The following is a 57671-nucleotide window of genomic DNA, read 5'->3' as shown; positions in this document are numbered from 1 at the left end:
CGCCATGCAGATCCAGTTCGTCCTGGATCGAAAACTGACCGCGCTTGAGTCGTTGAAACAATCGGGCAGGAAGATTCTCGCGTCGGTAACTGGCGGTATCGCCCGCCTCCAACGGTGCACTGTCGCGCAGCAGGCGTGCGAATTCGGTGTGTGCTTCGGCATCGTCGCGCTCTGCCATGCGCGCGCGCGGCTTGGGGCGCGGTTTGGCATTGGCCGGTGGTGCGACCTCACGAATCGGCTTGACCGCGCCGATCGCTGCGCGGAACAGCGCGCCGTCGTCTTCGTCTTCAGGATGCGACATGCTCACAGCGTAACGTGCCCAACCTCAGGTGCAAGCGAAGATCAAGCGCGAAGGGCGCGGACGCATCCGGTATCATGGCCCGGTTTTCCGAGGAGTCCCATGCGCGTACTGGTTAGCAACGACGACGGTGTCGACGCCCCCGGCATCCAGATTTTGGCCGAGGCGCTGCGCCATGCCGGTCATGAAGTGATGGTGGTCGCGCCCGACCGCGACCGCTCCGGCGCCAGCAATTCGCTGACGCTGGATGTGCCGATCCGTACCCGCCGCATCGACGCGCAGACCTGCGCAGTGGCCGGCACGCCGACCGACTGCGTGCATCTGGCGCTGACCGGCATGCTCGATTACGACCCGGACATCGTGGTCTCCGGCATCAACAACTCGGCCAATCTCGGCGACGACGTGATCTATTCGGGCACCGTGTCCGCCGCGATGGAGGGCCGCTTCCTCGGCCTGCCCGCGGTGGCGGTCTCGCTGGTGACGCACAACCACGAAGCGCATCACTACGACACCGCCGCGCGCGCCGCGGTGGAGATCGTGGCGCGGCTGAAGGCCGACCCGTTGCCAGCCGACACCATCCTCAACGTCAACGTGCCGGATCTGGCCTGGTCGGATGTGCTCGGTTTCGAGGTCAGCCGGCTCGGCAACCGCCATCGGTCCGAGCCCTGCGTGCCGCAGCGCGATCCGCGCGGCCGCACCGTGTACTGGATCGGCCCGGCCGGGCCGGAGCAGGACGCCGGCGCCGGCACCGACTTTCATGCCGTGCGCACCGGGCATATCTCGATCACCCCGATCCATGTCGATCTGACCCGCTATCAGGCGTTGGAGACGGTGGCCGGCTGGGTGGGCGGCTTGACCGCCGCGCTGGATACGCCGGCATGACGCCGAGGCTGCGTCTGCAACCGGAATCGGTCGGGATCGGCATGACCTCGCAACGCGTGCGCGACCGGCTGGTCGAGCGCCTGCGCGAGGCTGGCATCCAGGACGAGGCCACGCTCAACGCGGTGCGCACGGTGCCGCGCCATCTGTTCATCGACGAAGCGCTGGCCTCGCGCGCCTACGAAGACACCGCCTTGCCGATCGGCCACGGTCAGACCATCTCGCAGCCCTGGGTGGTCGCGCGCATGACCGAGGCGGTGCTGCAGGTCGGCCCGGCCAGGGTGCTCGAAGTGGGCACCGGCTCCGGCTACCAGGGCGCGATCCTGGCCGCGCTGGGGCTGGAGGTGTACACGGTCGAGCGCATCGGCGACCTGCTGCGGCAGGCGCGCAAGCGCTTCCGGCATCTGGGCATGAATGTGCGCAGCAAGCACGACGACGGCCGCATCGGTTGGCCCGAACACGGCCCCTACGACGCCATCGTGGTCACCGCCGCCGCCCCGGCGCTGGTCGATGCCCTGGTCGATCAACTGGCGGTCGGCGGGCGGCTGGTCGCCCCGGTCGGTGGCGCCTCGTCGCAATCGCTGGTGCAACTCACGCGCGGTGCCGACGGTGCGATCGAACAGCAGGTTCTGGCGCCGGTCACGTTCGTCCCGCTGTTGTCGGGCATGCTGGATTGAATCCATGAGAGTTCCTCGATGAAGATCTTCGGGCCGTTGTACGACGTGGCCATTCGTTGGTCGCGCAATCGCCGCGCTCCGGCGCTGCTGACCGGCCTCAGTTTCGTGGAGGGTTTCATCTTCCCGGTGCCCCCGGAGGTGATGCTGGCGCCGATGTCGCTGGCCGAACCCCGGCGCGCCTTGTGGTTCGCCACCTTGAGCCTGATCGGCTCGGTCTGCGGTGCGCTGGTTGGGTATCTGCTGGGCCATTTCGCCTTCGCCGCATTGCAGCCGCTGATCGAATGGCTGGGCTGGAGCGCGAAGATCCAGGCGCAGATCGAAACCCTGCGCACGCTGGTCGCCGATTCGCCGTGGAAAGCCTTCTGGGCGCTGGTGCTGGTGGGCTTCACGCCGATTCCGTTGAAGATCTTTACCTGGGCGTCGGGCGTGGTCGGCGTGCCGATCCTGCCCTTCATCGCCAGCATGCTGGTGGGGCGCGGCAAGCGCGTATATCTGGTGGCCGGCGCGATCCGCCTGGGCGGGGCGCGTGCCGAAGCCGCGTTGCATCGCTGGATCGAGCCGCTGGGCTGGGTGGCCATGGCGGTGCTGGCGGTGGGAGCAGGGTGGCTGGTGTGGAAGACAACCAACGGATGAGCAAGTTGCAGATGAATTCGGTACGTAAGACAGCGGTCCTGCTCGCAATCGCCGTCGGGCTGGGCGCCTGCAGCAGCGCCACGGTGGTGCGTTCGCCCGGAGCAGGCGGTGGTTCGTCGTCCGCGCGCCCCTCCGCGGCCCCGCGTCCGTCGGTGCCGCGCCCGGGTGCGACCGTCACCGTCCAGCGCGGCGACACGCTGTACGCCATCTCGCGCCGCACCAACATCACCGCGCCGGATCTGGCGGCCTGGAATGGCCTGTCTTCGCCGAACACCATCTATCCCGGCCAGACCCTCAAGCTCTATCCGCCCGGCGCCAGCAGGCCGGGCGGCGGCACTTCCACCGCCGGCACGGTGGTTCCGCCGCGCCCGAGCGCCCCGATCGCAGCGCCGGTCAGCAGCGGATTTCCGTGGCGCTGGCCGGCCGATGGCGTGGTGGTCGGCACCTTCGTCAGCGGTGAGACCACCAAGCAGGGCGTGGACATCGCCGGTGCCAGCGGGCAGGCGGTACGTGCCGCGGCCGATGGCGTGGTGGTGTACTCCGGCGCCGGCCTGGTCGGCTACGGCGAGCTGATCATCATCAAGCACAACGACCAATGGCTGTCGGCCTATGGGCACAACCGCAAGCGCCTGCTCAACGAAGGCCAGAGCGTCAAGGCCGGCCAGCAGATCGCCGAGATGGGCCGCAGCGGCGCCGCCCGCGACATGCTGCACTTCGAGATCCGCTACAACGGCAAGCCGGTGGATCCGCTGTTGTATCTGCCGAAGAAGTGAATCGGGAGTAGGGAATAGGGAATCGCAACAGCCTTGGGCCGGGACTTTATCGATGGGTGGCGAATGACGCCTGGCATGAACAGGGCATCTAAGGCTTGGTCAAATTTCGCTTGACAGCGAAATTTCAGTCCAGCCTGCTTTCCCGATTCCCGATTCCCGATTCCCGATTCCCGATTCCCGATTCCCGATTCAGCCTTCCAGAATCATTGCCAGCGCCACCCGGCGGCCTTCGCTGGCCAGCACGTTGTAGGTGCGCGCCGCGGCCGCATTGGTCATCGCTTCCAGGCCGATGCCGCGGGTCAGGCAGGCTGCCAGTACGTCCGTTTTCGGGAACTGCTGCCGCTCGCCGGTGCCAAGCAGGATCACCGCCGGGGCAAGCGCCAGCACCGCGTCCATATGCGCGACCTGGAGCTGTTCCAGGCCGGACACCGGCCAGCCTTCCACCAGCTCGTCGGGCATCAGGATGAAGCTGCGCTGCAGAATCCGGTCGTTCACCTTGGCATGCCGGCCATCGGCCGCGCGCAGCGCATAGGTGTAGTCGGGGTGTTCCTGGCTTAAAGGCATGGCGAACTCGTCGGGTCAGCCGCGCGGCAGCACGATCTGACGCTTTTCCTTGCTGGGGCGGTACAAGATGGCGACATGCCCGATCCGCTGCACCAGCGCGCTACCGGTCTGCCGGGTCAGTTCGGCGATCATGGCGTCACGGGCCTCGCGATCCTCCGATGTCACCTTCACCTTGATCAATTCGTGGCGCTCGAGCACTTCCTCAAGTTCGGCCAGAAATGCCGGCGTGACCCCTTTGCCGCCGGTTTGCAGCAGTGCCTTGAGATCGTGGGCCTGGCCGCGCAGGAAACGGTTCTGGGCGGAGGTGAGAACAATGGACATGCAGGATCAAAGGGAAGCAAAGGGTGTTCAGGGTATCATGGCGACCCGTTCAGACCCCTTTGCCGATGCCTTCCCGTAGTAAAAGCAGCCAGCGCTGGCTCAAGGAACACTTCGCCGATCCGTTCGTCAAGAAGGCGCAGGCCGAAGGCATGCGCTCGCGCGCGGCCTACAAGCTGGAAGAACTGCTCCAGCGCGACCGTCTGCTCAAGCCGGGCATGGTGGTGGTCGACCTGGGCGCCGCGCCGGGCGGCTGGTCGCAGCAGGTACGCAAGTCCATGGGCGACAACGGCCGGGTGGTGGCGCTGGATATCCTGGAGATGCCGCCGCTGGCCGGCGTGGAGTTCCTTCACGGCGACTTCAGGGAGCAAACCGTCCTATCGGAATTCGAGGCGATGCTGGGCGATGTGCCGGTGGACCTTGTGCTGTCGGATATGGCCCCCAATAAGAGTGGCATGGATGCGGTCGACCAGCCGCGGATGATGCACCTGGCGGAACTGGCGATGGAATTTGCCGACACCCACCTCAAACCGGGCGGGGCGTTCCTGATCAAGCTGTTTCAGGGTGTCGGGTCCGACGACTACATTCGTGAGCTTCGCCGCCGCTATGACAAGGTGACGATTCGCAAACCGGCGGCCTCGCGCAAGCGCTCCCCGGAAGTTTATGCGCTCGGTCAGGGCAAGCGTGTCCAGATCAAGTAAGCTGCCAATGACCACCGTGTTTCAAGAATTGAAGAGTAGAGGGCACCGGAGCCAATGAGGATGAACGACTTGACCAAGAATCTGCTGCTGTGGGTGGTCGTCGCGGTTGTGCTGATGGTCGTCTTCCAGAGCTTCTCGCCGCGGATGGCGGGCGGTGTCGGCCCCGACTCGATCACCTACACCCAGTTCCTGAAGGAAGTGGACTCCGGCCGCGTCAAATCGGTGGACTACACCGACGAGACCAATCTGGCGGTCAACGCGATCCGCTTCAAGCGCACCGACGGCAGCGAAGCCACCGTCTATGGGCCGCGCGACGACAAGCTGGTCGACGTGCTGTATAGCAAGAACATCGAAATGACCCGCCAGAAGCCCTCCACCGGGCCCGGTTTCTGGTCGTTGGTGCTCAATTTCCTGCCGGTCATCCTGATCATCGGCTTCTGGCTGTTCATCATGCGCCAGATGCAGGGCGGTGGCGGTGGTGCCAAGGGTGCGATGAGTTTCGGCAAGTCGCGCGCCAAGCTGCAGGGCGAGGATCAGGTCAAGATCACCTTTGCCGACGTTGCCGGTTGCGACGAGGCCAAGGAAGAAGTCGGCGAGCTGGTCGACTTCCTGCGCGACCCGACCAAGTTCACCAAGCTGGGCGGCAAGATTCCGCGCGGCGTGTTGATGGTCGGCCCGCCGGGTACCGGCAAGACGCTGCTCGCCAAGGCGATTGCCGGCGAGGCCAAGGTGCCGTTCTTCAGCATCTCCGGTTCCGACTTCGTCGAGATGTTCGTGGGCGTTGGCGCCAGCCGTGTGCGCGACATGTTCGAGCAGGCCAAGAAGCATGCGCCATGCATCATCTTCATCGACGAAATCGATGCCGTGGGCCGTCATCGCGGCGCCGGTCTGGGCGGTGGACATGACGAGCGCGAGCAGACCCTGAACCAGTTGCTGGTCGAGATGGACGGTTTCGAAGGTGGCGAAGGCGTGATCGTGATCGCCGCAACCAACCGTCCCGATGTGCTGGATCCGGCGCTGCTGCGTCCGGGCCGTTTCGATCGCCAGGTCGTGGTCGGCCTGCCGGACGTCAAGGGGCGCGAGCAGATCCTGCGTGTGCACATGCGCAAGCTGCCGTTGGCCGACGACGTGGTGCCGATGGTCATCGCACGCGGTACGCCGGGGTTCTCCGGTGCCGACCTGGCCAACCTGTGTAACGAGGCGGCGTTGTTTGCCGCACGTGGCAGCGAGAAGGAAGTCCGCATGGACCACTTCGACCGTGCCCGCGACAAGATCCTGATGGGTGCCGAGCGCCGCTCGATGGCCATGAGCGAGGACGAGAAGACGCTGACCGCTTACCACGAGGCAGGTCACGCCATCGTCGGCCGTCTGGTGCCCGAGCACGACCCGGTCTACAAGGTCACGATCATTCCGCGCGGTCGCGCCCTCGGCGTGACGATGTATCTGCCGGAAGGCGACCGTTATTCGATGAACCGCGTGGCGATCGAGTCGCAGCTGTGCTCGCTGTATGGCGGCCGGGTGGCGGAAGAACTGATCTTCGGCGGCGACAAGGTCACCACCGGTGCGTCCAACGACATCGAGCGTGCGACCAAGATGGCGCGCAACATGGTCACCAAGTGGGGCCTGTCAGACGAGCTTGGCCCGGTGGCCTACGGCGAGGAGGAAGACGAAGTGTTCCTGGGTCGTTCGGTGACCCAGCACAAGAACGTCTCCGACGAGACCGCGCGCATGATCGACGAAGTGGTGCGTTCGATCCTGGACAAGGCCTACAGCAAGACCAAGGCCATCCTCACCGAGAACCTGGACAAGCTACATGCGATGTCGCAGCTGCTGCTGCAGTACGAGACCATCGACGTGCCGCAGATCGACGCCATCATGGAAGGCCGCGAGCCGCCGCCGCCGGCGGGCTGGGGCAAGTCCGACAAGGACGGTGGCAATAGCAACGACAAGGGCAGCCCGCGTCCGTTGCCCCCGATCGCCGGGCCGGCCGAGCAGCTGTAACGCCAGTCATCGGTTAGCTGTAGACGCATTCATCAAGGCCGGGAAGCGATTCCCGGCCTTGATGCGTTGTAGGGCCGCATCGCCCGATCAGGTCCTACCGCAATCATTCAAGGAGACACCATCGATGTTCGACACCGCCCTCAAACTGGATTGCGCCGGTCGCGAGCTGCGACTGGATGCGCCGCAGGTGATGGGGATCGTCAATGTCACGCCGGATTCGTTTTCCGACGGAGGCCAATACGCCAGCTGCGAGGCCGCCATCGCGCATGGCCTGGGTCTGGTCGAGCAGGGCGCTGCGGTGCTGGATGTCGGCGGTGAATCCACCCGTCCCGGCGCCACACCGGTGTCGCTGGAGGAAGAACTGCAGCGCGTGATCCCGGTGATCCAGGCGTTGGCGCAGCAGACCGACGTGCCGATCAGTGTGGATACCTTCAAGCCGGAGGTGATGCGCGCGGCGGTGGCGGCCGGCGCCGGCATGCTCAACGACGTGCACGCGTTGCGCTCGCCAGGTGCGCTGGATGCCGCGGCCGAATTGCGGGTGCCGGTGGTGTTGATGCATGCACGCAGCGCGCCACATGCGATGCAGGATGCGCCGCACTACGACGACGTGGTGGCCGAAGTGCATCGCTTCCTTGCCGAACGCATCTTCGCGGCCGAAATGGCCGGGATCGACAAGCGCCGGTTGATCCTCGACCCGGGCTTCGGCTTCGACAAGACCACCACGCACAATCTGACCGTGCTGGCGCAGTTGCAGCGCCTGCAGGAGTTCGGCCTGCCGGTGCTGGCGGGGCTGTCGCGCAAGCGCAGCATCGGTGAGCTGACCGGGCGCAAGCGCGCAGCCGAGCGTGTGCATGGCTCGGTCGCCGCGCATCTGATCGCCGCCCAGCACGGCGCGATGTTGTTGCGCGTGCACGATGTGGCCGCCACCGTGGATGCCTTGAAGGTGTGGAACGCAATGGCGGCCATTCCGTTGCCGCGCGTGAGCGCGCCTGCGGCACCGGGCATGCGCTGGCCGGACGAGGACTGATGCCCGCCGACCGACGCCCGCTGGTGATTGCGCTGATGGGTCCGACCGCCAGCGGCAAGACTGCGCTGGCACTGGACGCCGCGGCGCGCTGGAACGGCGAGATCGTCAGCGTCGACTCGGCGCTGGTGTACCGCGGCCTGGACATCGGTGCGGCCAAGCCGGATGCCGCGATGCGCGCGGCGGTGCCGCATCACCTCATCGATCTGCGCGACCCCTGGCAGATTTACTCGGCGGCGGAATTCGCCAGCGATGCGCGGCAGGCGATCGAGCAGATCGTGGCGCGCGGCAAGCTGCCGATTCTGGCCGGCGGCACCGGGCTCTACTTCCGCGCCTTGCTGGAAGGCCTGTCGCAGTTGCCCGAGGCCGATCCGGCGGTGCGCTCGGCAATCGCGTCCGAGGCCGCGCAGCTTGGTTGGGCCCAGATGCACGCGCGACTGGCGGACGTGGACCCGGTCGCGGCGGCGCGGATCCATATCACCGATCCGCAACGGATCCAGCGCGCCCTGGAGGTCTACCGTATCAGCGGCAGGCCGATCAGCTACTGGCAGGCGCTACCGCCTGGCCCGCGCTTGCCGGTGCGGGTGCTGAAGATGGTGCTGGCACCGCGCGAGCGCGCAGTGCTGCACGCGCGCATCGAACAACGCCTGGATACGATGCTGGCACAGGACTTTCTGGGCGAAGTGGAACGTCTGCGGGCACTGCCGCAACTGCGTGCGGTCGCTGCGCCGCTGGATCTGCCCGCGGTGCGCGCGGTGGGGTATCGCCAGGCCTGGGAGTATCTGGATGGGGCCGGTCGCCTGGCCGACTTCCGCGCCAAGGCGGTGCAGGCCACCCGTCAACTGGCCAAGCGCCAACTCACCTGGCTGCGTGGCGAGCTCGATGCGCGCTGGTTCGACCCGGAGCGTGACCGGCACCGATTGGAAAGCGCACTTGTCGGCTTCCTCGGTCAACGTTCCGCTGTACGGCAGGCTTCAGGCGTGTAACATCCTGTTTCCGGGGCCGGCTGGGGATGGCAGGTGTCGACCGGGACTATAAGAACAATAATGAAGAGGAGTTTTTTCGATGGCTAAGGGGCAATCTTTACAGGATCCATTCCTCAACGCGCTGCGGCGCGAGCGGGTGCCGGTCTCTGTGTATCTTGTCAACGGCATCAAGCTGCAGGGCACGATCGAGTCGTTCGACCAGTTCGTGGTCCTGCTGCGCAATACCGTGAGTCAGATGGTCTACAAGCACGCCATCTCCACGGTCGTGCCGGCGCGCAATGTGCGCGTGGGACCGGGTGGTGGGTATGTGCAATCCAATGAAGGCAACCAGGCGGAAGATGACGACGTCGAGCAGTGATGGAGTAGTGCGTGTTTGATCGCTCACGCAAGGGTGAACACGCGTTATTGATTCAGACCCACTCCGGTGGGCCTGCCGAAGAGGATGTGCTGGAGGAGTTCGCCGACCTTGCCAAGTCGGCGGGCGCCACGGTGGCGGCCACGCTTACCGCACGCATCGACAAACCGAACCCGTCCACCTTGATCGGCAGCGGCAAGCTGGAAGAGATCAAGGCCGCAGCCGAGGCCACCGGCGCGGATCTGGTATTGGTCAACCACACCTTGTCGCCCGGCCAGGAGCGCAATCTGGAGCGCTATCTGGAGCGGCGCGTGATCGACCGTACCGGCTTGATCCTGGACATCTTCGCGCAACGGGCACGCAGCCACGAAGGCAAGCTGCAGGTCGAGCTGGCGCAGTTGCGGCACATGGCCACCCGGCTGGTGCGCGGCTGGACCCACCTGGAGCGTCAGCGCGGTGGTTCGATCGGCCTGCGCGGACCTGGCGAAACCCAGCTGGAAACCGACCGCCGCCTGCTGCAGAAGCGGGTGGAGCAGTTGCAGCAGCGGCTGGAAAAGGTCGAGGTGCAGCGCACCCAGATGCGGCGTGCGCGCATGCGCAGCGAACTGCCGCGGATTGCGTTGGTCGGTTACACCAATGCCGGCAAATCCACGCTGTTCAACGCCTTGACCGGTGCGGGGGCCTACGTGGCCGACCAACTGTTTGCCACGCTCGATCCCACCGTGCGCCGCATCGCGCTGCCGGGTGGCAGCGCGATCCTGGCCGATACGGTCGGCTTCGTGCGCGATCTGCCGCATCAACTGGTCGCCGCGTTCCGTTCGACCTTGTCCGAAGCGCGCGACGCGGATCTGTTGTTGCATATCGTCGATGCGGCCGACCCGCTGCGCGAAGAACGCATCCAGCAGGTCGATGAGGTGTTGCATGCGGTGGGCGCGGGCGATTTGCCGCAGCTGCTGGTGTTCAACAAGATCGACAAGATCGAAGGCGCGCAGGTGCGTCACGATGCCCAGGACGGCATTCCCGACCAGGCGCGTCGCGAACGCGTGTGGGTCTCCGCGCGCGATGGGCGCGGGCTGCCGGAACTGCAGCACGCCCTGGGGCAGCGACTGGACCTGCGGCATGTGACCGGGCAACTGCGGTTGCCGCCGTCGGCCGGCCGTCTGCGCTCCAAGTTGCATCAACTGGAAGTCGTGCGCGGCGAGCAGTCCGACGAGGACGGCTGGTTGCTGGACGTCGATCTGCCGATGGTCGAGGCCGAGCGTCTGGCTGCCGGCGACGACGGTGCGCCACTGCGCGCGATGCTGCCCGATCGTCGCGAAGACTGGGAGTCGTGATCGGTGCTGCACGGTCGGGTCGGCCCGGCCGTGCGGATCGCCGTTGTCAGGGCAAGCCGGTGGGTGCAGGCGGTGTGGCGATCGTGCTGCTTCGGTCCTGGCGCCCTGTTTGCTAGCGCGACCGAATGCGTGTCTGCAGCAGTCGCCCAGGCAGGACAACGTCTGCTTCGCAGCCGACACCTTGGCGATCCTGTCGCCAGCGCAGCCGATGCCCGCTGCCATTGGCTGCACACCGCCACTGAACCCTGGCCACGTCGTCAGTGGCGCGGATTGGGTGCCAGCGCAGACAGACGCGGCAAATTCGGCTAAAACGTCGGTTGCTTCTTCATTCGCCGTGCCCATGTCCATGTCCGCCGATTCCGAACTGCAGCAGCTGGCCGAACACCTCGGTCAACAGCTGCTCGCCGCGCGCGAGCGCCTGGTCACTGCCGAGAGCTGTACCGGTGGCTGGATCGCCAAGGCGGTCACCGATGTGGCGGGGTCCTCGCACTGGTTCGATTGCGGCATGGCCGCTTACAGCTACGAGGCCAAGCAGGCCTTGCTGGGCGTGCGGCCGCATACCCTGGAAGTGCATGGTGCGGTCAGTCGCGAAACGGTGATCGAAATGGTGTCGGGCGCGCTGGTCAATTCCGGGGCGAGCATCGCCGTGGCGGTGACCGGCATTGCCGGGCCGGGTGGCGGCAGTGAGGACAAACCGGTCGGCACGGTATGGATCGGCTGGAAGCGGCGCGGTGGCTATGCCACTGCGCAGTTGTTCCAGTTCGCTGGCGATCGCGATGCAGTGCGTCGTCAGACCGTGGTTGCCGCGTTGCAGGGCCTGAGCGCACTGCTCTAGTCCCCGGGCGGAAGAGGGCGCGCGCGGCTATGCTGCGCAGAATGTGGCTCTGGCCGCGTCGATTCTCTTGGGCATTGAGCGATTGCGCAGCGGATGCATGGCTGCAATGCCGCTTTGACCGCAGTGCGTTCGTTGTACGCTCCGCAGGTTATGCCAGCGGTGTTTTCCAGCCTCGATCATCGGCACCAGGATGCATGCGTAAGCGCAACCTCGGCTAAGCCCGTAGGTGTTCATGACGCGACAGGCACGTGCAGATCGGCTACAAACAAGGTCTCGTTTTCAACCTGCATGCCGATGCTTCCGCTTTTTGCTCATGCGTTGTTTTTGTTTGCACCGCGCCGATCCGCTGGCGGTGTCCTGGCGTTGCTGGATGATCGGCGAGCATCCGTCCGGCAGCCGATGCTGGAGGCGGCCGGTCATTGCGCCGTCTTGTGCGTGAGCGATCATGCAGCCATGGGCATTGCGCGTGGTCGTGCATGGTCAACGCGCGCTTCCAACGACGATACGCGGCCGGCGATGCACCTTAGTGCGACGCGACCTGTTGCCGCGGCGCACTCGCAGGCGGTGCGCTGATGTGGGAAGCACTCGGCACCGTTCGGGACCTTGGGCGACTGCAGGAAATCGCCGCGGTGCTGATCCGTTACGGATTCGGCGATGTGGTGCGGCGTATCGGGCTTGCCGACGTGCTCGAGCGTGCCGGCAAGCTGCTGCACTGGCACAACGCCGAGGGTCGCTTGCGCCTGTCCGCCGCAATGCGGGTGCGACGCGCGCTGGAGGAACTCGGGCCGACCTTCGTCAAGCTGGGGCAGGTGCTGGCCACGCGTGTGGACCTGCTACCGCCGGAGTGGATCGACGAGCTGAGCGAGCTGCAGAATGCAGTGCCCGCGCTGCCGTTCGAACAGATCCGCCCGCAATTGGTCGCAGCCTTGGGTGCGGAGCCGGAAAGCGTGTTCGCACGCCTGGACGAACAGCCTTTGGCTGCGGCATCGCTGGCGCAGACGCATCGTGCCTGGCTGGCCGATGGCACACCGGTGGTGCTGAAGATCCGCCGCCCCGGCATCGGCGATGTCATCGATGCGGATCTGCGTCTGCTGGCACGCCTGGCGGAAATCGTGGAAACGCGCGCGCCCGATCTCAAGCGTTATCGCCCCGCCGAAGTGGTGCAGCAATTCACGGTCTCCTTGCGGCGCGAACTCGACTTCGCCGCCGAGTGTCGCAACGCCGAGCGCATCGCAGCCAATTTCGCCAACGACCCCAGGGTGGTGGTGCCGTCCGTCTATTGGCAGTGGACCTGCGAATCGCTCAACGTGCAGGAATTCATCGACGGCATTCCTGGGCGGGATATGGTCGCTGTGGATGCGGCAGGCCTGGACCGCAAGGCGCTCGCGCGCACCGGCGCCGGGATCGTGCTGAAGATGGTGCTGCAGGATGGCTGCTTCCACGCCGACCCGCATCCGGGCAATATTTTTTATCTGCGCGACGGGCGCATCGCCGTCATCGATTTCGGCATGGTCGGACGCGTCTCCGAGCAGCGTCGCTTCCAGGTCGCGCAACTGCTGCATGGCATGGTCAGCTACGACGCCGAAGCGGTCATCGACGTACTGCTGGAATGGGCCGGAACCAGTCTGGATATCGATGAGTCGCGACTGCAGCAGGATATCGGCGCCTTCGTCGACGAGTACCGCGGCGTGCCGCTGAAAGAGCTGCGCATCGGCGCGATGCTGGGCGATGTCACCTCGATCCTGCGCGATCACGGGCTGCCCCTGCCGTCGGATCTGGCACTGATGATCAAGGCGTTTCTCACGCTCGAAGGCATGGGACGCCAGCTCGATCCGGATTTCGACATGGCCACCGAGGCGCGTCCGTATCTCGAACGCGTGGTGCTGCAGCGTTATGCGCCGAGCGCGATGCTGCGGCGCAGCCGTCGCACCGTGACCGGCGCGATCGATCTGATCGGCGATCTGCCACGCGATCTCAAACGGCTGCTGCAGGCCGCACGGCGCGGCAAGTTGCAGCTGCAGATCGAAACGCGTGCGTTGCGCGAGTTCGGCGACCAGGTCGATCGCGCGGCCAACCGGCTCACCATGGGGATTGTGACTGCCGCGCTGGTGATCGGCTCGTCGATCGTCATGAACAGCGTCGGTGGCAGTGCCAGCCGCTGGCTGCTTGCGTTGGGTGTCGGCGGTTTCATCGGTGCAGCCATCTGCGGCGTCTGGATCCTGTTCTCCATCTGGCGGAGTCGGCGTTAGACGCGGTACGTGCCGACCCGATGGCCGGCCCGGCGTGGCGCACGACGCGGCTATTGCGCGGGCGTCAGTTAGTAGTAATACTACTAACCATGGACCTGACCGATACCCAGCAAGCAATCCTGGCCTTGATCGCCGAGCGCATCGACGCCGACGGCGTCCCTCCCTCGCAGACCGAGATCGCGCGCGCCTTCGGCTTCAAGGGTGTGCGCGGCGCGCAATACCATCTGGAGGCATTGGAGCAGGCCGGTGCGATCCGTCGCGTCCCCGGCCAGGCCCGCGGCATCCGCCTGGCCGGGCAGAGCGCCCCGTCGCGCACCCTGCCTGCCGCAAACGAGCCGGTGCGCGACGATGTGCTGCGCCTGCCGGTGCTGGGACGTGTGGCGGCAGGTCTGCCGATCGGCGCGGATATCGGCTCGGACGACTTCGTGGTGCTGGATCGGGTGTTTTTCTCGCCGTCGCCGGACTATCTGCTCAAGGTGCAGGGCGACTCGATGCGCGACGAAGGCATCTTCAACGGCGACCTGATCGGGGTGCACCGCACCCGCGACGCGCGTTCGGGGCAGATCGTGGTGGCGCGGATCGATGAGGAGATCACGGTCAAATTGTTGAAGATCGGCAAGGACCGCATCCGCTTGCTGCCGCGCAACCCGGACTATGCGCCGATCGAAGTGTTGCCGGATCAGGATTTCGCGATCGAGGGCCTGTACTGCGGGCTGTTGAGGCCGAATCGTTGAGCACTGCGCCGATGGCCGCACTGGCGTTATCCCGAGCTGGTGCCACAGGATTTCCCGCTGCCATCGCCATGGCCACCTCTCTAATCTGAGTGTGTCGCAGCCAGTCTCAGCCTGTGCGATACACCGCCGTTACATTAGCCCTACACCGAAATCACTGACAAGGATCACCCAGATGGATGAGAACAAGAAGCGCGCCCTTTCCGCCGCACTGAGCCAGATCGAAAAGCAATTCGGCAAGGGCTCGGTGATGCGCATGGGCGACCGTGTGATCGAGGCCGTCGAAGTCATTCCGACCGGCTCGCTGATGTTGGACATCGCACTGGGGATCGGCGGCCTGCCCAAGGGCCGCGTGGTCGAAATCTACGGTCCGGAATCGTCCGGCAAGACCACCCTGACCCTGCAGGCGATCGCCGAATGCCAGAAGAAGGGCGGCACCGCAGCCTTCATCGACGCCGAGCACGCCCTGGATCCGATCTATGCCGCCAAGTTGGGCGTCAATGTCGACGACCTGCTGCTGTCGCAGCCGGATACCGGCGAGCAGGCGCTGGAAATTGCCGACATGCTGGTGCGTTCCAGTTCGGTGGATATCGTGGTGGTCGACTCGGTCGCCGCGCTGACACCGAAGGCCGAAATCGAAGGCGAAATGGGCGACCAGCTGCCGGGTCTGCAGGCCCGTCTGATGAGTCAGGCGCTGCGCAAGCTGACCGGCAACATCAAGCGTTCCAACACGTTGGTGGTCTTCATCAACCAGCTGCGCCACAAGATCGGCGTGATGATGCCGGGCCAGAGTCCGGAGGTGACCACCGGCGGCAATGCGCTGAAGTTCTACGCTTCGGTCCGTCTGGATATCCGTCGTATCGGCGCGATCAAGAAGGGCGACGAAATCATTGGCAACCAGACCAAGATCAAGGTGGTCAAGAACAAGCTGGCGCCTCCGTTCAAGCAGGTCGTAACCGAAATCCTCTACGGCGAAGGCATTAGCCGCGAAGGTGAGCTGATCGACATGGGCGTGGAAGCCAAGTTGGTCGAGAAAGCCGGCGCCTGGTACAGCTACGGCGAAGAGCGCATCGGGCAGGGCAAGGACAATGCCCGCACCTATCTGCGCGACAACCCGCAGGTCGCGGCACGGCTGGAAGGCGAACTGCGCGAGAAGTTCCAGCCGGCCGAGGCACCGCGCGAAGCCGGCGACGACGTCGAGAAGGAATAACGGCAGCCCGCAGTGCGAGCTGAGCCGTGATCAGGCAGGTGCCGGCGGAAAGCGCGAACGGTGGATGTCCAAGGGGCTACCCCGTTCCGCTTTCCGGTCGCGTCCGCCTGATGGTAGAGCGGCTGTGCTGATGGCTGCAGCAGGTTTTCTATCGCGGGGACGGCGGAGTCAGTGCCGTCGCTTCCCGCGGTAGATCTATCGAAGGCCAGGAGGGCAGGCGCCACGGATGGCGCATTGATGCAGCATGTGATTTTGTTACTCGGGACACCCACGATGGACGAGCAACAGCCCGCGCCAAAGCGGGGACGCCGGTTCAAGGAACAGACCCCGGTCCAACGTGCACTGGGATTGCTGGTGCGGCGCGAGCATTCGCGCAAGGAATTGAACCGCAAGCTGCTGGCACGCGGTATCGAGCCGGACGCCGCACAGGCGGCCGTAGAGCGCCTGGCTGACGAGGGGTGGCAGGACGACACCCGGTTTGCGGCCTCGGTCGTGCGCAATCGTGCAGGCTCGGGCTACGGTCCGCTGCATATCCGCGCCGAGCTCGGGACCCATGGCCTGGACAGCGACGCCATCAGCGCCGCAATGGCGACATTTGAGGGCGACTGGACCGAAAACGCGCGCGATCTGATCCGCCGTCGCTTTGGCGAAGAGGGGCCGACCGATCTGCCGCAACGTCGCAAGGCCGCCGATCTGCTGGCCCGGCGTGGTTTTGATGGCAACAGCATTCGTAGCGCCACGCGCTTCGACCTTGAGGACTGAGGGCGTCTGGCCTGCTACCCTTCGTGGTTTCAGGTTGTCCCGCTCATCTGCGCCCACATCTCATTGGGTGACCGGGACTGCCGCCCGCCCAATGCCAGCACATGAACGCACCCGCCAAATTCAGCACTTCCCAGATCCGTAGTGACTTCCTCGCGTTTTTCGAGGGGAAAGGCCATACCATCGTGCCATCGGCGCCGCTGGTGCCAGGCAACGACCCGACCTTGCTGTTCACCAACTCCGGCATGGTCCAGTTCAAGGACGTCTTCCTCGGCGCGGAGAAGCGCAGCTACGTGCGCGCGGCCGACGTGCAGCGCTGCCTGCGTGCCGGCGGCAAGCACAACGATCTGGATTCGGTGGGCTACACCGCGCGCCATCACACCTTCTTCGAGATGCTGGGCAACTGGTCGTTCGGCGATTACTTCAAGAAGGACGCCATCAGCTGGGCCTGGGAGCTGCTGACCCAGGTCTGGAAGCTGCCGGCCGAGCGGCTGCTGGTCACCGTCTACCATACCGACGAAGAAGCCTTCGCGCTGTGGCGCGACATGATCGGCATTCCGGAAAGCCGCATCGTGCGCATCGGCGACAACAAGGGGGCGCCGTACGCGTCGGACAACTTCTGGCAGATGGCCGATACCGGCCCGTGCGGCCCGTGCACCGAGATCTTCTTCGACCATGGCGACCATATCGCCGGTGGTCCGCCCGGTTCGCCGGACGAGGATGGCGATCGCTTCATCGAGATCTGGAACCTGGTCTTCATGCAGTTCGATCGCCAGCCCGACGGCACCCTGGTGCCGTTGCCGGCGCCGTGCGTGGACACCGGCATGGGCCTGGAGCGTCTGGCTGCGATCCTGCAGCACGTGCATACCAACTACGAAATCGATCTGTTCCAGGCCTTGATCGGCAAGGCCAGCGCGCTGACCGGCGTCACCGATCTGGAGAACAAGTCGCTGCGGGTGATCGCCGATCACATCCGCGCCTGTTCGTTCCTGATCGTCGATGGTGTGCTGCCGTCCAACGAAGGCCGCGGTTATGTGCTGCGCCGGATCATCCGGCGTGCGCTGCGGCACGGCTGGATGCTGGGGGTACGCCAGCCGTTCTTCAGCAAGATGGTGCCGACCCTGGTCGAGCTGATGGGCGAGGCCTATCCCGAACTGGTGGTCGCGCGGGAGACCGTCGCGCGCGCACTGCTGGCCGAGGAAGAGCGTTTTGCCGAGACGCTGGACGCCGGCATGAAGATCTTCGACGACGTTGCCGCGCGCGCGCAGGAAGTGATTCCCGGCGCCGATGCCTTCCGCCTTTTCGATACCTACGGGTTCCCGGTCGATCTCACCTCCGACATCGCACGCGAGCGCGGCTTGCGCGTGGACATGGAGGGCTTCGAGTTCGCCATGGAGCGTCAGCGCGAGACCGCGCGTGCCGCCGGCAAGTTCGGTGGCGGCGTCGCATTGCCGGCCGATCTGGTCGCCACCATGTCGCCAACGGTATTTCTGGGCTACGAGGCTTACGATGCCGATGCGCTCAAGGTCGTTGCATTGCTCAAGCACGGCCGCCCGGTCGAGCGCGCGCAAGCCGGTGACGAGGTTATCGTGTTCACCGACCGCACGCCGTTCTACGCCGAGTCCGGTGGCCAGGTCGGCGATAGCGGCCAGCTGAGCGGTAGCGATGTCTCCATCGAGATCACCGACACCCAGAAGTTTGCCGGCCAGTTCCATGGCCATGTAGGGCGCATCACCGAAGGTGCGCTGGCATTGGGCGATGTGCTGGCAGGCGGCATCGACGTGCAGCGCCGCGGCAAGACCATCCTCAACCACTCGGCCACGCATCTGCTGCATGCGGCCCTGCGCGAGGTGCTGGGCACGCATGTGCAGCAGAAGGGCTCGCTGGTTGCACCGGACCGCTTGCGGTTCGACTTCTCGCACTTCCAGCCGATCACGTCCGAAGAGCTCGCCGTGATCGAACGCAAGGTCAATGCGGAGGTGCGCAACAATCACGGGGTGGAAGTGCACAACATGGCCATGCAGGAAGCGCTGGACTTCGGCGCGATGGCCTTGTTCGGCGAAAAGTACGGCGAGAACGTGCGCGTGCTGAAGATGGGCGGCTATTCCACCGAGCTCTGCGGTGGCACCCATGTCACCCGCACCGGCGACATCGGCTTGTTCAAGATCACCTCCGAGGGCGGTGTGTCTTCGGGTGTGCGTCGTATCGAGGCGGTGACCGGGCAGGGCGCGCTGGACCATGTCGCCGATGAGGAGCGACGTCTGCTCGAGGCGGCCAGCCTGCTCGGCGGCAATGCCACCGAGGTGGTCGACAAGGTTCGCGCGCTCAGCGAACGTCAGAAGCGGCTCGAGCGTGAGCTGGAGTCGCTCAAGGCCAAGCTGGCCTCCGGTGCGACTGCAGACCTGGGTTCCAGCGCTGTCGATGTGGCAGGCGTCAAGGTGGTCGCGGTGCGTCTGGAGGGCTTCGATGCCAAGGCGTTGCGCGATGCGATGGATCGTCTCAAGCAGCAGTTGGGCGACTCGGTCATCGTGTTGGCAGGCGCTGCTGGCGGCAAGGTTGCGCTTGTGGCCGGCGTGAACGGCAGCCCAACTGGCAAGGTGAAGGCGGGGGAACTCCTCAGCCATATCGCCAGTCAGATCGGGGGCAAGGGCGGCGGTCGTCCGGATCTCGCCCAGGGTGGTGGCGAGGATGGTCCCGCCCTTGCGACCGCGCTGGAAGGCGTGCCCTCCTGGGTCAAGCAACACTTGGGCTGAACACTTGTCCTGGTATGCCTTGCTGGTTGGCAGGGTGTCCCGCTACCATTTCTGGTCTATTCCCTTTACCTAGGGCGCGCCTCGTCAGTCGGCCGCCGATGCTGGTGGGAAATCCACCGGTTCCAGGAGATTTGCAAAATGTTGATCCTCACTCGCCGGGTAGGCGAAACCTTGATGATCGGCGACTCGGTCACTGTGACTGTGCTCGGCGTCAAGGGTAATCAGGTGCGTATCGGCATCACCGCACCCAAAGATGTTGCTGTACATCGCGAAGAAATCTATCAGCGGATCCAGCGTGGGGATGAGCCGGTCGCTTCCGGTGCGCATCACGGCGACGATTCTTCGAATTGATCGTCATAAAGGGTTTACGTTAGCCCCTCTTACCCGGTATTCTTCGCGGCCTGCAACGGACACCGCGGCAGGACGCAAAAACTGGAGCGATGCCCGAGCGGCTGAAGGGGCTCCCCTGCTAAGGGAGTATAGGGTCAAAAACTCTATCGAGGGTTCGAATCCCTCTCGCTCCGCCAGTGTTTTGGACGCCCGCAAATCCCTGATTTGCGGGCGTTTTCATTTGTACCGACAGATTGGTGACGGCATGCACTGACGTCACCAGCGCAACGTCGGCAGCCGCACCGGCGGCAGCGTCTGAATCGCCACAAACATGCGCTGCGCGCAGCGATTCAAGTAACCCGAGCATGAGTCGCTAAGGCTGTGACACATCTCTCGGATCTCAATGCGATGCGCCTAACGCCGCTGCTTGGACGCCTGTTTTCTTCCTGGAGCCGTGGGCTGCAGCACAAGGCCGATGCAGTGGACAGGGTGATGGCGGTGATCGAGTTCGATCTGGATGGCCGCATTCTGCATGCCAACCAGAACTTCCTGTCCCTGATGGGCTATCGGCTGGACGAAGTCGTCGGTCAGCACCACCGCATGTTCGTGACCTCCAGCGATCGCGACAGCGAAAGCTATCGACAGTTCTGGCAGGCGCTGCGTCGCGGCGACTTCAACGCCGGGCGGTTCTGCCGGCTGGACAAGAACGGGTGCGAAGTGTGGATCAACGCCTCGTACAACCCGTTGCTGGATCGCGCGGGCAAGGCCTACCGGGTGGTCAAGTACGCCACCGACATCACTGCGCAGGTGCGTCAGACCGCCGATTTCGAAGGCCGCATCGATGCGATCGACAAGGTCATGGCGGTCATCGAGTTTTCGCTGGACGGCACGGTGCTCGATGCCAACGAGAATTTCCTTGCGGTCATGGGTTACAGGCTCGATGAGATCCGCGGCAAGCACCACGGCATGTTTGTGGATGCGCAAACGCGTCAGTCGGCGGCCTATTGCGCGTTCTGGGACAAGCTCGGTCGCGGCGCGTTCGACGCGGGGCGCTACAAGCGCATCGGCAAGGACGGCGGCGAGGTATGGATCCAGGCGTCCTACAACCCGGTGCTCGACGCGCACGGGCGCCCCTACAAGGTGGTCAAGTACGCCACCGACGTGACGCGTCAGGTGGTCGATTCGGCCGATGCCGACGGACGCATCCAGGCCATCGACAAGGTCATGGGCGTGATCGAATTCGATCTGGAAGGGCGCGTGTTGAGTGCCAACGACAATTTCCTGGCTATTTTGGGGTACGCCGCCGAGGAGGCGATCGGCCAGCATCACCGCATCTTCGTGGATGCAAGCTACGGCGCCTCCGAAGACTATCGGCATTTCTGGGCAAAGTTGGCGCGTGGGCAGTTCGATGCGGGCCGCTACGGTCGGCTGCACAAGGATGGGAGTCCGGTGTGGATCCAGGCGTCCTACAACCCGATCCTGGATGTGTCCGGGCGCCCGTACAAGGTGGTCAAGTACGCCACCGATGTCACCGATCAGGTGCACTCGGCCGAGCGCATGCGCCAATTGATGCAGCAGACCACGAGCATCGCGCAGAACGTGCAGCGCGAGGCGCACCATATTTCGGTCAGCAATCAGGAACTGGTGAGCCGGTCGTCTACGCAGTCGGCAGCCGTGGCGCAGACCTCGACCACCATCGACCAGCTGGCAGAAACCGTACGCACCAATTCCGACAGCGCCGGTTCTGCGCAGCGCATGGCCGAGGCCTCGGCCGATGTTGCGCGACGCGGCGCCACCGTCATCGCCGACATGGTCAAGACCACGGCCGGCATTCGCTCGGCCACCGATCGTATCGGCCAGATCATCGAGGTGATCGACGGCATCGCGTTCCAGACCAATATCCTGGCCTTGAATGCAGCCGTGGAAGCGGCACGCGCTGGCGAGCAGGGGCGTGGATTTGCCGTGGTGGCGACCGAGGTGCGTAGCCTGGCGCAGCGCTGCAGTGTCTCGGCGAAGGAAATTCGTGGTTTGATCGACGATGCGACCGACCAGGTGGGCGATGGTTCGCGCCTGGCCGAGCAGGCCGGGGTAGTGATGCAGGACATGGTCAGCTCGGTGCTGCGCGTCACCGCAACCGTGGAGCAGATTGCCGCTGCCAGTCAGGAGCAGGCTAGGGATATTTCCACCGCCAACACCGCGCTGCAATCGATCGGTGTGCAGGCGCGCGATCAGGCGCAGATGGTCGACGATCTGGCGCGTTCGGCGCGTGTGCTGGAAGCCGATGCCGATGCGCTGTTTGTCTTGGTCAATGGCGATGGCGATGGCGTCACAAGGGCGGCTGCTGTGCGCAGCGGGACTTCGAGCGAACCGCTTGCCAGGCTTGCCAAGCCGCAGGCTGCGTGACCCCGTGCAGTGATGCAGCGCTGCGCGGCAGTATCGACGCGCTTGCGTCATGCGTGGCAGCGTCATCGCAGGTGCCCTGCCATCAGCTTTGCTTGAGCAGAAAGACGAAAGAGCGCGCCGGAAGCGTGCTGTCTGATGTGGGCGAATCTCCAGCGCGCAGCGTACCGAGTTGTCTGCGGCACGCTGCACGCTGAGCTGGCGCCGCTTATTTCGGCAGATCGAACACCAGGACCTCCGCATCGCGTGCATCGTCCAACACGATCTCGGGCTCGCCGGTGATCTGCAGCGCATCGCCGGCCGACAGCGCCTGGCCATTGACGCTCAGGCTGCCGCGCGCCACCTGCACGTAGCCGATGCGGCCTTCGGCCAGCGGCTGCTGCAGACGCACTTCGCCATCGAGGATCGAGGCATACAGGCGCGCATCCTGGTGCAGGCGCAGCGAGCCGTGCTCGCCGCCGGGCGAGGCGATCAGGCGCAGCTGGTTGCGCTTGCTGTCGGCATCGAAATGCTTTTCTTCGTAGCTGGGTTCGATGCCGTTGCGCTCGGGCATCACCCAGATCTGCAGGAAGTGCACCGGCTCGCTGGCGGAATGATTGAACTCGCTGTGGGTGACGCCGCTGCCGGCGCTCATGCGCTGCACATCGCCGTAGTGCAGTACCGAGCCGGTGCCCATGCTGTCCTTGTGCTCCAGGGCGCCGCCCAGGACGTAGGAAATGATCTCCATGTCACGGTGGGCGTGGGTGCCGAAGCCTTCGCCCGGGGTCACCTTGTCTTCGTTGATCACCCGCAGCGGGCCGATGCCCATGTGGCGCGGGTCGTGGTAACTGGCGAAGGAGAAGGTATGGCGCGAGGACAGCCAGCCATGTTCGGCGCGGCCACGGGTTTCGCTCTTGCGGACATTCAACATGCTGCCTCTCCTTGAAAGGTTGGAGTGTCGCCAGGGAGGAGGAATCGGTGTCCCAGCGGCTTGATGCATAGTCTGGGCCTCCGCGTCGGCGGCAAAAAGCGAGTAGATTTGGCTGCTAACATCGAAAAAATCGAACAATGAAAATCAGCCTGGAAGCGCTGCAGATCCTGGATGCGATCGACCGCCGGGGTTCGTTCACGGCTGCTGCCAAGGTGTTGTTCAAGGTACCGTCGACGATTTCCTACACGGTCTCCAAGCTGGAGGATGATCTGGGCGTGCAGCTGTTCGAGCGGCTCGGCCCGAAGGCCACTCCGACGCAGGCCGGGCGTGAGTTGCTGCGCGAAGGGCGACACCTGTTGCGGGCGGCGCAGGAGTTGGAGGTGCGGGTGCGGCGGGTGGCGTCGGGCTGGGAGTCGGACTTTGCGATCGGGCTGGATGCGATCCTGCCGGTCGCCTTGCTGCAGGCGCAGATCCTGGACTTCTACACGGTGGCCGACAGCACGCGCCTGCGCGTGTTGAGCGAGTCCTTGTCAGGCAGCTGGGAGGCGCTGCTGGATCGGCGCGTGGATCTGATCGTTGCGGCGGGCGAGGGGCCGAGCGGTGGCGGCTATGTCGCCGAGGCGATCGGCACGCTGCGCTTCGTGTTCGCGGTGGCTCCCACGCATCCGCTGGCGGGCGCCGGTACGCTGGGCGCGGCGGAGCTGGCCGAACACCGTGCGATCGCGGTGGCGGATTCGGCGCGGCATCTGCTGCCACGCACGGTCGGCCTGCTGTCCTCGCGCGATGTGCTCACCGTGCCGGACATGCAAACCAAGCTGCAGCTGCAGCTGGCCGGTGCCGGCTACGGCTTCCTGCCCGAGCCGTATGCGCGCGGCGCGCTGCGGGACGGCCGGCTGTGCGAGCTGCAGGTGGGAACCCGCAAGCCCGACGAAACCTTCTACCTGGCCTGGCGGCCGGGTGAGGAGGGCGAGGCGCTGGGCTGGTGGCGGCGCGCACTGCGCAGCGATGGGCTGTTCGATGGCTGGTTGCAGTCGCTTGCCGAAACGTATCGTTCCGTCGCCGCCGGGCAGTCGCGCGCGTGAGGAAGGGCGGATAATGGGCCTTCGCCGTCGCGCAGGGTCGCCGCATGCAAGGCTTGATCGAACAGTACGGATTGGCGCTGGTATTTGCCAACGTGCTGGCGTTGTCGCTGGGCCTGCCGGTGCCGGCGCTGCCGACCCTGGTGCTGGTCGGTGCCGGCTACGCGCTGCAGGGCGGGAGCGATGCCTGGCTGGCCGGATTGACGGCGTTGGCAGTGTCGGTACTGGCGAGTCTGCTTGGCGACCTGGCCTGGTATCTGGCCGGTCGCCGTTTCGGCAATCGCACCCTGCAGTCGCTGTGCCGGCTGTCGCTGTCGCGCGATACCTGCATGAAAAAGACCGAGCGATTCTTCTCGCGCTGGGGTGTGCGGGTATTGGCGGTGGCCAAATTCGTGCCCGGTCTGTCGATGGTCTCGGTGCCGATGGCCGGTGCGATGCGGGTGCACCCGGCGGCGTTCCTGCGCTACGACGCCCTGGGTGCGTCGCTGTGGGCGTTCGTCGGCCTGAGCCTGGGCGCGCTGTTCGCGCGTCAGGTGCAGGACGTGCTCGCGTTGCTGTCCGACCTGGGTTCCGGTGCGGTTGTCGTGCTGGCCGTGTCGCTGGCCTGCTACGTCGGCTGGCGTTGGCGGCGGCGACATACCTTGCTGCGTTCGCTGGAGCACGCGCGTATCGCAGTGGAGGAGCTGGTGCCGCTGCTCGATGGCGACGAAGCGCTGCGGCCGACGGTGCTGGATATCCGTGCGCCGGGCCATCGCGGTCTGCAGCCGTACACGATTCCCGGCGCGGTGTTTGCCGATGAGCGTCAGCTCGCACAGATTCTGGCCAGCGTGCCGCGCGATCGCAGCGTGGTGATCTACTGCGCGTGTCCGGACGAGGTGTCGGCGGCATGGCTGGCCGGTCGGATGCGCGAGCGCGGATATCGCGACGTGCGGCCGTTGCTGGGTGGGCTGGATGCGTGGCGCGACGCCGGGCAGCCGGTGGCTTCGCTGCTGCCGGTTGTGGTGGTGGCCGGGTCCGATGCGCTGGGTGCGATGGCCTGACAGCAGTGACGCGGGGTGTTGCGGCGCGCATGCTGGCCTTTTGCGCGCCTTGCTTCGTGTTCGCTGCGTCGTAACGTCACAGCCGCCATCCGCACTCAAACGACAGGCAAAAAAAAGACCAGCAAGCTGGTCGTTTTCTTCAAGATTGGTGCGCCCGGAGAGATTCGAACTCCCGACCGCCTGGTTCGTAGCCAGGTACTCTATCCAACTGAGCTACGGGCGCATTATCTTGTTTTGACTTGCGTTTCCACTTGCAGATCCATCGCAGTACGATCAGACCCTTGTAACTAAAAAGACAGCGGTCGAAGGCTGTCTCTTGATTGTTCTGAAGATGGTGCGCCCGGAGAGATTCGAACTCCCGACCGCCTGGTTCGTAGCCAGGTACTCTATCCAACTGAGCTACGGGCGCGTCGTCAGGAGCGGAATTATGCGGATGCCCGGAGTCCTCGTCAATCCCTTTGTGACATTCGATTGTCGCTACCCTCATCGCCAAGACGCCGACGCAGCGCAGCGGCCACGGCAACAGGTGTCTTCATCCATGCGAAGTGATCGCTGCGCGCACCCAGTTGCGCATCGTAAGGCCATGAGCTTGGTGCGTGTCTGTGGCATTTTCTGCAGCAAGGCCCGCAGAGCGCCGGGCGGGCCGAAGCGGTCGCGTGCGGAGGTCACCGCTCTGACCGGCACATCGAGTTGGCCCAGCGCCTGCTCAAGATCCCACGCCGTTCCCGCCGCACGATAGCGATTGCTGCGACCGACCTGCGCCCAATCGGCGATCAGGCTGCGCGCCTCGGTTCCGCCGAAACCGAGCGTTCGCCCGTGCAGTACGCCTTGCGTACGTGCCAGCCATGGCGGCGGTCGGAAAATCAGCGACAGGCCATGGCGCGTCGGCTGCCATTGCCGCGCCATTCGTGCAGGTACACCGCAATCCCGGTGCAGGCCAGGGCGTGCGCAAACGGCTGGTGGTGTCGCGCGGCAACGCCCAGTGCCGGCAGCCACAGCAAGCTGGGGATCGGCCGCGCCGGTGCGTGGCGCAGCACTTGCCAGGCATGTCCATCCGCGGCGGTGACGGCGAGCGTGCCGACGTGCACGCTCACGGGTTGGGCGCGGCGCCGAAATGGTCCAGGACCAGCACCTCGCCGTGACCGGGGCTGTGGCCGAGGCGGATGGCGCGCGCGACGTAGTCGATGGCCGCTTCGCAGGCATTGAGCAGGGACAGGCCCTGGCACAGCTGCGCGGCAATGGCCGCCGACAGGCTGCAGCCGGTGCCGTGCGCATCGACCTGCAGGCGCGGATGCATGAACACGTCCTGGGTGACGCCGTCATCGAAGCGGTCGATCACCCGCGTGCCCTCGTGCAGGTGACCGCCCTTGAGCAGCACCGCGTTGGCGCCGATGTCGAGCAGGGCGGCGGTGGCGTGCTCGGCGGCGTCGGCATCGTCGATGCGGCGGCCGGTCAGCAGTTCGGCTTCGGGGGTATTCGGTGTGATCAGCGTGGCCAGCGGCAGCAGGCGTGTGCGCAGCGCCTCCAGCGCCGCGTCTTCGAGCAGGCGGGCGCCACTGGTGGAGACCATCACCGGGTCGAGCACCACGAAGGGCGGGCGATGGGTTTCGAGCAGATCGGCCACGCAATGGATGACCTCGGCATTGGCGAGCATGCCAAGCTTGACCGCCTGAATCTCGAAATCGGCAAAGCAGGTATCGATCTGCGCCTGCAAAAACGCGATCGGCGGGAGATGCACGGCAGTGACGGCGCGGGTGTTCTGCGCGGTCAACGCTGCGATGGCCGACAGGCCGTGCACGCGGTGCGCGGCGAAGGTCTTGAGGTCGGCCTGGATGCCGGCACCACCGCCGGAATCGGAGCCGGCGATGGTCAGGGCGGACAGCGTGCTGGACGTGGTCATGAGGGGATTCTGCACTGCCGCCTGGCGGAAGTGCGGATCATTGCGTACGCCAGCGACGCCATTGCAGGTAGGCAATGTAGCCGGCACCGGTCAATCCGGTGAGTCCGGCTGGCAGGTAGAGCGCGTCGTAGTGCCAGCGCTGGAACAGCCAGGTGCCAAGCACGCTGCCGCCGAGAAAGCCACTGATGATCAACCCGCTCAGCGTGAGCCGGCGCACCTGCAGCGGGCGCCCGCGCAGCAGGTGCCCCAGGCCGATGCCCAGGTCGGTGAACATGCCGCTCAGATGCGTGGTGCGGACCGCGGCGCCACTGAGGGTGGTGGCCATGGCGTTCTGCAGGCCGCAGGCGCCTGCGGCGACCAGCGCGCCGCCGACATGATGCAGCTTGAACAGCGGAATCGCGGCCAGCAACAGCAGCGCTTCGAGCAGCAGCGCCGCGCCGTAGCGCTGTCCGAGCCGCAAGACATCGTCCTGGATGATCAGGCCGCTGAGCATGGCGCCTGCGCAGAAGGCGATCAGGATGCCCCAGAGGAAACCGATCTCCGGCGCGGCGTCCTGCACCAGGGCAACGCCGAGCAGGCTGGTGGTGCCGGTGAGGTGGCTGACCACCTGATGCTCGGAGCCCAGGTAGCCGACCACGTTGACCATGCCGGCCACGCCCGACAACGCCACCGCGCCGATCCAGACCCAGCGCGGCAGCAGCAGGCCCATCGCGGGTCAGGGCGTGCCGTTGACGGCGATCTGCGAAAACGCGCCGGTTTGCGGGTCGTACAGCGCACCCCAGAAGGCACCGCCGCCGTCGCACACCCGGATCGCTTCCCTGGCCGGTGTCACTGGCGGGTCGTTCGGCAGCCTGAAGGCGTTGATGTAGATCAGCTGCTGGCCCTGGATCACCACGCCCACGTACTGGCGGTCGAAATCGCGCGGCTCGGGGATGGTCGGCGTCAAGGCATCCTGCCTGGATTCGAGCTGTTCGATCTGCTGCTGGCTCGGTGTCCAGTAGCCGGTGATCTGGCCAGGATGACGCGCCGGGCTGTCGCGCGAGCAGGTGTCCAGCACCTGCTCGGCAATGCCCTGGCGGGTGATGACCCAGGACTGCCCGCTCTTGAGGTTGGTCGGCACGCTGGCGGGCGGCGGCGCGGTCGCGCAGCCGGCCAGTGCCATGACGGCGAGCGCCGCCGCGCCGCGAAGCAGGTGCATCACAGCACCTCCGAGGCGAAGTCGGCCAGGCGCGAACGCTCGCCGCGACGCAGCGTGATATGCGCGCTGTGCGGCCAGGCCTTGAAGCGATCCACCGCATAGGTCAGGCCCGAGGTGGTTTCGGTGAGGTAAGGCGTATCGATCTGTTCGACATTGCCCAGGCACACGATCTTGGTGCCGGGGCCGGCGCGGGTGATCAGCGTCTTCATCTGTTTGGGGGTGAGGTTCTGCGCTTCGTCCAGGATCAGATAGCGCGACAGGAAGGTGCGCCCGCGCATGAAGTTCATCGAGCGGATCTTGATGCGGCTGGCGAGCAGGTCGTTGGTGGCCGCGCGGCCCCACGAGCCGCCTTCCTGGTTGTGGGTGAGCACTTCCAGGTTGTCGGTCAGCGCGCCCATCCACGGGGTCATCTTTTCTTCCTCGGTGCCGGGCAGGAAGCCGATGTCTTCGCCGACGCTGACGGTGGCGCGGGTCATGATGATTTCGCGGTAACGCTGCTGATCCATCGTCTGCGCCAGGCCGGCGGCCAGGGCGAGCAGGGTCTTGCCGGTACCGGCGGTGCCGAGCAGGGTGACGAAATCGATCTCCGGATCCATCAACGCATTGAGCGCGAAGTTCTGCTCGCGGTTGCGCGCCACGATGCCCCACACTGCGTGCTGGCCGCTGCGGAAATCGTCGACCAGGCATAGCGTGGCCTTGCCGCCGCCGACCTTGGCCACGCGCAGTTCCACTTCGTCCTCGCCCGGCAGATACAGGTACTGGTTCGGATACCAGTCCTCGTCGTCGGCCAGCACGATCTCGTAATGGGTGCGGCCACGCTCGTTCCAGCTGCGCAGGTCCTGGTTGTGCTTTTCCCAGAAGTTTTCCGGCAGCTCGATGGCGCCGGTGAACAGCAGGCTGAAATCGTCCAGCGCGCGATCGTTCTGGTAGTCCTCGGCATTCAGGCCGCTGATGTAGGCCTTGATGCGCAGGTTGATGTCCTTGGACACCAGGATGACCGGCACATCCGGATGTTCTTCGCACAGCGCCAGCACCGATGCCAGGATCTTGTTGTCCGGGATCATCGCGCCGAAGGTGCGGCCCGGGTCGATCGGATGGATCTGGAAATACAGCCGGCCGATCGCGGCCTGGCCCTTGAGCTGGATGCCCTGCGGATGGCTGAGCAGGATGCCGGCCTGGATCTGCTCGGCGTTGGTGTTCTCCAGCAGTTCGTCCAAGAAGCGGCTGACCTGGCGCGCGTTCCGGCTGACTTCGGACGTGCCCTTCTTGGCGTTGTCGAGTTCCTCGATCACCTGCATCGGCAGGAACACGTCGTGTTCCTCGAATTTGAACAGCGCGGTGGGATCGTGCATCAGCACGTTGGTGTCCAGCACGTAGATGCGCTTGCCTCGGGTCATTGGGTCTTCCAAGTGATGGAGCAGGGGCGAGCCATCACGCCTGCAGGGCAGGGTGATGGAGGACACGGGAAACCAGGGGGCGTCACTGTCTGGCGTGCGCCTTCAACGCGGCCAGCACGGCATCGGCGTGGCCGGCGACCTTGACCTTGCGCCAGGCCTGCACCACCACCCCCTCGGGCGACAGCAAAAAGGTGCTGCGCTCGATACCGAGCACCTGCTTGCCGTACATGTTCTTTTCCTTGATGACGTCGAAGGCGCGGCACAATGCCTCGTCGCCATCGCTGACCAGCGGGAAGGTAAATCCCTGCTTGGCGCAGAAATTGTCGTGCGACTTCACCGAGTCGCGCGAGACGCCCAGCACGACCGCGCCGGCCTGCGTGAACTGCGGCAGCAGCGCGTTGAAATCCAGGCCTTCGGTGGTGCAGCCGGGCGTGCTGTCCTTCGGGTAGAAGTACAGCACCACCCACTTGCCGGCGTAGCCGCGCAGCATGGTCTGGGTGCCGCCGGACAGTGACAGTGGCAGGTCGAAGCTTGCAGCGGGGAGTTCGAATACAGCGTCGGTCATTGTTGCTCAGCCCTAAGTGGAGGGGCGTACGGCGCGGTCATGCCGGGCCGACGTCCATCCCATCATAAGCAGCCACGTGGAAACGTTTGGCAAGCGCATCGAACTGCGCATTGCGCTGATTCAGCGACTCGATGGTGTGCCGTTCCAGCTTGTCCACGTGCAGGAAATACGACTCCTCGTCGTCGCCATCGTCTTCGTCGCGTTCGCCGAGGAAGATGTCGATGACGCGATAGCCGTCCTGGGTCAGTTGCTCGGCGAGGTGTTGCAGCGGTTGCTGCGCCGGGTCGGCGAAGAAATATTCCCAGCGCAACGGCCCGTCGAGATTCCAGTCGGTCTCCGAGCGGATGTGCTCGAACATCTGTTTCAGTGCGGAAAGGGCAATGGCCATCGGTGCGTCTGCCTCAGAACTTCATCGGGTCCATGATCGCGTCGAGATTGAGGTGATCACAGAATTCCAGGAAATCATCGCGCAGTGCGGCGATGTGCATGTTGGCCGGCACGCCGATCGTCACCTGCGCGGAGAACATCTCCGCGCCGGTCTGCATGGCGCGGTAGCGCGTGCTCTGCAGGTTCTCGATGGTGATGCCCTGGCGGTCGAAGAAATCGGCCAGCTGGAACAGGATGCCCGGCTTGTCGGCGGCGATGACTTCGACGATGTAGGGCAGCAGGTTGGACTGGGTCTGCTTGGGGCCGGTGCGGTACCACACCAGCTTCAGGCCTTCTTCGCGCTCGAGCCGGGTCAGCATGGCCTCCAGCTTGGCGACCGAGTCCCAGGAGCCGGTGGCCAGGGCGGTGACCGAGACATCGCGTCCCACTGTGGCCAGGCGGGCGTCCACGAGATTGCAGCCGCTGTCGGCGATGCGGCGGGTGACGGGCAACAGGGGAGACTCCGGATGCGTCGTGTAGGCGTTGATCAGGAGGTGGTTTTCGGTCGGCGAGGGCCGGGGAGTCGAGTCGGTCAAAGGGGCTTCCGGCATTGCATCAGGCTGAATGGCCGCCCGGGCAGGCGCCCTGGCGGTGACCAGCATACTTGCCCGTGGTTTCGCGCCGCAAGTAACATGCAGGCGGCCACAACCCGCGTGCGCGCGGGCCTTTCCTGTCACGTAAGAGCAGCAGAATCTTGTCCCTTTCCGGCATCATCACCGCGCTGGCGACCCCTTTCGGTCCGGACGGCGCACTCGACCTGGATGCCTGGCGGCGGTTGCTGGAACAGCAACTGCACGGCGGCGTGCAGGGAATCGTCGTCGCCGGTTCCACCGGCGAGGCCGCCGCGTTGAGCGACGAGGAGTACGACACCTTGTTGCGTGCCGCCATTGCGCAGGTGGCCGGCCGCGTGCCGGTGCTGGCCGGCACCGGCCTGTCGGGCACCGCCAAGACCATCGCGCAGACGCGCCGCGCCGCTGCGCTGGGTGCGCAGTACGCGCTGGTGGTGACGCCGCCGTACGTGCGTCCGACCCAGGCCGGCCTGCAGGCGCATTTCCTGGCGGTTGCCGACAACGGCGGCTTGCCGGTGGTGCTGTACAACGTGCCAGGCCGCACCGGATGCGATCTGTTGCCGGAGACGGTTGCCGCGCTGGTCGGGCATCCGAACATCGTCGGCATCAAGGAAGCGCGCAGCGAGCCGGAGCGCGTGGCCGCGCTGGTGGCGCTGCGCAGCGAGTCCTTCGTGGTGCTCAGCGGTGATGACGGCAGCGCCGCGCAGGCGATGCTGTCCGGTGCCGACGGGTTGGTTTCGGTGGCGTCCAACGCCTTGCCGTCGGCCTATCGGCGCCTGTGCGACCTGGCCCGCGACGGCCAGCGCGAGGCGGCCACCACGTGGGACGCACGCCTGAGCGAGTACCACAGTTTCTGCGGCATCGAATCCAATCCCATCCCGGTCAAGGCGCTGCTGCAGCGCGCCGGGATCGGGCACGGCCTGCGTTTGCCGTTACTGCCCCTTTCTGCGGCGCACCAGCCTGCCGCCGACCGCCTTGCCGCCGACGCTGTTGCGTTGGAAGCGCTTTCCAGCCGCGAAATGCTCGCGGCCTGACCCAGGAGATCTATCGATGCGTCATTCCGTTTTCCCCGTCCGCGTGCTTTCGCTCGCGTTGCTGGCGAGCGCCACCGTCGCCGCCACGAGCGGTTGCAGCTGGTTCCACAAGGGCGCACGCGGTGACTACGCGCTGGCCCCGGAAGCCCGTCCGCTGGAAGTGCCGCCGGATCTGAACCTGCCCGATACCTCCGGCGCGATGAAGGTGCCGACGCTGGCTTCGAGCGCGCAGCAGAACACTTCGGCGCCGCCGTCCGCCAGCGCCAACAGCGGCTTCACCGTACCGGGCGAGCGCGACGAGGTGTTCGCCAAGGTGGGTGCGGCACTGGCCGACATTCCCGGCCTGACCATCGCCAGCAAGGCGCAGATGCTCGGTTCCTACGACGTGAGCTACGAAGGGTCCAGCTTCCTGGTGCGCGTGGTCAAGGTCGACGCCGGCAGCTACGTGTCGGCGGTGGATCCGCGCGGCATGCCGGCCACCGCGGCAGCGCCGGTGGCGGTCGTCACTGCGTTGAAGGGCAAGCTGGGCGGCTGAGGCCGCTGCAGCAAGCGCAGACAGCAGAACGGGCGCTTCGGGCGCCCGTTTTGCGTTTCTGATGCGGCGGTATCGCATCGCTGCTGCGTTGTTGCCCGGCTGGATGCTGTCAGGCGTTGTGTCAGCGTTGCAGCAGCGGCAACTTGTTCGGCTTGCCATCCCACTCGGCGGCATCGGGTAGCGGCTCCTGGCGCACGGTCAGCACCGGCCAGGCCTTGGCCAGCTCGGCGTTGAGCGCGACGAAGCCTTCCTGGCCTGCCGGGACGTCGTCTTCCGGGTAGATCGCATTGGCCGGGCATTCGGGCTCGCACAGCGTGCAGTCGATGCACTCATCCGGGTCGATGACCAGGAAGTTCGGGCCGACATGGAAGCAATCCACCGGACAGACCTCGACGCAGTCGGTGTATTTGCACTTGATGCAGTTTTCGGTGACAACAAAAGGCATGGCGGAATCCGGCGTTTAGCCTGTCAATTCTAAAGCAGTCCGGTGGCGGGTGTGCGGGTGGCGGGGATTTGTTGGCTTGCAGCCCTGGCCATCCGCTCGAGTCCTGGCCGTTTCCGGTCAGGCCAATCCGCGTTGCCTAGCCAGTGCGAATAAACCCGTCGCGGCCAGATCTTCCGGATGCAGCTGCGTCTGCACGCCCAGACGCGCCAGCGCCAGCGCATAGCGTTGCGCCAGGCCGGGGCTGCCGACCAGGTGCACGGTGGCGTGATTACCGCGGTGCTCGCGCAGTTCGTGGCCGATCAGCAGGCCCGAGAGGTAGGACGGCAGCGCGGCGGCGGCGAGGCGGTCGAACAGGCCCAGCGTGCGGGCGCCGAACAGGTGGTGGCTGAGCCCGCCGGGCTCGGCGCTGCGATCGACGCCTTGCGCGAATGCGTCGGTGTCCAGGTCCGCAGGATCGTCCTGCATCAACTTGCCCAGGATGCTGTGCTGGCGCAGCACCGCGTACAGTTCGCCGGTCATGACGGTGGCAAAACCGGTCAGCTGGCCGTGGGCGAGCTGCGCCCACTTGCTGTGCGTGCCGGGCAGGCAGGCGACGTGCGTGCCGTCGCCGAGCGCGGCGAGCAGGCCGACCAGCTGGGTTTCCTCGCCACGCATGACATCGGGCACGCCATGCTGCTGGCCGGTGCTCACGCCGGGCACGAACCACAGCGTGCGTCCGGGCAGCAGGTCGGCGTAGCTGCGCATCGCCTGCGCCAGCGCGGCGGTATCGGCCGGGCAGGGCAGATAGGCCTGCTCGACCCAGCCGTTGCGGCTGCCGATCATGCCCGACAGCAGCAGCGGGCCGTCCCAGCCGTCGATGAGCCTGCTCAGCACCTCGGCGAAGCGGCCCTGGCAGGCCAATATGCCGTCGCTGCCGCGGCGTTGCTCCAGCACCTTGCCGTCGGCAGCGAGCAGGTAGCCACGCAGGCTGCTGGTGCCCCAATCGATGGCGATCATGCGCTGGCCACCCGGCTCTCGGGCAGGCCGTTGATCGGCACGTCGCAGACGTACAGGCCGCCGGCTTCCGGGGTGCGGGCCAGTTCCTCGGCGCTGTGGTCCAGGCGCGAGCTGATCACGTGCAGGCGGTCCAGCGCGGCGCCGCCGAAGGCGCTGCAGGTGGGGTGCTTGACCGGCAGTTGCACGATGCGCTCGGTGCTGCCGTCGGGGCGGTAGCGCACCACGCGCCAGGCGCGCCACTGCGCATTCCACAGATGGCCCTGGCTGTCGATGATGGAGCCGTCCGGCTCGGCATCGGCGCGGTCCAGCGTGGTGAACACGCGGACGTTGCTGGTCTGCGCGGTGTCGGCGTCGTAATCGCAGCACAGGATCTGCGGGCGCAGCGAGTCGCAGTAGTACAGCGTGCGGCCGTCGGGACTGAAGCAGATCGAGTTGGGGATCGACACGCCCGGCAGCGGCAACGCACGCAGGCCGTGGCGCAGCGAGAACTGGTACATCGCGCCGCGTGCGGCCTTGTGGTCGTGCTCGTCCATGGTGCCGAACACGAGGTTGCCGTTGCGGTCGGCGCGGCCATCATTGCTGCGCGTATGCGGGTTGTCGGCTTCGATATCGGCCAGGTGCTGGAGCGGCAGGCTGTCGCCGTCGGCGTTGTCCGGAGCGGCGATGCAGATCGACTTGGCCAGCGCGATCAGCACGCGGCCGTCGTCCATCAGGCCGAGGCACCCCGGGCGATCAGGCAGCGTCCAGTAGCGCGATTGCGCAGTGGCCGGATGATGCCGCCACAAGCGCTTCTCGCTGATGTCGACCCAATACAGCGCCTGGCGCTGCTCGCACCACAGCACGCCTTCGCCATGCGTGCAGCGGCTGTCGACCGCCAGCACGGCGGTGTGTTCGGGCGTGCTCACCATTCGGCGATGCTGCCATCGCTGTGACGCCAGACCGGGTTGCGCCAGTCCGGCGGATTTTCGTTTGCGCGCTTGAGCATGTCTTCGTCGATCTCCACACCGAGCCCGGGCTTGGGCAGGGCGGCGATACTGCCATCGACACACTGAAAATCGTCTTTATTGATGACGTAATCGAGCAGGTCGGCGCCTTCGTTGTAGTGGATGCCGATGCTCTGTTCCTGCAGCACCGCGTTGTGCGACACGAAGTCCACATGCAGGCAGGCGGCCAGTGCGATCGGGCCGAGCGGGCAGTGCGGGGCGAAGCCGACATCGTAGGCCTCGGCCATTGCGGCGATCTTGACGCACTCGGTGATGCCGCCGGCATGCGACAGGTCCGGCTGTACCATGCCGATGCCGCCGGCGCACAGCACGTTCTTGAATTCGAAGCGCGAGAACATGCGCTCGCCGGCCGCCAGCGGAATCGAGGTGCTCGCGGCCAGGCGCGGGTAGTACTCGGCCTGTTCGGCCAGCACCGGTTCTTCGACGAACAGCGGCTTGAACGGCTCCAGCTCGCGCAGCAGCGCCTTGGCCATCGGGGCGCCGACGCGGCCGTGGAAGTCGATGCCGAAGTCGATGGTGTTGCCGAAGGTCTCGCGGATCTCGGCGACCTTGACCACCGCCGCATCGACCGCGCGCGCGCTGTCGATCAGCTTCATTTCCTCGGTGCCGTTGAACTTGAAGGTGTCAAAGCCCAGCGCGCGGTAGTCGGTGATCTGCTGGATGATCGCGCCCGGACGGTCGCCGCCGACCCAGCGATAGGTCTTCATGCGATCGCGCACCAGCCCGCCCAGCAGCTCGTACACCGGCACGCCCAGCGCCTTGCCCTTGATGTCCCACAAGGCCTGGTCGATACCGGCGATGGCGCTCATCAGGATGGCGCCGCCACGGTAGAAACCGGCGCGGTACATGGTCTGCCACAGGTCGTTGATGCGCGCCGGATCCTTGCCGACGACATAGCCGGCCAGTTCGTGCACGGCAGCTTCCACCGAGCGCGCGCGGCCTTCGATGACCGGCTCTCCCCAGCCGGTGATGTCCTCGTCGGTCTCGACCTTGAGGAACAGCCAGCGCGGTGCGGCGTGGTAGGTGGTGAGGCGGGTGATCTTCATCCTTGCAGTTCCTGGTAGGCCTGCACGAAGGCGCGTGCATGCGTCTGGGTCGTTTCGAGCGATTGCGCGGGTTTGTACAGTTCGCCGCCGATGCCGGCGCCGGCGGCGCCCTGGGCAAGGAAGCCGGCCAGGGTCTGCGGGCTGACGCCGCCGACCACATAGACCGGAATGTGCTTGGGCAGCACCGAGCGCAGCGCGCGCACATGTGCCGCGCCATAGGTGGCTGCAGGGAACAACTTCAGGATCGTTGCGCCGGCATCGATGGCGTCGAACGCCTCGCTGGCGGTGGCGAAACCGGCCACCACGGTGAGCCCGCGCGACACCGCATGGCGGATCAGCGACGGGCGCGTATTCGGGGTGACGATGAAGCGCGCACCGATCCCGGCCAGGGTGTCGACATCGTCGTTGCGCAGCACGGTGCCGGCGCCGATCCAGGCGCGCGCGCCGTAGGTCTGCTGGGCCAGCGCAATGCTCTCGGCCCAGCGCGGCGAATTGAGCGGGATCTCGATCGCGTCGAAACCGGTGTCGATCAGTGCACCGACATGGTCGAGCGTTTCTTCCGGCGTGATGCCACGCAGGATGGCGATCAGTGGCAGGGCGAACAGGCTGGCGGTGGTGTCTGAGGTCATCGTGTTACTCGCGATAGAGCGGAAAACGGCCGTCGGCGACCGGATGGTCGCCAACGTCGGGGGAAGTTGCAGCGCTGTACGGTAGCGCGCGGAGAGCGGCAGGCAGCCACGACGAAGTGGCCGCTGCACTTGCGTGCGCACTCCAACGGCCTGCAACTGGCCGGCAAGTTGCCGTCATCGTCGTCCACCCTCCGCAATCATGGCGTGCGTGTTGCCATCTCGTGGAAGATGGGTCACGTCTGTTCTGGCTGCGTCCGGGAGGTAGGGGCTCCTGCTGCGGCGTTCGATAGCCTCGCGCGCGGAGATATGTGCTGCAAATGAAATTTTCGGCATATTCTATTCCTCCTACGAATACACCTGCGTGGCGACACCCCATGGCAAATTCCGGCACTCCCTGGTTCAACGCTGCCCGCCTCAAGACGCGCCAGCTGCTGCTGCTGCTGCATCTGCACGAACAACGCTCGGTGCTGCGTGCGGCCGAGGCCGCCAGCATGACCCAACCGGCCGCCTCCAAGCTGTTGGCGGAAATGGAGGACATGCTGGGGGTAAAGCTGTTCGAGCGGCATGCCCGCGGGGTGGAGCCCACCTGGTACGGACATGTGCTGATCCGGCGCGCGCGCGCGGCGATGTCGGAGATCGGCCGGGCGCAGGAAGAAATCGCCGCGCTGCGCGCCGGGCGCATGGGCCAGGCCTCGATCGGCACCGTGGTCAATCCGGGCACCAACCTGGTGCCGCAGGCGATCGCCGAGGTCAAGCGCGAGTTCCCCGACATCCTGGTGCGGGTGGAAATGGACTACAGCCGCCCGCTGGTGGCCAAGTTGCTGGACGGCCAGCTGGACATCGTGATCGGCCGCATCCTGGGGCCGGAGGGCGTGGGCGAGCTGGAATTCGAGCCGCTGGCCGACGAGCCGCATTCGGTGATCGCGCGTGCCGGCCATCCGCTGGCCAGCCGCGCTGGCTTGCAGCACGCCGATCTGGTGCGGCATGGCTGGATCCTGCCCCCGGCCGACAGCGTGCTGCGCGCGCGGCTGGATTCGATGTTCATGGAGCACGGCGTGCAGACGCCGACCAATGCGATCGAGACCTCGTCGCTGCCGGTGACCTCCACGCTGCTGCGCGGTACCGACATGCTGACCGCCTTGCCGGTGGAATCGGTGGCGCCGCTGATCCAGGCCAAGCTGCTGACCGTACTGCCGATCGAGCTGGGTGTACGCATGGAGTCGTTCGGCATCATTCGTCGGCGCGATTACATCCTGCCGCCGGGGGCCGAACGCATTCTGCAGGCGCTACGCACCACCGCGCGACGTTTGTATCCCGGTCTGCGCGGGCCGGAATCCACTGGTTAAGCGGGCTCTTCCATTCGTATTCCGGCAGGGAATAGCAGGCTGTGAATTCTTCATTGGCTGACGCCAGAGCAGGCGCCTATATCTGTGAGCCAGATCGCACGCTGAAGCGCACGTGAAGTCGGGCAGGTGATCGGCGGCCAAGCCGCCATGCAGTGAGAAGTGGAGCCGGGCGGCAACGTCCGCGTCCTGCACCACCATGCGGCCCGTCGACGGTGCCGCGACAACCAGTCTTCAGTCGTCTTGCGTCCTGGGAGGGATTCAGATGTACAAGTTTTCAAGCCATGCCTCGGCAGGGACGGGCGTGCACGCACGTCGTACCCCGCGTTTGCGTCAGTCCGCCATGGCCGTCAGCATCGGGCTGTTGCTCGCCGCACCGGTGTACGCACAACACACGCCGTCGTCCCCGACGGCCCCGGCCGGCAAGGCCGCCGGCAGCGCGGTGGATCTGGATGCGGTGGAGGTGCGCGGTGTGCGCGCCAGCCTGATCAAGTCGCAGGTGATCAAGCGCGATGCCAGCCAGATCGTGGATTCGGTTAGTGCCGAGGACATCGGCGCCTTGCCCGACCGCAGCGTCACCGAAACCCTGCAGCGCGTCAGCGGCGTGACCATCGATCACTTCGCCGCACGCAGCGATCCCGACCATTTCTCCGCCGAAGGCAGCGGCGTGATGATCCGCGGCCTGACCCAGGTGCGTGGCGAACTCAATGGGCGCGACATCTTCAGCGCTGCCAGCGGCCGCGGGCTGAGCTTCGAAGACGTGCCGGCCGAGTTGATGGCCGGCGTGGACGTGTACAAGAACCCCTCGGCGGAAATCATCGAAGGCGGCCTGGGCGGCACGGTCAATCTGCGCACGCGCATGCCGTTCGACAACCCGGGCCGGATCGTCGGCGGCAATGTCGACTACAACTACGGCGACATGAGCAAGAAGTACAAGCCGTCGGCCTCGTTCCTGTTCAGCGATCGCTGGAGCACCGGCATCGGTGAAATGGGCTTCATGATCGACGTCGCGCACTCGGAGCTGGCCACGCGCTCGGACGGCATCCAGGTGGAGCCGTACGTGCGGCGCACCGATGAGGCGGTGCTGGCCGGCAGCGGGCGCAGCGAGGTGTTCGTGCCGGGCGGGGTGAACTGGCGTCAGCTGGATTTCGAGCGCAAGCGCGACGGGATCGCGGCGGCGTTCCAGTGGAAGCCCAGCGATGCCACCGAGATCTATGCGCAGTTCCTGCGCTCGCGCTACGAAATGAACTGGCAGGAGCGCGCCGCGTTCTTCAACGACAGCAACAACAGCATCACGCCGGCGCCGGGCACCACCTTCGACTACGACGATCGCGGCGCCTTCCTGCGCGGCTCGCCGGTGTCCAGCTCGTGGCGCGGGGTGCTCACCGGCGACGGCGTGCGCTTCAACACCGACAACCGCTATTCCGAACAGCGCACCACCACCACCGACATGTCGGTGGGTTTCAGCCACTTCTTCAACGACAACCTGCAGATCAAGGGCGATATGCAGCTGGTGGAGTCGGAGAACGAGCAGCTGGATTTCACCGTGTTCAGTGCGACCTATCTGCCAGGCCTGTCCTACGACGTGTCGGGCAAGTATCCCAGCGTGCAGATTGCCAACCCGGCCTTTACCCAGGACCCGTCCAATTACTTCTGGGCGGCGGCGATGGACCACCTGGGCAAGAACCGCGGACGTCAGCTGTCCACGCGCGTGGATCTGGAATACACCTTCGATGACAGCAGCTGGTTGCGCTTTGCGCGCTTCGGCATGCGTGCCACCGATCGCAACCAGATCAACAAGAATTCCGGCTACAACTGGGGCGTGATCTCCGATAACTGGGCCGCGATTCCAGGCACCAGCAACGGCCTGGCGACTATGTCCGAGTTCATGACCGACCAGTCGTCGTTGTTCACCTTCTCGGACTTCTTCCGCGGCGGCGTAAACGTGCCGACCACGCTGGTGGTGCCCAACAGCAGCCTGGTCAACAACTATGGCTCGGCCTCGCAGATGATCCAGCAGATCGTGGCGTTGCGCGGCTATGGCTGGGCGCCGGACACCTATCAGCCGCAGGACACCAACCGGCAGTTCGAGCGTACCCAGGCCGCCTACGCGGCGCTGTACTTCGGCAATGACGAGGCCTGGGGCATTCCGGTGGACGGCAACGTCGGCATCCGCGTGGTGCAGACCAAGACCCAGGCCGAAGGCTTCGGCCAGTTCCAGAATCTGGCCGGCCTCAATGTCTCGCCGGAACTGCAGGCGCGCTACACCGGGCAGTATTTTGAGAACAATTCCCAGGGCCGTTACACCAACGTGCTGCCCAGCCTGAACCTGCGTCTGCGCTTCACCGACAGCCTGCAGTGGCGCTTTGCCGCCTCCAAGGCGATGGCGCGCCCGGACTACACCCAGTTGCAGCCGTATGTGTTGCTCAACGTGGAGACCAACGACGCCGGCCAGGCGACCGATTTTGTCGGCACCGCCGGCAACCCGAACCTCAAGCCGATGGTGGCCAACCAGTTCGACACCGCGCTGGAGTGGTACTTCGACACCAGCGACATGCTGTACGCCACGTTGTTCTACAAGAAGGTCAAGGATTACTTCTCCACCCAGACCCGCAGCGAGATCTTCGACAACCGCCCCTGGCTGGTAACGCGTCCGTACAACATGGACGAGGGCACCATCCGCGGCGCGGAGCTGGGCTATACCCAGTTCTTCGACCAGCTACCGGGCTGGCTGAGCGGGTTCGGCGTCAATGCCAACTTCACCTTCGTCGACAGCCAGGGCGGCGCCAACACCGCCACCGACCCGTACACCAATACCACCGTCACCGGTGTCGAGCTGCCGCTGGAAGGCCTGTCGCGGCGCAGCTACAACCTGGCCGGTATCTACGAGAAGGGGCCGTTGTCGCTGCGTCTGGCCTACAACTGGCGCTCGCGCTACCTGCTGACCACCAGCGATGCGTCCACCCGTCTGCCGACCTGGGCCGACGACTACGGCCAGCTCGACGGCTCGTTCTTCTACCGGTTCAACGAGCACCTGCAGCTGGGCGTGCAGGCCAACAACCTGACCAATACGGTGACCAAGGTGCTGATGGGGCCGACCTCGTACGAAGGCGGGGAGGTGGATCCGCGTCTGTATACGCGCTCCTCGTTCGTCAACGACCGGCGCTACTCGCTGGTGCTGCGCATGAACTGGTAAGCGCAGGCGGTCACGGAACCGATATGTGCGGGCTCATGGAGTTGAGCCCGCTTTGGCCAATCCGGCGATCCGGATCCGCAATGCCAGACCCGGCGCGTTTGTCGGCGTTGCTATATTTTTTACGAATAGCTTTCCAGGAATATTTCATTGGTATGGCACGACGGCGCCGCCCTATGCTCCGGCCGCAGCCGCTAGGTAAGCCTTGTCAGGATTACCACGCATCGCAACCGCCCGGCCTTCCGGTCGTGGGCGGATGCGGGCCAGCACCAACGACGGGCAGGGCGTTCGCGCACCGACCCGCTAAAAAATTAGAAGTACATGCGTCCTGGGAGGGAGCACCATGTCAGTGCAACATCGCCACATTCCGGCAGGCCGGACTGTGGGTCAGCGTTCGATCCGTGATTTCCGCCGCTCCGTGATGGCCCTCAGTGTGGCCACGCTGTTGAGCGCGCAGGCCTACGCGCAGGACGCCACCACCACTGCCGCCCCGGCCCAGGACGCGACCACCCAGCAGCTCGACACCGTGCAGGTCACCGGCACGCGCAGCAGCGTCACCAAGGCGCAGCTGGTCAAACAGAACGCCGAGCAGATCGTCGATTCGATCGTTGCCGAAGACATCGGCAAGCTGCCCGACAACAACGTCGCCGAGGCGCTGCAGCGCATTTCCGGCATCCAGATCTCGCGCAACTATGGCGAAGGCAGCTCGATCGCCATCCGCGGCCTGACCCAGGTGCGGACCGAACTCAATGGCCGCGATATCTTCACTGCCAACGATGGCCGTGGCCTGAGCTTCGAGGACGTGTCGGCCGAACTGCTCGGCGGCGTCAACGTCTACAAGAATCCCTCGGCCGACATGATCGAAGGTGGCCTGGGCGGCACCGTCGACCTGCGCACGCGCCTGCCGTTCGACTACGACGGCCGCAAGATCGCCGGCAGCGTGCAGTACAACTATTACGACCTGGCCGACGACGGCAAGCCGGCGTTCTCGGGCCTGTTCAGCGATCGCTGGCAGACCGGCATCGGCGAGATCGGCCTGCTGGTGAATTATTCGCAGCAGAAGAGCCCGTTCCGCCAGGACACCATCTCGATCGAGCCGTGGTACACGCAGACCGATCTGCCGGGCTATGAAGGCCAGGGCGTGTCGGTGCCGCACGGCGCCGGCATCAACACCACCGTCGGCGAGCGCGAGCGCAAGACCGGTGCGTTCGCGATGCAATGGCGTCCGAACGATGCGGTGGAGGTCTACACGCAGGTGCTGCGTTCGGAGTACGACTTCAGCTGGCACGATTATTCGTTCTTCGCGCTGACCGGCGCCAACCCGATGCAGGGCTTGCCGGGCATCCAGGTCAACGACCGCAACGAATTCGTCAACGGCTCGTTCCAGAACGTTCCCACCGAATCCAACACCAGCCTGACCGAGCGGCATTCGGTGACCACCGATTACTCGCTGGGCGCCAAGTGGACGGTCAACGAGAAGCTGACCCTGAGCACCGACTTCCAGTATGTCGATGCCACCACCACCGGCACGCGCTACATCATCGCCACCGGGCAGGACACCAGCCCGCAGTTCAACGTCGACTTCCGTGGCAATCTGCCGCGCCTGTCGGTGACCGATGCCAGCGGCGCGGAAGGCTATCTGGCCGATGCCAACAACTACGACGGCTGGCGCTGGCACCTGGACAACAAGGACGACAACAAGGGCACCGAGTTCGCCTGGCGCGCCGACATGGACCTGGCCTTCGACAGCGACTTCGTGCGCAGCTTCAAGGCCGGTGTGCGCTACACCGACCGCGATGCCGAGACCAAGGGCAATATCTACCGTTTCATGTGCATCAACGATTGCTCGGGTACGCCGTTCTCGCAGTACCCGACCATCGGTCTGGTGACCAACCCGATCACCGACTTCTTCCGCGGTGAAAGCAGCACCTTCGGCCGCACGCTGACGGCTGCCGATTCGGCGGTTGCCAACTACGAGCAGACCCTGGCCACCTTCGGTGCCAGCCCGCTGGAATTTGCCCCCAACAACATCAATACGCAGAACGAGAAGACCTACGCGGCCTATGGCGTGCTGCGCTTCGGCGTGGACAGTGACTCGATTCCGTTCGACGGCAACATCGGCGTGCGCGTGGTGCGGACCGAGGTGGGCTCGCAGGGCGTGCGCACCGGTACCGACAGCGAAGGCGGTGGCCTGATCCCGGTGGATGCGCAGCAGACCTATACCGACGTGCTGCCGAGCTTGAACCTGCGCTGGATGCTGAGCGATCAACTGCAGTGGCGTTTTGCCGCTTCGCGCGGCATCTCTCGCCCCACCTTCGATCGGCTCAACCCGAACCTGAGCCTGAGCACCGGTACCTCCAATGGTGCCTCGACCTTCACCGGTACTGCGGGCAACCCGAGCCTGGAAGCGGTCAAGGCCGACCAGTTCGACACCGCGCTGGAGTGGTACTTCGGCCAGGGCTCGATGATGTACGGCACCCTGTTCTACAAGAAGGTCGAAGGCTTCATCGCCAATGCGGTCTTCAACGAGGTCTACGACGGCCAGGTGTGGCAGATCACCCGCCCGGTCAACGGCGATGCCGGCAAGATCCGCGGTGCGGAACTGGGCTACACGCAGTTCTTCGACTTTTTGCCGGGCTGGCTGAGCGGCTTCGGCCTGCAGACCAACTACACCTATGTCGACAGCGAGGCGCCGAGCCCCACCGCCACCGACACCAACGGCCAGGCGCTGACCGTGCCGCTGGAAGGCCTGTCCAAGAACAGCTACAACGCGATCCTCAGCTACGAAACCTCGCGCTTCCAGGGCCGTGTGGCCTACAACTGGCGCAGCGACTGGCTGGTGACCACCGCAGGCAACGGCACCGGCAACCTGCCGGTCTACAACAAGGGCTTCGGCCAGCTGGATGCCTCGCTGCGTTTCAACATCAATGATGTGTGGTCGATTTCGCTCGATGGCGTGAACCTGCTCGATACACGGCGCGAAAGCTATCTGGGCACCGAGTCGCGCTACCGCGACTTCGTGATCAACGATCGTCGGTATGGCCTGACATTGCGGGCCAGCCTGTAGAACGCGCCGTAGGAAGTGCGTCGCCGGTCCGGCGAGCTGTGCAGGCAGCCCGTCGGACCGGTGTTTTTCCTATCGACGGCATGCCGTCGATCGCAAGGGGAGCCGGAGGAATGATCGCTGTGATCGATCCGCCTACTGTGCGCCGCGTTACCGCAGCGAAGTGGCCGGTGGGTGCGTGGCTGGCACTGGTGTTGTTGCCATTTTCGATCCTGCCGCTGCAGGCTGCCGATCCGGTGGTGCAGGGGCCGTACCAATGGCGCAGCGTCGCCATCGGCGGTGGCGGATTCGTCACCGGGGTGCTGTTTCATCCCGCCGAGCGCGATCTTGCCTATGCACGTACCGATGTCGGTGGTGCGTACCGCTGGGATGCGCGCGCGCAGCAGTGGGTGGCGCTGACCGATTGGCTGGGCGCCGACGACTGGAACCTGATGGGAATCGACGCGTTCGCGGTCGATCCTGCCGACCCGCAGGCGCTGTACCTGGCCGCGGGCACCTACATGCACGAGCGCGCCGGCAATGCCGCGCTGCTGCGCTCGTTCGATCGCGGCCGCAGTTTCGAGCGTGCCGCGTTGCCGTTCAAGCTCGGCGGCAATCAGTTGGGCCGTTCCAATGGCGAGCGTCTGGCGGTGGACCCGCACGATGGCCGCGTGCTGTTGCTCGGCTCACGCGATGCGGGCCTGTGGCGCAGCGACGATCGCGGCGCGCACTGGGCGCGGGTGGACGCATTTCCTGCCGAGGCATTGGCGGGTGCGACCGCGCGCAATCATGTCGGACGCGAGCAGGCGGTTGGCATCGCCTTTGTCGTCTTCGATGCCGCCAGCGGCCGCGCCGGCCGTCCGACCCCGCGCATCTATGTCGGCGTGTCCACCGCGCAGACCAGTCTGTATGTCTCCGACGACGCCGGGCGCAGCTGGTCGGCGGTGGCCGGGCAACCCAAGGGCCTGCGTCCCAGCCATATGGCCGGTGGCAGCGATGGGCAGTGGTACCTCAGCTACGGCGACCAGCCCGGCCCGGATCTGCTGGCCGGTGGCGCGCTGTGGAAATACACCCCGGCGCAGGCGCACTGGAGCGAGATCAGCCCGATCGCGCAGCCGGCCGGCGGCGATGGCTTCGGCTGGGGCGCGGTGGCGGTGGATCCGCAACAGCCGCAGGTGCTGCTGGCCAGCACCTTCCGCCGTCGTAGCCCGCGCGATGAGCTGTTCCGCAGCGTCGACGGCGGGCGCAGCTGGATGCCGTTGCTGGCTGGCGCGCAGTTCGATCACAGCGCAGCGCCGTGGACCGCGCAGGCCACGCCGCACTGGATGGGCGCCCTGGCGATCGATCCGTTCGACAGCAACCACGCGCTGTTCGTCACCGGCTACGGCATCTGGGCCTCGCGCAACCTGCAGCAGTTCTCTGCACAGCAGCCCTTGCAGTGGTGGTTCCAGGATCGCGGGCTGGAAGAGACCGTGCCGCTGGATCTGCTCAGCCCGATGCAAGGCGCGCATCTGCTCAGCGCACTCGGCGATATCGACGGTTTTCGGCATGACGATCTGGAACGTGCGCAGTTGCAGTACGCCGGCCCGCGCCTGACCAATGGCGAGAGCATCGACGCCGCGGGACAGGCCGCGCAGTGGGTGGTGCGCAGCGGCACCGTGCGCGATCGCCGCAACAACGCGATCCGTGCGCTGTATTCGCGCGATGGCGGCGCGCAGTGGACGGCGTTCGCCAGCGAGCCGCCGGCCGGGCAGGGCGCCGGCAACATCGCCATTGCCGCCGATGCCTCGCAGGTGGTGTGGGCGCCGGACACAGGCGGCAACTGGCGCACGGCCGATTTCGGCAAGCACTGGCAACGTGTACAGGGGCTGCCCGAGACCGCAGTGACAGTGGCCGATCGCGTCGATGCACGGCGCTGGTACGCGGTGGATACCGCCAGCGGGCGCCTGTTCGAGAGCCGCGATGGCGCAGCAAGCTTTCGCGACACCGGTGCGCAGGTCGGCAGCCCGGCGCGCGACGAGCGCGCGCGTCCGCAGCTGCGCCCGGATCCATGGCGGGCGGGGGTGGTGTATCTGGCCAGCCCCACGCTGGGCGTGATGCGCTGGCAGGGCGGGCGTTTGCAGACCTTGTCCAAACCGGACCAGGCGCGTTCGCTGGGCATCGGCAAGGCGCTGCACGCGGGCGCAGCGCCGGCGCTGTATCTGGCCGGCCGCGTGGATGGCGTGGACGGCGTGTTCCGCTCCGACGACGAAGGCGCGCACTGGTTGCGCATCAACGACGACGCGCACCGGTTCTGCAAGCCGTACAGCGTTACCGGCGATCCACGCATCCCCGGGCGTGTGTACTTCGCCACCGGTGGGCGTGGCATCTTTTACGGCGATCCACGATGAGCGCCGCGTCCCTGTGCGCATCATCGCGCTGTCTTACCGTGGACGGCGGCATGCGCCGTCGCATCGCTGCGCGCCGAGTGGCCGCGCCGACCCTGGAGATCACTGCATGACCGCTTCCCTCATCCGTCGTGGCTGCCTGTTGGGCATGGTCCTGGCCAGCCCTGCCGCGTTGGCGCAACCGAGCCTGCCGTTGTTGTTTGCCGATGGCGCGGTGCTGCAGCGCGACCAGGCGATGCCGGTGTGGGGCTGGGCAACCCCGGGCGCTGCCATCACGGTGCGGTTCGACGGCAAGCAGGCCACTGCCAAGACCGACGCGCAGGGGCAGTGGAGGGTTCGCCTGCCCGCGCACAGCGCCGGTGGCCCGTATGTGCTGAGCGTGCAGGGCGACGGCGGCGAGTTGCAGGTGCGCGATGTGCTGGTCGGCGATGTGTGGCTGGCCAGCGGGCAATCCAACATGGAGTGGCCGCTGGCGCAGGCCAGCGATGGCCCGCAGGCGGTGGCTGCCGCCAACGACCCGCAGTTGCGGCACTTCAAGGTGCCCAAGTCGTGGTCGTTGCAGCCGGAAGCGCGCCTGACCGGTGGCGACTGGAAGGCCGCCACGCCGGACAACGCCGGCGAGTTCACCGCAGTCGGTTATTTCTTCGCCAAGGAGCTGCGCGCCAGCACCGGCGTGCCGATCGGCATCGTCAACAGCACCTGGGGCGGCAGCGCGATCGAGGCGTGGATGGATGCGGCCTCGCTGGGCTTGAATGGCGAGCAGAACCAGGGCGCGATCGAGGCGATCAGGCAGCGCGATGCCGCTGCGCGGGCCGTCACCGGCAAGCGCATCGCACGCTGGCCCAAGGTGGATGGCGAGATGCCGCAATGGCGCCAAGCGACGTTCGACGACAGCGACTGGGATAGCATCCCGACCACCCAGCAATGGGAATCCAGCGGCTATGACGGCATGGACGGAATCGCCTGGTATCGCACCACGGTCATCCTGAGCGCTGCCGAAGCCAAGGCCGGTATTGCGTTGGGCGTGGGCCAGATCGACGATTCCGATATCACCTACGTCAACGGCACCGAGGTCGGCCAGACCGTCAAGCAGTGGAACCTGGCGCGCGTCTACAACGTGCCGGCCTCCGCCTTGCATGCAGGCGTCAACCACATCGCGGTGCGGGTGGAGGATCTCAGTGGCGGTGGCGGCATGCATGGCCCGGACGAGCAGCGCTTCGTGCAGACCAGCGCCGGCGCCAAACGCGCGTTGGGCGGCTGGAAGTTCCGCCCCGCCGCCGTGCGCGTGTCGCTGGTGGACAACAAGAATCAGCTGCCCACGCTGCTGTACAACCAGATGATCCACCCGCTGCAGCCGTTCCCGGTCAAGGGCGTGATCTGGTACCAGGGCGAAACCGATGCCAGCGACACCGGCGCGGTGAAGTATCGCGAACAGTTCGCCGCGATGATCCAGCAATGGCGCGCCGAACGCGGGGCGAAAACGCTGCCGTTCCTGTGGGTGCAGCTGGCCAACTTCAAGGCCGGCGGCGACAAGGGAGAGCTGAGTCCGTGGGCACTGTTGCGCGAGTCGCAGTCCAAAACGCTGGCGCTGCCGGCGACCGGGCAGGCGGTGATCATCGATATCGGCAACCCCACCGATATCCATCCCACCAACAAGCGCGATGTCGGCCATCGACTTGCGATTGCTGCACGTCATGTGGCGTACGGCGAAACGCTGGTGTACAGCGCGCCGGTGTTCACGCAGGCGCGCTTTGCCCAGGGCCAGGCGGTGCTGAGCTTCGATCTGCAAGGCAGTGCCTTGCAGGTGCGTAACGGGGGCGACGTGCAGGGCTTCCGCGTCGCCGGTGCCGACAAACACTTCCATACGGCCACCGCGCGCATCGACGGCGATCGGGTGATCGTGCGCAGCGACGCGGTAGCTGCACCGGTCGCGGTGCGCTACGGCTGGAGCGAAAACCCGGACGACGCCAACCTGGTCAATCGCGAACACCTTCCTGTTTCCCCCTTCCGCACCGATACCTGGTGACACGGAGTCATATGTCCATGCATTCCCCCGTTGCACGCGTGATCGCTCCTTCCACTGCACGCCGTTGCCTGCGTCCGCTGCTGCTGTCCGCGCTGACGCTGGCCCTGGCGGCATGCCAACCCCGCGAACAGGCCGACCAGGCCAAGCCTGCTGCGGTCGCACCGGCTGCAGGCACCGCAGCGACCGCACCTGCCACGGCAGCGGCGCCGGCTGCGCAGACGCCGATGCCGCAGTTCGTCAGCAAGGACGGCAAGCACGCGTTGATGGTCGATGGGGCGCCGTTCCTGATCCTGGGCGCGCAGGTCAACAACTCCAGCAACTACCCCGGCGTGATGGACAAGGTGTGGCCGGCGATGCAGGTGCTGGGCCCCAACACCGTGCAGGTGCCGATCGCCTGGGAGCAGGTCGAGCCGGAAGAAGGCAAGTTCGATTTCTCCTTCGTCGATACGCTGCTCACGCAGGCGCGCGAGCACAAGGTGCGGCTGGTGCTGCTGTGGTTTGCGACCTGGAAGAACAACGGCCCGGCGTACGCGCCGCACTGGGTCAAGACCGACAACCAGCGCTTCCCGCGCGTGGTGACGCGCGAGGGCAAGGCGATCGGCTCGCTGTCGCCGCATGCGCAGGCCACCCTGGATGCCGACCGCAAGGCCTTCGTCGCCTTCATGCAGCATCTGAAGCAGGTCGATCCGCAGCACACCGTGATCATGATCCAGCCCGAGAACGAGCCGGGCACCTACGGCAGCGTGCGCGACTTCTCGCCGATGGCGCAGCAGCTGTTCGATGGCCCGGTGCCGGACGCACTGCTCAAGCGCTTGAACAAGCCGCCGGGCAGCTGGGCACAGGTGTTCGGTGCCGATGCGGACGAGATCTTCCATGCCTGGTCGATCGGTCGCTACATCGACCAGGTGGCCGAAGCCGGCAAGGCCGAATATCCGCTGCCGATGTACGTCAACGCCGCACTGCGTGGCCCGTTCAATCCCGGCCAGCCCGGCCAGTACGCCAGCGGCGGCCCCACCGACAACGTGCTGGACGTGTGGAAGGCCGCCGGCCCGCATATCGACCTGCTGGCGCCGGATATCTACATGCCCGAGTACCGCACCTACACCACGGTGCTGGAACGTTATGCCCGCCCGGACAATGCGCTGTTCGTCGCCGAAACCGGCAACCGCCCCGAATACGCACGTTACCTGTTCCCCGCGCTGGGCCACGACGGCATCGGCTGGTCGGCGTTCGGCATGGACTACACGCGTTATTCCAACTATCCGCTGGGCGCCAAGCATGTCAACGCAGAAACCCTGGCGCCGTTCGCGCTGGGTTTCGATCTGGTCAAGCGCGGCATGCGTCCGTTCGCCAAGGCCGCGTCCGAAGGCAAGCTGCACGGCACCGCCGAAGAACCCGGCCAGGCGGTGCAGGAGCTGCAACTCAACGACCGCTGGAGCGCCACCATCACCTACGGCGTGCCGCAGTTCTGGTTCCAGGGCAAGCCGCCGGGCAATCCCGAGCCGATCGGCGCGGCCTTGATCGCCGAGCTCGGCCCGGACGAATTCCTGGTCACCGGCTATCACGTGCGCGTGACCCTGCATCCGGCCAGCGAGGCGACCGCCAACATGCTCTACGACCGCGTCGAGGAAGGCGTCTACGACGGCAGCGACTGGAAGTTCGAGCGCAACTGGAACGGCGACCAGACCGATTACGGGGTCAACTTTTCCAGCGCGCCGCAGCTGCTGAAGATCAAGCTGGTCACCTACAAATAAGCCTGCTCGGCCGCGTGCTGCGCAGCCCGATCGCCGCGCAGCACGCCGTCTTCCAGGTCGAACGCAATGAACCCATGCGTTGCCGCCCCCGCGGCACCGTTTCGTAATTCCAAGGGAGAGAACATGCAAACCATCAACCGTTCCGCCGGCCATGCGCCTGCCACCCGACGTACACCGCTTGCCCAGTGCCTGGCGTTGTCGCTGGCCTTGCTGGCCAATGCCGCGCACGCGCAGGAAGTGCGCAAGGCCGCTGATGGCGTCACCGTGGTGCCGAGCGCCAAGGGCGCCGCACCGGTGCGTCTGCAGGTCGTCGATGCCGGCATCATCCGCGTCAGTGCCGACCCGGATGGCGACTTCGCGCGCAGCCCCAGCCTGATGCGCGTACCGGTGCAGGGCGATGGCAGCTTCCAGCTGGCCGAGCAGGGCGACAGCGTGCAGCTGAAGACCGGCAAGGTCACCGCCACCGTGTCCACCGTCGATGGCCATGTCAGCTTCGCCGATGCCAATGGCAAGCCGGTGCTGTCGGAAGTGGCCGGCGGGCGCAGCTTTGCGCCGCTGAAAGTGGAAGGCAAGCAGTACCTGAGCGTGCGTCAGCGCTTCCAGTCGCCCGATGACGAAGCCTTGTATGGCTTCGGCCAGCACCAGCAGGGCTGGATGAATCAGAAGGGCCGCAACGTCGAGCTGCAGCAGAACAACATCGACATGGCGGTGCCGTACCTGGTATCCAGCCGCAACTACGGCCTGCTGTGGGACAACAACTCGATCAGTCGCCTGGGCGACCCGCGCGGCCTGCAGCCGCTGCCCAAGACGCTGAAGCTGTACGACGCCAAGGGCAAAGCCGGTGCGCTGACCGCGCGTTACGCAATCAACGGCAAGCAGATCGTCGAACGTCGCGAGAGCGAGGTGAACTACCAGTACCTCAGCGACCTGACCAAGTATCCGAAGAAGGCGATCACCAAGGACAAGAACAGCCGCATGCAGGTCACCTGGGAGGGGCAGATCGAAGCGCTCACCGGTGGCGAGCACACCTTCTCGCTGTATTCGAGCGAGTACGCCAAGCTGTACGTGGACGGCAAGCTGGTCGTCGATCGCTGGCGCCAGAACTGGAACCCGTGGAATCACGAGTTCAAGCTGGATCTGGAGCCGGGTACGCGCCACACCGTCAAGGTCGAGTGGGATCTGATCGACCCCAGCTACATCGCGCTGCTGCACCGCGACCCGCTGCCGGCCGCCGAAGCGAAGGACCTGTCGCTGTGGTCCGAAGCCGGCCAGATGATCGACTACTACTTCGTCTCCGCCGATTCCTACGATCAGGCCGTGGCCGGCTATCGCGAGCTCACCGGCAAGTCGGTAATGCTGCCCAAGTGGGCCTACGGCTTCTGGCAGAGCCGCGAGCGTTACAAGAGCCAGGACGAGTTGGTCGGCGCGGTGGCCGAATACCGCAAGCGCAAGCTGTCGCTGGACAACATCGTGCTCGACTGGTCGTACTGGCCCGAGAATGCCTGGGGCTCGCACGATTTCGACCCGCAGCACTTTCCCGATCCGGACGGCATGGTCAAGGCCGTGCACGACATGCATGCGCAGATCATGATTTCGATCTGGCCCAAGTTCTATCCCACCACCGCCAACTACAAGGAACTGGACGCGGCCGGTTTCATGTTCAAGCGCAATGTGGAAGTGGGTGAGCTGGACTGGATCGGCAAGGGTTACAAGAACTCGTTCTACGATCCGTATTCGGAAAAGGCGCAGGCGATCTACTGGCGCCAGGTCAACGAAAAGCTCAACAGCAAAGGCTTCGATGCCTGGTGGATGGACGCCGACGAACCGGATGTGCATTCCAACCTGGACATCGGCGAGCGCAAGGCGCGTACCACGCCCAATGCGCTGGGCTCGTCCACCGAGTATTTCAACGCGTACCCGCTGCCGCACACGCATGGCGTGTACGTGGGCGACCGTGCGGCCGACGACAAGCGCGTGTTCATCCTCTCGCGCAAGGGCTATGCCGGCACCCAGCGCAATGCGGTGGCGGTATGGAGCGGCGACATCGTCTCGCGCTGGGACGACATGCGCGACCAGATTTCCGCTGGCGTCAACATGGCGCTGTCGGGCCTGCCCAACTGGACCTTCGACATCGGCGGCTTTGCGGTGGAAAAGCGCTACGAAAACCAGGACCCGGCGCATCTGCCGGAATGGCGCGAACTCAACACGCGCTGGTTCCAGTTCGGCGCGTTCGTGCCGATCTTCCGCTCGCACGGCCAGTTCCCGTACCGCGAGCTCTGGAACATCGCCCCGGAAGGCACGCCGTTCTACGACAGCATGGCGTACTACAACCGCCTGCGTTACGCGCTGCTGCCGTACATCTACAGCCTGGCCGGCGATACCTATCAGCGCGATGGCGTGATCATGCGCGGCATGATGATGGACTTCCCGAACGACCCCAAGGTCCGCGACATCAACGACCAGTACCTGTTCGGGCCGGCCTTCCTGGTCGCACCGGTGACCCGCTTCGGCGCCACCTCGCGTCGGGTCTATCTGCCGGCCGGCAGCAGCTGGCTGGATTTTGCCACCGGCAAGCGCTACGAAGGCGGCCAGAGCATCGAGGCGGCCGCGCCGATCGAGCGCATGCCGTTGTTCGTCCGCGCCGGTTCCATCGTGCCGACCGGCCCGGTGCAGGAATACGTGGATCAGAAGCCGGATGCGCCGCTCACCGTGGTGGTCTATACCGGCGCCGACGGCCAGTTCTCGCTGTACGAGGACGATGGCAAGGGCTACGGCTACGAGAAGGGCGAGTTCAGCCGCATTCCGCTGAGCTGGAATCAGGCCAAGGGCGAGCTGAGCATCGGCAAGCGCGAAGGCAGCTGGACCGGCATGCAGGCCAGGCGTACCGTCAATGTGCGCTTCGTCGATGGCCCGCGCGACGATGCCGGTGTGCTCGAGCCCAAGACAGATGCCAGCATCCAGTACGACGGCCATCCGGTCAGCGTGTTGCAGCGCAAGATTGCGTCGGGCAAAGCGCGTCGTCGATGATCGCGACTCGTTGTCAGCCAGTGAGTGCGCAGATGCCGGATCGCCGCAAGGCTCGGGCGTGCAGGTCCGGTCATGCAGCACGGCGGTGCACGTGCTGACCCGCAGGGAAGTCTGCAAGGCAACCGGCGCCGCACTCGCGGTGCTGGGGGCCGCGCCGGCTGCGCCGGCTGTCGCTGCGCCGGCGAAGGCTGCCGGCGGGCAATCGCTGCCTGCCGTCGCTGCGGGCGACGCCATGCAGCTGTGGTACCGCGAACCGGCCAACGAGTGGGTGCAGGCGCTGCCGGTCGGCAACGGCCGGCTGGGCGCGATGGTGTGGGGCGGCATTGCCCACGAGCGCCTGCAACTCAACGAGGACACGCTGTACGCAGGCGGCCCGTACGATGCCACCAGCCCCGACGCGCTGGCGGCCTTGCCACAGGTGCGCGCGCTCGTGTTTGCCGGGCGCTATGCCGAAGCCGAAACCCTGGCCGACGCCAAGCTGCTCTCGCGTCCGCTCAAGCAGATGCCGTATCAACCGCTGGGCGATCTGCTGCTGGATTTCGATCGCGCCGACGGCATCAGCGAGTATCGCCGTCAGCTCGATCTGGATACCGGCGTGGCCACCACCACGTTTCACTCCGGCGGTGCTGTGCACAAGCGCGAAGTGTTCGTGTCGGCGCAGTCGCAATGCATCGTGGTGCGCCTGTCCTGCGATCGGCCACGCGCGATTTCCCTGCGCGTGGGCATCGACAGCCCGCAGATCGGCGCGGTGACGGTGGAGCAGGGCGGGCTGCTGTTCAGCGGTCGCAACGGCAGCTTCGCCGGCATCGACGGCAAGCTGCGTTTCGCCTTGCGCGTGCTGCCGCAGATCAAGGGCGGCACGCTCAGCGGTCTGCGCGACCGCCTGCGCATCGACGCCGCCGATGAAGTGGTGCTGCTGCTCACCGCCGCCACCAGCTACCAACGCTTTGATGCAGTCGATGGCGATCCGCTCGCATTGACCGCAGCAAGCATGCAGAAGGCGGGCAAGCTGGACTATGCCGCATTGCTGCGTGCGCATCTGGCCGATCACCAGCGGCTGTTCCGGCGCGTGGCGATCGACCTGGGCACCAGCGAAGCAGCGGCACTGCCCACCGACGAGCGCGTGCAGCGTTTTGCGCAGGGCAACGACCCGGCGCTGGCCGCGTTGTATCACCAGTTCGGCCGTTACCTGCTGATCTGCAGCTCGCGGCCCGGCACCCAGCCGGCCAATCTGCAGGGCATCTGGAACGACCTGATGCAGCCGCCGTGGGAAAGCAAGTACACCATCAACATCAACACCGAGATGAACTACTGGCCCAGCGAGGCCAACGCGCTGCACGAGTGCGTCGAACCGCTGGAATCCATGCTGTTCGATCTGGCCAGAACCGGCGCGCGCACTGCGCGTGCGATGTACGACGCACCGGGTTGGGTGGTGCACAACAACACCGATCTGTGGCGCCAGGCCGGGCCGATCGATGGCGCCAAGTGGAGCCTGTGGCCGATGGGCGGCGTGTGGCTGCTGCAGCAGCTGTGGGACCGCTGGGATTACGGCCGCGACCGTGCCTATCTGGGCAGGATCTACCCCTTGTTCAAGGGCGCGGCGGAGTTCTTTGTCGCCACGCTGGTGCGCGATCCGCAGACCGGCGCGATGGTGACCAACCCGTCGATGTCGCCGGAAAACCAGCATCCATTCAACGCCGCGCTGTGTGCCGGCCCCACCATGGATGCGCAGCTGCTGCGCGATCTGTTCGCCCAATGCATCGCGATGAGCAAGCTGCTCAAGGTCGATGACGCCTTCGCGCAACAATTGAGCACGCTGCGCGAGCAATTGCCGCCCAACCGCATCGGCAAGGCGGGGCAATTGCAGGAGTGGCAACAGGACTGGGACATGCAGGCCCCGGAGATCCATCACCGCCACGTCTCGCATCTGTACGCCTTGCATCCGTCCAGCCAGATCAATCTGCGCGATACGCCCGAGCTTGCCGCCGCCGCAAAGCGCACGCTGGAAACGCGTGGCGACAACACCACCGGATGGGGCATCGGCTGGCGCCTGAACCTGTGGGCGCGGCTGGCCGATGGCGAGCATGCCTACCGCATCCTGCAACTGCTGATCTCGCCCGAACGCACCTACCCGAACCTGTTCGACGCGCATCCGCCGTTCCAGATCGACGGGAACTTCGGCGGCACCGCCGGCATCACCGAAATGCTGCTGCAAAGCTGGGGCGGCAGCGTGTTCCTGCTGCCCGCCCTGCCCAAGGCCTGGCCGCGCGGCAGTGTGCGCGGCTTGCGCGTGCGCGGCGGTGCCAGCGTGGACCTGCAATGGGATGGCGGTCGCCTGCAACAGGCACGCGTGCATAGCGATCGTGGCGGGCGCTATCAACTGTCTTACGCAGGGCAGACCCTGGACCTGCAACTGGGCGCCGGCCGCACCCGGCAGGTGGGCCTCAACAACAACCGATTGGTGATGCAATGAGCTTGTACGTAGGACTGGATGTGGGCACGCAGAGCGTCAAGCTGGTGGCCTACGATCCGCAGGAGCGCGCCGTGGTCGCCACGGTCGCCGCGCCGATGGAGCTGATCAGCCGCGACGACGGCACCCGCGAGCAACAGGCGCAGTGGTGGATCGACGGCATCGTGCATTGCTTCGCGCAGCTCGATGGCACGCAGCGTGCGCAGGTGCGCGGCATCTCGGTGTCCGGCCAGCAGCACGGCTTTGTGCCGGTGGCCGCCGATGGCAGCGTCACCGCACCGGTCAAGCTGTGGTGCGACACCAGCACCGCGCTGGAATGCGACGAAATCATGGATGCGGTGGGTGGCGCGGCAGGCAGCGTGGCCACTGCCGGCAACCCGATCATGGCCGGCTACACCGCCTCCAAATTGCCGTGGACGCGCAAGCATCGTCCCGAGGCGTATGCGGCGATGACCACGGTGATGCTGCCGCACGACTACGTGAACTTCTGGCTCACCGGCGAGCGCTTTGCCGAAGTCGGCGATGCCTCCGGCACCGGCTGGCTGGACGTGCGCACGCGGCAGTGGTCCGAGCGCATGCTCGGCGCGGTGGACGCACAGCGCGACCTGCGCGAGGCATTGCCGCCGCTGGTGGAGACTGGCGCGGTCTATGCCTTGTCCGACGCAGCCGCCGATGCCTTGAATCTGCCGGCCGGCGTGCGTGTCACCACCGGCGGCGGCGACAACATGATGGCTGCCATCGGTACGGGCAACGTGGTGCCCGGTCGCCTGACCATGAGCCTGGGTACCTCGGGCACCTTGTTCGCCTACGCCGATCACCCGGTGGTGGACGACGACGCACGCTGGGCCGCGTTCTGCTCGTCCAGCGGCGGCTGGCTGCCGCTGATCTGCACCATGAACTGCACCGTCGCCACCGAGGCGGTGATGCGCATGTTCTCGATCACCCGCGAGCAGACCGACGCCTTGATCGCCAGCACCACGCCCGGCGCCGATGGTTTGGTACTGCTGCCATTCTTCAACGGCGAGCGTACCCCGGACTTGCCGGCTGCCCGCGGCTGCCTGTTCGGCATGGACCTGCACAACACCACCGCGGCGCATTTCTATCGCGCCGCGATGGAAGGGGCGACTTACAGCCTGCGCAACGGCTTCGATGCCTTCGTCGCGGCGGGTCTGCAGTTCGACACCATCCTGCTCACCGGCGGCGGCAGCAAGAGCGCGCAATGGCGACAGATGGTGGCCGATATCTTCAATCTGCAGGTCGTGGTGCCGACCCAGCCAGAAGGCGCTGCCTTCGGCGCTGCGCTGCAGGCCCTGTGGGCCTGCGATCGCGACGACGGCGGTGCGGACGCCTTGGCGGATGTGGTGCTGGAGCATCTGCAGGTCGACGACAGCCTGTCGGCGCGCCCGGATCCGCAACGCGTGGCCCAGTATCAGCAGCACTACCACACCTTCCTCAAGCACCTGCAGGTGGTCAGCCCGCTCTACGCCGGCTGATCGACCCGCTTTCTACAACTCCCCCAGCAGCAAGGATATTCCACCCCATGAGCAACACCATCTACATCGGCGCCAAAGAATATTTCCCCGGCATCGGCAAGATCGGCTTCGAAGGCCGCGACTCTGACAACCCGCTGGCGTTCAAGGTCTACGACGCCAACAAGCAGATCGGCGACAAGACCATGGCCGAGCACCTGCGCTTTGCCGTGGCCTACTGGCACAGCTTCTGCGGCAACGGCGCCGATCCGTTCGGCCCGGGCACGCGCGCGTATCCGTGGGACGTGGGCAACACCGCGTTGAACCGCGCCGAAGCCAAGGCCGATGCCGCGTTCGAATTCTTCACCAAGCTCGG

Annotated in this window: 47 protein-coding genes, 3 tRNA genes and 2 pseudogenes (1 of these 52 running past the window's edge); 33 read left to right on the top strand and 19 right to left on the bottom strand. The window is 65.8% G+C overall.

Translation table 11 applies throughout. The annotated features are described in order from the left end of the window. Window positions 1–301 carry the 5' portion of a Smr/MutS family protein gene (locus tag XaplCFBP3123_RS00270; RefSeq protein ID WP_172453022.1) on the bottom strand. 239 nt of this gene lie to the left of the window's left edge, so 301 of the gene's 540 nt are visible here — the first part of the coding sequence; it begins with the start codon at window positions 299–301; the stop codon falls past the left edge of the window. A 99-nt stretch (window positions 302–400) separates the two neighbouring features. On the opposite strand from XaplCFBP3123_RS00270, the gene surE reads away from it, so the two are divergent. The 4 genes from surE to XaplCFBP3123_RS00250 are packed head-to-tail and all read left to right on the top strand — an operon-like array spanning window position 401 to window position 3260. Continuing rightward, window positions 401–1180 carry a 5'/3'-nucleotidase SurE gene (gene surE / locus XaplCFBP3123_RS00265; RefSeq protein ID WP_104532310.1) on the top strand — a complete coding sequence of 260 codons (780 nt, stop codon included), beginning with the start codon at window positions 401–403 and terminating at the stop codon, window positions 1178–1180. After that, window positions 1177–1854, top strand: a complete 678-nt coding sequence (locus XaplCFBP3123_RS00260) for a protein-L-isoaspartate(D-aspartate) O-methyltransferase (protein WP_104532309.1) — start codon at window positions 1177–1179, stop codon at window positions 1852–1854. Before surE ends, XaplCFBP3123_RS00260 begins: the two co-directional genes overlap by 4 nt. An 18-nt stretch (window positions 1855–1872) precedes the next feature. Then, window positions 1873–2487 (top strand): YqaA family protein, encoded by a 615-nt coding sequence (locus XaplCFBP3123_RS00255; protein ID WP_016904009.1) that lies wholly within the window; start codon window positions 1873–1875, stop codon window positions 2485–2487. Continuing rightward, window positions 2484–3260, top strand: a complete 777-nt coding sequence (locus tag XaplCFBP3123_RS00250; protein WP_172453021.1) for a peptidoglycan DD-metalloendopeptidase family protein — start codon at window positions 2484–2486, stop codon at window positions 3258–3260. Before XaplCFBP3123_RS00255 ends, XaplCFBP3123_RS00250 begins: the two co-directional genes overlap by 4 nt. A 189-nt stretch (window positions 3261–3449) precedes the next feature. On the opposite strand, the gene XaplCFBP3123_RS00245 is transcribed toward XaplCFBP3123_RS00250, so the two are convergent. Together XaplCFBP3123_RS00245 and yhbY are read right to left on the bottom strand one after the other, a co-directional pair. Continuing rightward, window positions 3450–3824: an Mth938-like domain-containing protein gene (locus XaplCFBP3123_RS00245; protein WP_104532307.1), complete on the bottom strand. Its 375-nt coding sequence runs from the start codon at window positions 3822–3824 to the stop codon at window positions 3450–3452. A 15-nt stretch (window positions 3825–3839) separates the two neighbouring features. Continuing rightward, window positions 3840–4145: a ribosome assembly RNA-binding protein YhbY gene (gene yhbY, locus XaplCFBP3123_RS00240; RefSeq protein ID WP_104532306.1), complete on the bottom strand. Its 306-nt coding sequence runs from the start codon at window positions 4143–4145 to the stop codon at window positions 3840–3842. 65 nt (window positions 4146–4210) lie between these two features. Between yhbY and rlmE the strand changes: the two genes are divergently transcribed. The 15 genes from rlmE to XaplCFBP3123_RS00160 all read left to right on the top strand — a co-directional run bounded on the left by rlmE (window position 4211) and on the right by XaplCFBP3123_RS00160 (window position 21813). Beyond that, window positions 4211–4843, top strand: coding sequence for a 23S rRNA (uridine(2552)-2'-O)-methyltransferase RlmE (gene rlmE / locus XaplCFBP3123_RS00235; RefSeq protein WP_104532305.1), 633 nt, complete (start codon window positions 4211–4213; stop codon window positions 4841–4843). Between the two features lie 60 nt (window positions 4844–4903). Further along, window positions 4904–6844 (top strand): ATP-dependent zinc metalloprotease FtsH, encoded by a 1941-nt coding sequence (gene ftsH, locus XaplCFBP3123_RS00230; protein WP_172453020.1) that lies wholly within the window; start codon window positions 4904–4906, stop codon window positions 6842–6844. Window positions 6845–6968: 124 nt separating this feature from the next. Then, the gene (gene folP / locus XaplCFBP3123_RS00225) at window positions 6969–7871 is read left to right on the top strand and encodes a dihydropteroate synthase (protein WP_104532303.1); all 903 of its coding nucleotides are present in this window, start codon (window positions 6969–6971) and stop codon (window positions 7869–7871) included. Beyond that, window positions 7871–8854, top strand: a complete 984-nt coding sequence (gene miaA / locus XaplCFBP3123_RS00220) for a tRNA (adenosine(37)-N6)-dimethylallyltransferase MiaA (protein ID WP_104532302.1) — start codon at window positions 7871–7873, stop codon at window positions 8852–8854. Before folP ends, miaA begins: the two co-directional genes overlap by 1 nt. A 79-nt stretch (window positions 8855–8933) precedes the next feature. Then, window positions 8934–9212 (top strand): RNA chaperone Hfq, encoded by a 279-nt coding sequence (gene hfq / locus XaplCFBP3123_RS00215; protein ID WP_005915027.1) that lies wholly within the window; start codon window positions 8934–8936, stop codon window positions 9210–9212. A gap of 11 nt (window positions 9213–9223) precedes the next feature. Then, entirely contained in the window at window positions 9224–10543 is a 1320-nt protein-coding gene (gene hflX, locus XaplCFBP3123_RS00210; protein WP_104532301.1) for a ribosome rescue GTPase HflX, read from the top strand. A gap of 340 nt (window positions 10544–10883) precedes the next feature. Further along, window positions 10884–11378, top strand: a complete 495-nt coding sequence (locus XaplCFBP3123_RS00205) for a CinA family protein (RefSeq protein ID WP_172453019.1) — start codon at window positions 10884–10886, stop codon at window positions 11376–11378. A gap of 572 nt (window positions 11379–11950) precedes the next feature. Beyond that, window positions 11951–13627 (top strand): 2-polyprenylphenol 6-hydroxylase, encoded by a 1677-nt coding sequence (gene ubiB / locus XaplCFBP3123_RS00200; protein WP_104532299.1) that lies wholly within the window; start codon window positions 11951–11953, stop codon window positions 13625–13627. A gap of 89 nt (window positions 13628–13716) precedes the next feature. Further along, complete coding sequence (lexA, locus tag XaplCFBP3123_RS00195; RefSeq protein ID WP_104532298.1) at window positions 13717–14361, top strand: transcriptional repressor LexA; 645 nt, start codon at window positions 13717–13719, stop codon at window positions 14359–14361. Window positions 14362–14533: 172 nt separating this feature from the next. Next, window positions 14534–15568, top strand: coding sequence for a recombinase RecA (gene recA / locus XaplCFBP3123_RS00190; protein ID WP_104532297.1), 1035 nt, complete (start codon window positions 14534–14536; stop codon window positions 15566–15568). Window positions 15569–15841: 273 nt separating this feature from the next. Beyond that, window positions 15842–16330, top strand: a complete 489-nt coding sequence (gene recX, locus XaplCFBP3123_RS00180; protein ID WP_054591125.1) for a recombination regulator RecX — start codon at window positions 15842–15844, stop codon at window positions 16328–16330. Between the two features lie 101 nt (window positions 16331–16431). After that, window positions 16432–19080 (top strand): alanine--tRNA ligase, encoded by a 2649-nt coding sequence (gene alaS / locus XaplCFBP3123_RS00175; protein WP_104532295.1) that lies wholly within the window; start codon window positions 16432–16434, stop codon window positions 19078–19080. Between the two features lie 138 nt (window positions 19081–19218). Further along, the gene (gene csrA, locus XaplCFBP3123_RS00170; RefSeq protein ID WP_003481884.1) at window positions 19219–19431 is read left to right on the top strand and encodes a carbon storage regulator CsrA; all 213 of its coding nucleotides are present in this window, start codon (window positions 19219–19221) and stop codon (window positions 19429–19431) included. Between the two features lie 83 nt (window positions 19432–19514). Next, window positions 19515–19607, top strand: a tRNA-Ser gene (locus tag XaplCFBP3123_RS00165). A 238-nt stretch (window positions 19608–19845) separates the two neighbouring features. Then, the gene (locus tag XaplCFBP3123_RS00160; protein WP_253254145.1) at window positions 19846–21813 is read left to right on the top strand and encodes a methyl-accepting chemotaxis protein; all 1968 of its coding nucleotides are present in this window, start codon (window positions 19846–19848) and stop codon (window positions 21811–21813) included. A gap of 205 nt (window positions 21814–22018) precedes the next feature. Here the strand turns inward: XaplCFBP3123_RS00160 and XaplCFBP3123_RS00155 are convergent, their stop codons facing one another. Continuing rightward, window positions 22019–22720: a pirin family protein gene (locus tag XaplCFBP3123_RS00155; RefSeq protein ID WP_104532293.1), complete on the bottom strand. Its 702-nt coding sequence runs from the start codon at window positions 22718–22720 to the stop codon at window positions 22019–22021. A 137-nt stretch (window positions 22721–22857) separates the two neighbouring features. Between XaplCFBP3123_RS00155 and XaplCFBP3123_RS00150 the strand changes: the two genes are divergently transcribed. After that, the gene (locus XaplCFBP3123_RS00150) at window positions 22858–23802 is read left to right on the top strand and encodes a LysR substrate-binding domain-containing protein (protein ID WP_104532292.1); all 945 of its coding nucleotides are present in this window, start codon (window positions 22858–22860) and stop codon (window positions 23800–23802) included. Window positions 23803–23846: 44 nt separating this feature from the next. Beyond that, window positions 23847–24839, top strand: coding sequence for a DedA family protein/thiosulfate sulfurtransferase GlpE (locus tag XaplCFBP3123_RS00145; protein ID WP_104532291.1), 993 nt, complete (start codon window positions 23847–23849; stop codon window positions 24837–24839). 146 nt (window positions 24840–24985) lie between these two features. On the opposite strand, the gene XaplCFBP3123_RS00140 is transcribed toward XaplCFBP3123_RS00145, so the two are convergent. From XaplCFBP3123_RS00140 to XaplCFBP3123_RS00095, 10 genes and pseudogenes are all read right to left on the bottom strand, one after another. Further along, window positions 24986–25062: transfer RNA gene (locus XaplCFBP3123_RS00140), tRNA-Arg, on the bottom strand. 109 nt (window positions 25063–25171) lie between these two features. Further along, a tRNA-Arg gene (locus tag XaplCFBP3123_RS00135) sits at window positions 25172–25248 on the bottom strand. Between the two features lie 40 nt (window positions 25249–25288). Continuing rightward, window positions 25289–25933: pseudogene (locus XaplCFBP3123_RS00130) on the bottom strand (hypothetical protein). After that, on the bottom strand, window positions 25930–26739 hold the full coding sequence (gene thiD, locus XaplCFBP3123_RS00125; RefSeq protein ID WP_172453018.1) for a bifunctional hydroxymethylpyrimidine kinase/phosphomethylpyrimidine kinase: 810 nt from the start codon (window positions 26737–26739) through the stop codon (window positions 25930–25932). Before thiD ends, XaplCFBP3123_RS00130 begins: the two are co-directional and overlap by 4 nt. Before the next feature lie 37 nt (window positions 26740–26776). Then, window positions 26777–27448 carry a YoaK family protein gene (locus XaplCFBP3123_RS00120; RefSeq protein ID WP_104532289.1) on the bottom strand — a complete coding sequence of 224 codons (672 nt, stop codon included), beginning with the start codon at window positions 27446–27448 and terminating at the stop codon, window positions 26777–26779. A 6-nt stretch (window positions 27449–27454) separates the two neighbouring features. After that, a complete protein-coding gene (locus XaplCFBP3123_RS00115) occupies window positions 27455–27937 on the bottom strand; it encodes a hypothetical protein (RefSeq protein WP_104532288.1) in 483 nt (160 codons plus the stop codon). Further along, entirely contained in the window at window positions 27937–29334 is a 1398-nt protein-coding gene (locus tag XaplCFBP3123_RS00110) for a PhoH family protein (protein ID WP_104532287.1), read from the bottom strand. The genes XaplCFBP3123_RS00115 and XaplCFBP3123_RS00110 overlap by 1 nt, the downstream gene beginning before the upstream one ends. A gap of 82 nt (window positions 29335–29416) precedes the next feature. Next, window positions 29417–29899: a peroxiredoxin gene (locus XaplCFBP3123_RS00105; RefSeq protein ID WP_104532286.1), complete on the bottom strand. Its 483-nt coding sequence runs from the start codon at window positions 29897–29899 to the stop codon at window positions 29417–29419. Window positions 29900–29936: 37 nt separating this feature from the next. Then, window positions 29937–30287: a ribonuclease E inhibitor RraB gene (locus XaplCFBP3123_RS00100; protein WP_104532285.1), complete on the bottom strand. Its 351-nt coding sequence runs from the start codon at window positions 30285–30287 to the stop codon at window positions 29937–29939. A 13-nt stretch (window positions 30288–30300) separates the two neighbouring features. Further along, window positions 30301–30927 (bottom strand): glycine cleavage system protein R, encoded by a 627-nt coding sequence (locus tag XaplCFBP3123_RS00095; RefSeq protein ID WP_002813792.1) that lies wholly within the window; start codon window positions 30925–30927, stop codon window positions 30301–30303. Window positions 30928–31019: 92 nt separating this feature from the next. Here XaplCFBP3123_RS00095 and dapA point away from each other — a divergent pair, with 92 nt between their 5' ends. Both dapA and XaplCFBP3123_RS00085 read left to right on the top strand, forming a co-directional pair. Further along, window positions 31020–31928, top strand: a complete 909-nt coding sequence (gene dapA, locus XaplCFBP3123_RS00090) for a 4-hydroxy-tetrahydrodipicolinate synthase (protein ID WP_104532284.1) — start codon at window positions 31020–31022, stop codon at window positions 31926–31928. A gap of 16 nt (window positions 31929–31944) precedes the next feature. Further along, on the top strand, window positions 31945–32463 hold the full coding sequence (locus tag XaplCFBP3123_RS00085; RefSeq protein WP_104532283.1) for a hypothetical protein: 519 nt from the start codon (window positions 31945–31947) through the stop codon (window positions 32461–32463). 121 nt (window positions 32464–32584) lie between these two features. Here the strand turns inward: XaplCFBP3123_RS00085 and fdxA are convergent, their stop codons facing one another. The 5 genes from fdxA to XaplCFBP3123_RS00060 form a co-directional block, all read right to left on the bottom strand. Next, a complete protein-coding gene (gene fdxA, locus XaplCFBP3123_RS00080) occupies window positions 32585–32908 on the bottom strand; it encodes a ferredoxin FdxA (protein WP_006453280.1) in 324 nt (107 codons plus the stop codon). A 117-nt stretch (window positions 32909–33025) separates the two neighbouring features. Then, a complete protein-coding gene (locus tag XaplCFBP3123_RS00075; protein WP_104532282.1) occupies window positions 33026–33904 on the bottom strand; it encodes a 2-dehydro-3-deoxygalactonokinase in 879 nt (292 codons plus the stop codon). Next, the gene (locus XaplCFBP3123_RS00070) at window positions 33901–34812 is read right to left on the bottom strand and encodes an SMP-30/gluconolactonase/LRE family protein (RefSeq protein WP_104532281.1); all 912 of its coding nucleotides are present in this window, start codon (window positions 34810–34812) and stop codon (window positions 33901–33903) included. The genes XaplCFBP3123_RS00075 and XaplCFBP3123_RS00070 overlap by 4 nt, the downstream gene beginning before the upstream one ends. Beyond that, the gene (gene dgoD, locus XaplCFBP3123_RS00065) at window positions 34806–35954 is read right to left on the bottom strand and encodes a galactonate dehydratase (protein ID WP_104532280.1); all 1149 of its coding nucleotides are present in this window, start codon (window positions 35952–35954) and stop codon (window positions 34806–34808) included. The genes XaplCFBP3123_RS00070 and dgoD overlap by 7 nt, the downstream gene beginning before the upstream one ends. Continuing rightward, complete coding sequence (locus XaplCFBP3123_RS00060; protein ID WP_104532279.1) at window positions 35951–36583, bottom strand: 2-dehydro-3-deoxy-6-phosphogalactonate aldolase; 633 nt, start codon at window positions 36581–36583, stop codon at window positions 35951–35953. The genes dgoD and XaplCFBP3123_RS00060 overlap by 4 nt, the downstream gene beginning before the upstream one ends. A 374-nt stretch (window positions 36584–36957) precedes the next feature. Here XaplCFBP3123_RS00060 and XaplCFBP3123_RS00050 point away from each other — a divergent pair, with 374 nt between their 5' ends. The 10 genes and pseudogenes from XaplCFBP3123_RS00050 to XaplCFBP3123_RS00005 all read left to right on the top strand — a co-directional run. Continuing rightward, window positions 36958–37929, top strand: a complete 972-nt coding sequence (locus XaplCFBP3123_RS00050; protein ID WP_016903232.1) for a LysR family transcriptional regulator — start codon at window positions 36958–36960, stop codon at window positions 37927–37929. Between the two features lie 262 nt (window positions 37930–38191). Next, window positions 38192–41122, top strand: a complete 2931-nt coding sequence (locus tag XaplCFBP3123_RS00045; protein WP_104532278.1) for a TonB-dependent receptor — start codon at window positions 38192–38194, stop codon at window positions 41120–41122. A 340-nt stretch (window positions 41123–41462) separates the two neighbouring features. Beyond that, window positions 41463–44186, top strand: a complete 2724-nt coding sequence (locus tag XaplCFBP3123_RS00040; RefSeq protein WP_104532277.1) for a TonB-dependent receptor — start codon at window positions 41463–41465, stop codon at window positions 44184–44186. Between the two features lie 110 nt (window positions 44187–44296). Beyond that, on the top strand, window positions 44297–46552 hold the full coding sequence (locus XaplCFBP3123_RS00035) for a cellulase (RefSeq protein WP_104532276.1): 2256 nt from the start codon (window positions 44297–44299) through the stop codon (window positions 46550–46552). Between the two features lie 106 nt (window positions 46553–46658). Continuing rightward, complete coding sequence (locus XaplCFBP3123_RS00030; RefSeq protein WP_104532275.1) at window positions 46659–48575, top strand: sialate O-acetylesterase; 1917 nt, start codon at window positions 46659–46661, stop codon at window positions 48573–48575. An 83-nt stretch (window positions 48576–48658) separates the two neighbouring features. Further along, window positions 48659–50329, top strand: a complete 1671-nt coding sequence (gene galD / locus XaplCFBP3123_RS00025; protein WP_104533206.1) for a GH35 family beta-galactosidase GalD — start codon at window positions 48659–48661, stop codon at window positions 50327–50329. Window positions 50330–50452: 123 nt separating this feature from the next. Next, the gene (locus XaplCFBP3123_RS00020) at window positions 50453–53356 is read left to right on the top strand and encodes a TIM-barrel domain-containing protein (protein WP_104532274.1); all 2904 of its coding nucleotides are present in this window, start codon (window positions 50453–50455) and stop codon (window positions 53354–53356) included. Between the two features lie 91 nt (window positions 53357–53447). Further along, window positions 53448–55829 (top strand): glycoside hydrolase family 95 protein, encoded by a 2382-nt coding sequence (locus XaplCFBP3123_RS00015; protein ID WP_172453097.1) that lies wholly within the window; start codon window positions 53448–53450, stop codon window positions 55827–55829. Then, complete coding sequence (xylB, locus tag XaplCFBP3123_RS00010) at window positions 55826–57319, top strand: xylulokinase (protein WP_104532272.1); 1494 nt, start codon at window positions 55826–55828, stop codon at window positions 57317–57319. The genes XaplCFBP3123_RS00015 and xylB overlap by 4 nt, the downstream gene beginning before the upstream one ends. Window positions 57320–57366: 47 nt before the next feature. Further along, a pseudogene (locus XaplCFBP3123_RS00005) lies at window positions 57367–57671 on the top strand (xylose isomerase); the annotation flags it as partial.

The organism is Xanthomonas arboricola pv. populi, assembly GCF_002939945.1.
GTDB classification, from domain to species: domain Bacteria; phylum Pseudomonadota; class Gammaproteobacteria; order Xanthomonadales; family Xanthomonadaceae; genus Xanthomonas; species Xanthomonas arboricola_A.
This window is presented reverse-complemented; position numbering and strand designations above follow the sequence as displayed.

Excerpts from the sequence above, each read along its gene's own strand:
- surE (WP_104532310.1), top strand. The coding sequence starts at position 401 with ATGCGCGTACTGGTTAGCAACGACGACGGTGTCGACGCCCCCGGCATC.
- XaplCFBP3123_RS00260 (WP_104532309.1), top strand. The coding sequence starts at position 1,177 with ATGACGCCGAGGCTGCGTCTGCAACCGGAATCGGTCGGGATCGGCATG.
- XaplCFBP3123_RS00255 (WP_016904009.1), top strand. The coding sequence starts at position 1,873 with ATGAAGATCTTCGGGCCGTTGTACGACGTGGCCATTCGTTGGTCGCGC.
- XaplCFBP3123_RS00250 (WP_172453021.1), top strand. The coding sequence starts at position 2,484 with ATGAGCAAGTTGCAGATGAATTCGGTACGTAAGACAGCGGTCCTGCTC.
- XaplCFBP3123_RS00245 (WP_104532307.1), bottom strand. The coding sequence starts at position 3,824 with ATGCCTTTAAGCCAGGAACACCCCGACTACACCTATGCGCTGCGCGCG.
- yhbY (WP_104532306.1), bottom strand. The coding sequence starts at position 4,145 with ATGTCCATTGTTCTCACCTCCGCCCAGAACCGTTTCCTGCGCGGCCAG.
- rlmE (WP_104532305.1), top strand. The coding sequence starts at position 4,211 with ATGCCTTCCCGTAGTAAAAGCAGCCAGCGCTGGCTCAAGGAACACTTC.
- ftsH (WP_172453020.1), top strand. The coding sequence starts at position 4,904 with ATGAACGACTTGACCAAGAATCTGCTGCTGTGGGTGGTCGTCGCGGTT.
- folP (WP_104532303.1), top strand. The coding sequence starts at position 6,969 with ATGTTCGACACCGCCCTCAAACTGGATTGCGCCGGTCGCGAGCTGCGA.
- miaA (WP_104532302.1), top strand. The coding sequence starts at position 7,871 with ATGCCCGCCGACCGACGCCCGCTGGTGATTGCGCTGATGGGTCCGACC.
- hfq (WP_005915027.1), top strand. The coding sequence starts at position 8,934 with ATGGCTAAGGGGCAATCTTTACAGGATCCATTCCTCAACGCGCTGCGG.
- XaplCFBP3123_RS00205 (WP_172453019.1), top strand. The coding sequence starts at position 10,884 with ATGTCCATGTCCGCCGATTCCGAACTGCAGCAGCTGGCCGAACACCTC.
- ubiB (WP_104532299.1), top strand. The coding sequence starts at position 11,951 with ATGTGGGAAGCACTCGGCACCGTTCGGGACCTTGGGCGACTGCAGGAA.
- lexA (WP_104532298.1), top strand. The coding sequence starts at position 13,717 with ATGGACCTGACCGATACCCAGCAAGCAATCCTGGCCTTGATCGCCGAG.
- recA (WP_104532297.1), top strand. The coding sequence starts at position 14,534 with ATGGATGAGAACAAGAAGCGCGCCCTTTCCGCCGCACTGAGCCAGATC.
- recX (WP_054591125.1), top strand. The coding sequence starts at position 15,842 with ATGGACGAGCAACAGCCCGCGCCAAAGCGGGGACGCCGGTTCAAGGAA.
- alaS (WP_104532295.1), top strand. The coding sequence starts at position 16,432 with ATGAACGCACCCGCCAAATTCAGCACTTCCCAGATCCGTAGTGACTTC.
- csrA (WP_003481884.1), top strand. The coding sequence starts at position 19,219 with ATGTTGATCCTCACTCGCCGGGTAGGCGAAACCTTGATGATCGGCGAC.
- XaplCFBP3123_RS00155 (WP_104532293.1), bottom strand. The coding sequence starts at position 22,720 with ATGTTGAATGTCCGCAAGAGCGAAACCCGTGGCCGCGCCGAACATGGC.
- XaplCFBP3123_RS00150 (WP_104532292.1), top strand. The coding sequence starts at position 22,858 with ATGAAAATCAGCCTGGAAGCGCTGCAGATCCTGGATGCGATCGACCGC.
- XaplCFBP3123_RS00145 (WP_104532291.1), top strand. The coding sequence starts at position 23,847 with ATGCAAGGCTTGATCGAACAGTACGGATTGGCGCTGGTATTTGCCAAC.
- thiD (WP_172453018.1), bottom strand. The coding sequence starts at position 26,739 with ATGACCACGTCCAGCACGCTGTCCGCCCTGACCATCGCCGGCTCCGAT.
- XaplCFBP3123_RS00120 (WP_104532289.1), bottom strand. The coding sequence starts at position 27,448 with ATGGGCCTGCTGCTGCCGCGCTGGGTCTGGATCGGCGCGGTGGCGTTG.
- XaplCFBP3123_RS00115 (WP_104532288.1), bottom strand. The coding sequence starts at position 27,937 with ATGCACCTGCTTCGCGGCGCGGCGGCGCTCGCCGTCATGGCACTGGCC.
- XaplCFBP3123_RS00110 (WP_104532287.1), bottom strand. The coding sequence starts at position 29,334 with ATGACCCGAGGCAAGCGCATCTACGTGCTGGACACCAACGTGCTGATG.
- XaplCFBP3123_RS00105 (WP_104532286.1), bottom strand. The coding sequence starts at position 29,899 with ATGACCGACGCTGTATTCGAACTCCCCGCTGCAAGCTTCGACCTGCCA.
- XaplCFBP3123_RS00100 (WP_104532285.1), bottom strand. The coding sequence starts at position 30,287 with ATGGCCATTGCCCTTTCCGCACTGAAACAGATGTTCGAGCACATCCGC.
- XaplCFBP3123_RS00095 (WP_002813792.1), bottom strand. The coding sequence starts at position 30,927 with ATGCTGGTCACCGCCAGGGCGCCTGCCCGGGCGGCCATTCAGCCTGAT.
- XaplCFBP3123_RS00085 (WP_104532283.1), top strand. The coding sequence starts at position 31,945 with ATGCGTCATTCCGTTTTCCCCGTCCGCGTGCTTTCGCTCGCGTTGCTG.
- fdxA (WP_006453280.1), bottom strand. The coding sequence starts at position 32,908 with ATGCCTTTTGTTGTCACCGAAAACTGCATCAAGTGCAAATACACCGAC.
- XaplCFBP3123_RS00075 (WP_104532282.1), bottom strand. The coding sequence starts at position 33,904 with ATGATCGCCATCGATTGGGGCACCAGCAGCCTGCGTGGCTACCTGCTC.
- XaplCFBP3123_RS00070 (WP_104532281.1), bottom strand. The coding sequence starts at position 34,812 with ATGGTGAGCACGCCCGAACACACCGCCGTGCTGGCGGTCGACAGCCGC.
- dgoD (WP_104532280.1), bottom strand. The coding sequence starts at position 35,954 with ATGAAGATCACCCGCCTCACCACCTACCACGCCGCACCGCGCTGGCTG.
- XaplCFBP3123_RS00060 (WP_104532279.1), bottom strand. The coding sequence starts at position 36,583 with ATGACCTCAGACACCACCGCCAGCCTGTTCGCCCTGCCACTGATCGCC.
- XaplCFBP3123_RS00050 (WP_016903232.1), top strand. The coding sequence starts at position 36,958 with ATGGCAAATTCCGGCACTCCCTGGTTCAACGCTGCCCGCCTCAAGACG.
- XaplCFBP3123_RS00045 (WP_104532278.1), top strand. The coding sequence starts at position 38,192 with ATGTACAAGTTTTCAAGCCATGCCTCGGCAGGGACGGGCGTGCACGCA.
- XaplCFBP3123_RS00040 (WP_104532277.1), top strand. The coding sequence starts at position 41,463 with ATGTCAGTGCAACATCGCCACATTCCGGCAGGCCGGACTGTGGGTCAG.
- XaplCFBP3123_RS00035 (WP_104532276.1), top strand. The coding sequence starts at position 44,297 with ATGATCGCTGTGATCGATCCGCCTACTGTGCGCCGCGTTACCGCAGCG.
- XaplCFBP3123_RS00030 (WP_104532275.1), top strand. The coding sequence starts at position 46,659 with ATGACCGCTTCCCTCATCCGTCGTGGCTGCCTGTTGGGCATGGTCCTG.
- XaplCFBP3123_RS00020 (WP_104532274.1), top strand. The coding sequence starts at position 50,453 with ATGCAAACCATCAACCGTTCCGCCGGCCATGCGCCTGCCACCCGACGT.
- xylB (WP_104532272.1), top strand. The coding sequence starts at position 55,826 with ATGAGCTTGTACGTAGGACTGGATGTGGGCACGCAGAGCGTCAAGCTG.